The sequence below is a fragment of the Phenylobacterium sp. genome, from assembly GCF_030651755.1.
Taxonomy (GTDB): Bacteria; Pseudomonadota; Alphaproteobacteria; order Caulobacterales; family Caulobacteraceae; genus Phenylobacterium.
Map to the genome: position 1 here is coordinate 1 of NZ_JAUSBZ010000101.1, position 46208 is coordinate 46208.

Genomic DNA, 46208 nt, shown 5'->3' on the forward strand with positions numbered 1-46208 from the left:
AAGGTCAGGCCCGTGCCCTCGATGGCCTCGCGATAGCCGATATTGACCTCATAGCGGTGGCGGTGGCGCTCGCTGATCGCCTGGCCGCCATAGATGTCCGCCACCCGAGAGCCCGGAGTCAGGACGGCGTCATAGGCGCCAAGGCGCATAGTGCCCCCCAGATTGTCGCCCTCGCCGCGGGTTTCCCGCTCATTGCCGCGCACCCATTCGGTCATCAGGCCGACGACGGGTTCGGAGGTGGGGCCAAATTCCGTGGAGGAGGCGTCCTTCAGGCCGGCCAGATTCCGGGCGGCTTCGATCATGGCCATCTGCATACCGAAACAGATGCCGAAATAGGGAATCTCGTGCTCCCGGGCGAAGCGGACCGCCTCGATCATGCCTTCAGAGCCCCGCTGACCGAAGGCGCCCGGCACCAGAACGCCATGCACCCCGGTGAGGCGTTCGGAGATCAGGCTCTCGTCTCCGCCCTCGAAGGCCTCGCCCTCGACCCAGTCGAATCGGACCCGGACAGTGTTGGCCACCCCGCCATGGACCAGGGCTTCGACCAGGGACTTATAGGCGTCGGTCAGGCCGGTATATTTGCCGACGATGGCGATATTCACCTCGCCGTCCGGGTGGGTCAGGGTGTGGCCGATGGTCTCCCAGCGCGACAGGTCCGGCGCGGGCGCATCGGTGATGCCGAACACCTCCAGCACCTCGGTGTCCAGGCCCTGGCGGTGATAGTCCAGCGGCACGGTGTAGATGCTGTCGGAGTCCTGTGCCTCGATCACCGCGCTCTCGCGGACATTGCAGAACAGCGCGATCTTGCGCCGCTCCCCGGCCGGGATCTCGGTCTCGCAGCGACAGAGCAGGATGTCGGGCTGGATGCCGATGGACCGCAGCTCCTTGACCGAATGCTGGGTCGGCTTGGTCTTCATCTCGCCGGCGGTCTTGATGTAGGGCAGGAGCGTCAGGTGGACGAAGCACACATGGCCCCGGGGCAACTGCTGGCCAAGCTGGCGGATGGCCTCGAAGAAGGGCAGGCCCTCGATATCGCCGACGGTGCCGCCAATCTCCACCAGAACGAAGTCGACCCCCTCGCCGGGATCGGACAGGACGAAGCGTTTGATCTCGTCGGTGACGTGGGGAATGACCTGGACGGTGGCGCCCAGATAGTCGCCGCGCCGCTCTTTCTCGAGGATGGTCTTGTAGATCTGGCCGGTGGTGACGTTGTCGCCGCGGGTGGCGTTGACCCCGGTGAACCGCTCGTAGTGGCCCAGGTCCAGGTCGGTTTCAGCCCCGTCCTCGGTGACGAAGACCTCCCCGTGCTGATAGGGACTCATCGTGCCCGGATCGACGTTCAGATAGGGGTCGAGCTTGCGCAGGCGGACCTTATAGCCACGGGCCTGCAGGAGCGCGCCAAGGGCGGCGGAGGCGAGACCTTTTCCCAGGGAGGAGACCACGCCGCCGGTGATGAAAATGTACCGGGTCATGGGCGGTCAACCTACCATCGATTCGGGGCGCGGCCCCGCATCAACGGGTGCGCCATAGTGTCTAGCATGACCGCAAGGGGCGGCCGGTGACGGGAAACGCACGACCCTGACGACGCCATGAGGCGTCCAGAGCCTCTCAGGCGGTCAGCGTTAGGGGGCGGGCGCGACCGGCGCGCCGTCGCCTTCACCGAGTTCGGCGTCAAGGAACGGGTTGCGGATCTGGGCGGCCGGGGCGTCGAGACCGCCGCCGGTGTCCGGCGTCGCGGCCGGCGCAGGGGTCGGCGCGACCGGGGCGGTGTTGAGCAGGCTGGGATCAAGGGCTTCGATGTTCAGCCGGTCCACGGCCGAACCGCCGCTGACCCGGCCCGAAACCAGGGTGATGGTCAGGCTCAGGGCGAAGAACACCCCGCCGAGAATCCAGGTGAAGCGCGACAGGAAGTTCCCCGCGCCGCGGGCGCTCATGAAATTGCCCGAGCCGCCGCCGCCCATGCCAAGCGCCCCACCCTCGGAACGCTGCAGCAGCACGAGGGCGATCAGGGCGAGACAGACAAAGATCTGAATGGCGAGCAGAATGCTGAGAAGCATGGACAAGTCCAAAACGTCTGGGTGCGGGCGCCCCGGGGCTGGCCGCGCCAAAAAACCAAGCGCGCGCTCTATCATCCTCAGCACGCCAAGGCCATAGGGCCCAGGTCAATGCGCCAGGACTCGAGGGCGCCGCAATTCGCCGTCCGGCAGGACGACGTCCCTTAGCTAGGCCTTTGGCGAACCGGCGACAATGGCCAGGAAGTCTTCCGCCTTCAGGGAGGCCCCGCCCACCAGGGCGCCGCCAACCTCCGGTAGGGCGAGAATCTCCGCGGCGTTGCCGGGCTTCACCGAGCCGCCATAGAGAATGGCCGGGGCGCCGCCCCCCTCGCCGAACATGTCCCGCAAGGTGGCGCGGATCGCCTGATGGACCTCAACAATGTCTTCCAGGGTCGGGGTCAGGCCCGTCCCGATCGCCCAGACCGGCTCATAGGCCACCGTAAAAGCCTTTCCGGCCAGGGCGGCCGGCAGCGAGCCCCGAACCTGGCCGGTCACAACCGCCAGGGCTTGGCCGGCTTCGCGCTCCTGCCGGGTTTCGCCGACACAGATGATCGGCTCCAGGCCCGCCCGCAGGGCCGCCTGAACCTTGGACGCCACGGCGGCGTCATCCTCCCCATGGCCCGCACGGCGTTCGGAGTGACCCAGGATGACCAGGCTCGCGCCGGCGTCGGCCAGCATCTCAGCGGAGATGTCCCCGGTGAAGGCGCCGGAGGGCTCGGGGTGACAGTCCTGGGCGCCAATCATCACCTGACCACCCGCCAGGGCGCGGCTCATGGACGCCAACAGGGTGGCGGGGGGACAGAGGGCCACGCGCACCCCGGCGGCGGGGGCGGCGGCGGCCACGGCGCTGGCCTGGGCCAGGGACTCCGCGGTCCCGTTCATCTTCCAATTGCCGGCGATCAAGGGGGTGGGTGCGCTCATCTGGGCCTCTCCGTGGGATCGATGTGGCGGTTAAGCCAAGCGATCGATGCTGTCACGTGCTTGCGGGGGGGAAGCCGCCTCCACTATACCCGCCCCTCTGGACGTCGCGCCCGAGGAAGGGTCCTCAATGATCACTGCTTTCCGCAACTTCGCAAAATCCTGGGTGGCGGCCATCCTGATCGGCCTGTTGGTCATCAGCTTTGCTGTGTTCGGCATGTCCGATGTCCTTCAGGGACAGATCTCATCCTCCGTGGTCAAGGCCGGCGGCAGGTCCTTCAACGATCAGGACTTCCGGCGGGAGTACGATCAGTGGCGCCAGAACGCCGAGCAGCAGATGGGGCAGCCCATAACGCCGCAGATGGCCGCCGAGAACGGGGTCATCGCCGGCCTGCTGGAGCAGGTGGCCACCCGTCTGGCCCTGGCGGAAACCCTCGACCGGATGGGCCTGCGCCCTGGCGACAGCCTGGTGGCCGACCAGCTCCGCCAGATCCCGGCCTTCTTCGATCCCATCAGCGGGCGCTTCGACAAGAACCTGATGGAACAGCGCCTGGGGGAGACCAACCTCACCTCGGACCGCTTCATCGCCCTGCTGGAGGACGAAATCGCGCAACAGCACTTCGCCTCCGGTCTGGTGAGCGGCCTGCGGGCGCCTCGGGCCTATGGCGCTCTGGCCGCCATGGTCGACCTGGAAGAGCGCGACATTGGCTTTTTCCAGGTGGGCGTGTCCTCGGTGGAGGCGCCCGGCGCCCCGACCGACGCCCAGCTTCAGGCCTTCATGGAAGAAAACGCCGCCCAGCTGAGGCTGCCGGAATTCCGCGTCCTGTCCCTGGTGCGCTTCGCCCCGCGGCCAGAGGACCTGCAGACTGCGGTCTCGCAAGCCGAGCTTCAGGAGCGGTTCGATTTCCGGCGTGACACCCTGGCCAGGCCCGAAACCCGCACCCTGATCCAGATCCCAGCCCGGGATCAGGCGACGGCGGCCCGCATCGCTCAGCGCCTTCGTCAGGGAGAGGATCCCAATGCGGTGGCGCAGGACATCGGCGTCGAGCCGATCGCCTACGACCAACGTCCCCGCAGCGCCATCGCCGACCGCAAGGTGGCTGAGGCCGCCTTCGCCCTCGCCGAAGGGGCCGTCAGCAATCCCATCGAGGGCGACCTCGGCCTCGCCGTGGTCAAGGTGACGGCGATCACCCCGGGTCGCGAACCGACCCTGGAGGATGTGCGCCCCATGCTGGAGGCCGAAATCCGCCGCGATCAGGCCGCCGAGAAGGTCTATGAGCGCACCCAGGCCTATGAAGAGGCCCATGTGGGCGGCGCCACCCTGGCCGAGGCCGCCCAGGCGGCCGGCGCGACGGTGATCACCCTGCCCGCGGTCAGCGAACAGGGCCGCGACCAGGAGGGCCAGCCCGTGCAGGGCCTGACCCCGCGGATTCTGGAGACCGCCTTCGCCCTCGCCGAGGGAACGGAGTCTGATCTGACCGAGCTGACGGAAGGCCAGTACTTCGCCGTCCGCGCCGAGCGGGTGATCGCGCCGGCCCTGCCCGCCCTGGACGAGGTGCGGCCCCTGCTGACCCAGGTCTGGATGCAACGGGAAATGCTGCGGCGTCTGGAGGCCAAGGCTGCTGAACTGGCTGAACTGGTCCGCGGCGGCCAGACCCTGGAAGCCGCCGCCAACACCATTGGCGCCCGGGTGACCCGCGCCACGGGTCTGAGCCGCACCACCGCCCGCCCCGGCGAGCGCCTGTCGGAAGACGCCCTGGCTCAGGCCTTTGGCGCTGAGCCTCAGGCTGTATTCACAGCCCGCGACGTGTCCTTCGGCATGGTGGTGGGCAAACTCGAAGCCGTTCGCCCCGGAGACGTCACCCAGGTCGCCCAGGCGGTCGAAGCCGGCCGCGGACAGGCCAGCATGGCCCTTTTCCGTGACATGGCCGAGGCCTCAAGCCTGGCCGCGCGGGACAAGGTCAAGGTGCGTACCGACGAGAACCGCGCCCGCGCAGCCCTCGGTCTTGAACCCCTGGCGCCTGCGGCCAAGACGGCGCCTGCGCCCAAGGCTCCGGCGACGAAAGAGCCTGCAAAGTGAGCCTAGAGCCCGCCTTTGACGATTTTGCCCCCCGATATGCGGCGGGGGCGGCCCAGGTGGTCTGGACCCGCCTGATCGACGATCTGGAGACGCCGGTTTCGGCCTATCTGAAGATCGCCCAGGGCCAGCCCTACGCCTTCCTCTTCGAATCGGTGGAGGGCGGCGCCTGGAGAGGCCGCTATTCGGTGATCACCCTCAAGCCGGACCTGGTCTGGCGCTGCCGGGGGGAGACCGCCGAGCTGGCCGAAGGGCACGACATCGCCGCGGGGCGGTTCACAACCCAGACGGCCAAGACCCTGGACTCGCTTCGCGACCTGGTGGCCAGCGCCCGCCTGGATATCCCGCCGGGCCTGCCGCCGATGGTGGCCGGCGTCTTTGGCGCCCTGGGCTACGACATGGTCCGGCTCGTCGAGCGCCTGCCCGACGTCAATCCCGACCCTCTGGGTCTGCCTGATGGGATCATGACGCGGCCCTCCATCGTGGCCATCTTTGATTCCATCGGCCAGGAGATCATCCTGGCGACAACCGTGCGCCCCGGCCCTGAAACGGCCCAGGCGGCCTACGACGCGGCCAAGGGGCGTCTTGCGGCGGTGATGGAGGACCTGCGTCGTCCCGCGCCTGGGCTCACCGGGACCGGCGTCCCAACCCCGGACGCCTTCACCACCCCGATCAGCCGCGAGGCCTATCGAGAGATCGTCGAGAAGGCCAAGGGCTATATCCGGGCCGGCGACATCTTCCAGGTGGTTCCGAGCCACAGGTTCCGGGCGCCCTTCCCGCTCGATCCCCTGACGCTCTACCGGTCGCTGCGGCGGACCAATCCGTCGCCCTTCCTGTTCTATCTGAACTTCGGCGACTTCCAGCTGGCGGGGTCCAGTCCCGAAATTCTGGTCCGCCTGCGGGATGGGAAGATCACCATCCGCCCGATCGCCGGGACTCGCCCCCGTGGCGCGACTCCGGAGGAGGATTTGGCCCTCGAGCAGGAGCTGATCGCCGATCCCAAGGAGCGGGCTGAGCATCTGATGCTGCTGGATCTGGGCCGCAACGATGTGGGTCGGGTCGCCATGCTGCGCCAGCCTGGGCGCAACGCCGAGACGCAGCGTCAAAAGGGGCCCGCCGTCCGGGTCACCGATTCCTTCTTCGTCGAGCGCTACAGCCACGTCATGCATCTGGTCTCCAATGTGGAGGGAGATGCGCCTGAGGGGGTCGACCCTGTGGACGTGCTGATGGCCGCCCTGCCGGCGGGCACCCTCTCGGGGGCGCCAAAGGTTCGCGCCATGCAGATCATCGATGAGCTGGAGATCGAGAAGCGGGGCGTCGCCTATGCCGGCGCTGTCGGCTATTTCGGCGCCGATGGCTCCGTTGACACCTGCATCGTCCTGCGCACCGCCTGCTTCAAGGACGGCCAGATGTACATCCAGGCTGGCGGCGGGGTGGTGGCGGATTCAGATCCCGACGCCGAATATGACGAGACCCTGCACAAGGCCCGCGCCCTGCGGCGCGCCGCCGAAGACGCCTGGCGGTTCGTCTAGAACTCCGGACCAGGCAGCTCGCCTTCAGACCCATCGCCAACCGCCATGGACTGGCTGACGACGGGCGGCGCTGTGATCATCGCCCCAGCCAAGGCCAGGGCCGCCACGGCGGCGAAGGCCGCGGCGCCGACCACGGGCCAAAGACGCTCTCTGGCCGGTGCGGGCGACAAGAGGCGCCTAGCTTGGGCGATGGCCTCGGAATCGAGGGCGGAATCGGTGAGCGACATGGGATTGAGCATCGGCCTGACGGCGGCCATATGCAATGTGGCGCTTTGCGCCGGCCAGAGCTTTCGCCTAGAGAAACCCCATGATCCTCGTCGTCGATAACTACGACAGCTTCACCTACAACCTCGTCCACTATCTGAACGAGCTTGGGGCCGAAACGCTGGTCCACCGCAATGATGCGCTGAGCGCCGAAGAGGCGATCGCGCTAAAGCCGGAAGGCGTATTGCTGTCTCCTGGCCCCTGCACGCCCAATGAGGCTGGCATCTGTCTCGACCTGCTGGCGACGGCGCCGACCGACTTGCCGATCCTGGGAGTCTGTCTCGGACACCAGGCCATCGGCCAGGCCTTCGGCGGCGAGGTCATTCGCGCCGCCAGCCTGATGCACGGCAAGACGAGCCCGATGCATCACACGGGCAAGGGCGTCTTCGCTGGCCTGCCCAACCCCTTCACCGCCACCCGCTATCACAGTCTGTCTGTTCGCCGGGAGACCATGCCCGACGTGCTGGAGATCACCGCCTGGACCGAGGACGGCGAGGTCATGGGCGTGCAGCATGTGAGCCGGCCGATCTTTGGCGTTCAGTTCCACCCGGAATCCATCGCCACCGAAGGCGGCCATGCCCTGCTCGCCAATTTCCTCGACCTCGCCGGCGCCAAACGCCTGAGCCCGGCCTGACCCATGTCCGAGGCCTTCAAGCCCCTGCTCGCTCGCCTGGTTGATGGGGCGACCCTGTCGGAGGACGACGCCCAGGTCTTTTTCGCCGCCTGCCTGAGAGGCGAGCCGACGCCGGCCCAGGTGGCCGCGGCGCTGACGGCGATGCGGATGCGTGGCGAGACGGTGGGGGAAATCACCGCCTGCGCCCGGGCGATGCGCGAAGCCGCAATTACCCTGGAGCATCCCTTCCAGGTGATCGATGTCTGCGGCACCGGCGGCGACGGGCTCCACACCCTCAATATCTCAACCGCCGTCGCCTTTGTGGCGGCCGGCGGCGGGCTGAAGGTGGCCAAGCACGGCAACCGCGCCCTGTCATCCCGGTCTGGCGGCGCCGACGTGCTCGCCGCGCTCGGGGTCAACATCAACGCCGGCCGCGAACAGCAGCTCCGCGCCCTGGACCAGGCGGGGCTCTGCTTCCTGTTCGCCCAGGCTCACCACGGGGCGATGAAGCATGTCTCCCCGATCCGGGCCGAGCTCGGCTTCCGCACCCTGTTCAACCTGCTGGGGCCTCTGGCCAACCCGGCCGGTGCGCAACGGCAGGTCCTTGGCGTCTTTTCCGAGCGTTGGGTCGAGCCCTTGGCCCGGGTGCTGGGCGGCCTGGGCGCCGAGCGCGCCTGGGTGGTTCATGGCGGCGGCATGGACGAGATGACCACCACCGGCGAGACTCTGGTCGCCGAATACCGCGATGGTCAGGTGCGACTCTTCACCATCACACCGGAGGCCGTGGGCCTGCCCCGCGGGGCCCTCTCGGACCTGACCGGCGGGCCGCCGGACGTGAACGCCGCCGCCCTGCTCGCCCTTCTCCAGGGGGAGACCGGGCCCTATCGCGACATCGTCGCCTTGAACGCCGCCGCCGCTTTCCTGGTCGCCGACAAGGTGGAGACCCTTACCGAGGGGGTGGCCCTGGCGGAAAAGGCGATCGACGACGGCATGGCGATGGCCGCTCTCGACCGCCTCCGTGAGATCACCAACTCATGAGCGACATTCTCGATCAGATCGCCACCTACAAGCGGGCCGAGGTCACCGAGCGAAAGACCGCCCGCACCTCGGCCGAGGTCGAATCGGCCGCGAAGGCGGCCAGCGCCCCGCGGGGTTTTCATTCAGCCCTGATCAGGGCCCACGCGCCAGGCCGTCTGGCCCTGATCGCCGAGATCAAGAAGGCCTCGCCGTCCAAAGGTCTGATCCGCGCCGACTTCGATCCCCCGGCCCTGGCTCAGGCCTATGCGGCTGGCGGCGCGGCCTGCCTGTCGGTGCTCACCGACGGTCCCAGCTTCCAGGGCGACGACGCCTATCTGGTCACCGCACGGAATGCTGTCAGCCTGCCGGCGATCCGCAAGGACTTCCTGGTGGACCCCTGGCAGGTGGCCGAGTCCCGCGCCCTGGGCGCCGACGCTATCCTGATCATCATGGCCATGGTGGATGATGCGTTAGCCGCCGACCTGCTGACCGAAGCCAAGGCCTGGGGCATGGACGCTTTGGTCGAGGTTCATGACGAGGCCGAGATGGAGCGCGCCGACCGCCTTGGGGCGACGCTGGTCGGGGTCAACAACCGCAACCTCCGCACTTTCGAAACCGATCTCTCGATCACCGAGCGCCTGGCCGCCCTGGCGCCGGCCGGCGCCCTGCTGGTCACGGAGAGCGGCATCGCCGGGCCCGAAGATGTCCGCCGGCTGGAAGCCGTCGGCGCCCGGGCCATGTTGGTCGGTGAAAGTCTGATGCGTCAGGCTGACGTCGCCAAGGCGGCCCGCGCCCTGCTCGCCTGAAGTCCAGCGGCCGAGTCGGCCTGCCCCCCCGCAACAACGTTCAGGATTTTCAGCGATTTCAACGGCCATGGGGGTAACTTGACATTAAGGAAGAACGCCTAGAGAACATTCATAACGTTTGCGATTTGTTCTCTAGGTTGGGAAGTCCAATGCTGACCCGTAAGCAGCACGAACTGCTCATGTTCATCCATGAGCGGATCAAGGAGACCGGCGTCTCGCCGTCCTTCGACGAGATGAAGGAAGCCCTCGACCTGGCCTCCAAATCCGGAATTCATCGGCTGATCACCGCCCTCGAGGAACGTGGTTTCCTGCGCCGACTGCCCCATCGGGCGCGGGCCCTTGAGGTCGTCAAGCTACCCCAGGAGGCCACCGCCTCGGCGCCCCCAAAGGGCCGCCAGGCCTTCCGACCCCATCTGGTGGATCCCAGCGAAGCGCCTGCCCCGGCCGTGGCTAACGACACCCGGGAACTCTCAGTGCTCGGCAAGATCGCCGCAGGCACGCCCATCGAAGCCATCCAGCAGGAACGGGACCGCCTTCATGTGCCGGAATCCATGTTGGGGGCCGGAGAGCACTTTGTGCTCGAGGTGCAGGGCGACTCCATGATCAACGCCGGCATTCTGGACGGGGACTATGTGGTGATCCGCCGGGCGGACTCGGCCAACTCGGGCGAGATCGTCGTGGCCCTGGTCATGGGCGAGGAGGCCACCCTGAAACGCCTGCGACGCAAGGGCGCTTCCATTGCGCTCGAGGCCGCCAATCCGGCCTATGAGACCCGGATTTTCGGTCCCGATCAGGTGGCCGTCCAAGGTCGTCTGGTGGGCCTCATTCGACGTTACCACTAGGACCCCAGCTCCAGGGCCGGCGTCCGCGCAGGTCCTGGGCCCACTGGGCTCGCCAGACGCCGTCACGGCTCCGCCTCAACTCCACAGAGCCGCCGCGCTCGAAGTCTGAGCCACTCAGAATGATCTTTCCGGGACAGGCGTGGGCCGGCAAACTCGGTCGGATGACGATCAGTTCGGCTGAGGCGCAAAGGGCGGCCAGGGTGTCGGCGTCGGGCGCCTTGCGGCTCCAATAGGCGGCGACCGGCGCCGGGGAATTTTCCCCCGGCCGGCAGGTCCACCGATCACAGTCATAGAGGGCGTCCCGCGGACCTGCATCCGGCGTCGCCCCCAGTCCATGCCGCTGCGCCCACCGCTCGGCCCCGAATCGTTTGACGTCAGGACGCAGCAGGACCGCCTGCTCACCCTGGCGGACCGCCACCTGGGCGCCGTCGGCGGCGACCCAGAGGACCGGCGGATCGGGCCGCGGCGCCAGACTGACGGCCAGGGCGAACGGCAGGCCGATCCAGCGGATCGCCCCCCGCCAGAGGCACATCCAGAGAATGCCCAGAAAGGCGCTGGGCAAGGCCCAGGCCGGAGCGCTGGGGATCAGCAGGTTGGCGCCAGGCGCCTCAGCGGCGAACTTCGCGACACTCGCGATCGCGCCGATCCCCCAGCCGGACACCATCAGCGGGATGTCGCCGAGGCCAAGTGGCGTCAGCGCCGCCCCGACCGCCAGGCTTGGCATCATCAGGAAGGAGGAGATCGGAGAGGCCGCGAGGTTGGCGGCCAGGCCATAGGTGGCCATGCGGTTGAAATGTTGCAGGGCGAAGGGGCCGGTCGCCATGCCGGCCACAAAGCTCGCCGCCAGGCTGGCGGCCAGCCAGGTCATGGCGGTCTGGGCTAAGCGAATCGGCCACGGCGCGCTGATCTCGCGGATCGCCCTCGGCCAGACCTCCGCCAGGGCGACCAGCGCCGCGGTCGCCGAAAACGACATCTGAAATCCGGGCTCAGTCACCGCTTCGGGGTGGATCAGCATGACGATGAGGGCCGCCAGGGCCAAGCCATGCAGGCTGATGGCCCGGCGGTCGAAGATCACCGCGGCGAAGGCTACGGAGGCTGTGATGGCCGCCCGCTCGGCCGGGGCTGGCGCGCCTGAGACCACGAGATAGCAGCCGACCGCCGCAAGACCCGCCAGGGCGGCGACCTTTTTGCTCGACACCCGAAGGGCCAGCCAAGGCCATGCGGCGACGCCGGCGCGAACGGCGGTGAAAACAAACCCGCCGACAATCGCCATGTGCAGGCCCGATATGGCGATCAGATGCGCCAATCCAGAAGCCCGCATGTGTTCGATCTGTTCGCGCGGGATGAAGGCCTGATTGCCAATCACCATGGCGGCCGCCAGGCCGCCGGTTTCCTCTCCCATGGAGGCGACAATTTTCTTCGCCAAGGTCCAACGGGCGGCGTTGATCCGCATTTCCAGGGCCAGGCGGCCGGGGGGCGCTGGAAGCTCAACCACCTCCGGCGGCCGCAGGGCGAAACCCACCCCACCGATGCTCTCAAAATAGGCGTCTCGGGCGAAGTCATAACCGCCTGGGCTGGCCGGCGGCGGGGGTGGGTTGATCAGGGCCAGGACCTGAACTGCCGTTCCTGGCTCCGGCGGAGAGGTGGCGCGCAGGGTGACCCGCAGGCGGCTGGGAGTCGCTTCAGCCGGCAACCCCTCAATGTGAGTTGGTGCGATGACGACACGACTGCCGCCGCCCTGCCCTGGATTGGCCACGTCCACCACCCAACCTGCCGCCTGAACAGGTCCGGCCAGGGCGGGCGCCACGGGCCCCGATACAGCCTGGGTTCTGAACTTTGCCGTTGAAAAGCCCGCCAAGGCGAAGGCCGTGAGGACAAGGACCAGAGCGCCAGCCCGGCTCAGGTTCAAGCGCCGCGCGGCGACCAGCAGAACGATGGCCAGGACCAAGAGGCCCTTCGCCACCAGGCTCAGAGGCTCCCGGTCGAGGGTGAAATAGGCCGCGCACCCCAATCCAAAGGCGACAGGAGTCCACAGGCTCCAGCGATCGACCTGGTCGGCCATTTGTCGCGCCACTGCGCCCGCCACGGCGCGCGCACTAGGAGGGCGGGACAGGGCCATGCTAAGACGCCGGCCCCATCGCCCGGCGATCCCGCCGGCCTGCGACAGCTCAGAACCCCCGACCTCGATGCCCGACCGTCCCGTCGTCACCCGGATCGCCCCCTCTCCCACCGGCTCCATGCATATAGGCACGGCCCGGACTGCGCTTTTCAACTGGCTTTATGCGCGCCACACCGGCGGCAAGTTCCTGTTGCGCGTGGAGGACACCGATCGCGAGCGCTCCACCCAGGCCGCCGTTGAGGTGATCTTTGAGGGGATGAGGTGGCTCGGCCTCGAGGCCGACGAACCCCCCGTGTTCCAGGCCGCTCGCGCTGACCGCCACCGGGCGGCGGTAGAGGACCTGCTGGCCCGCGGAGAGGCCTATCGCGACTATATGACGCCCGAGGAACTGGAGGCCGAGCGCGAAACCGCCCGCGCTGAGGGCCGGGTGGTTCGCTCGCCCTGGCGGGACATCACCCCCAATGACGCCCCTGACCGGCCCTTCGTGGTTCGACTGAAGAGTCCGCTCACCGGCGACACCGTGGTGGCTGACAAGGTCAAGGGCGACATCCGGTTCCAGAACAAGGATCTGGACGACCTGATCCTGCTGCGCACTGACGGCTCGCCGACCTACAATTTGGCCGTGGTGGTTGATGACCATGACATGGGCGTGACCCACGTCATCCGCGGTGACGATCACCTTAACAACGCCGCGCGCCAGGCCCTGATCTACAAGGCCCTTGGATGGGAGGTCCCGGTCTGGGCCCACCTGCCGCTGATCCACGGACCTGACGGCGCCAAGCTCTCCAAACGCCACGGCGCCCAAGCCGTGAGCGAATTCGATTCGATGGGCTATCTGCCCGAGGCCATGCGCAACTATCTGGCCCGGCTCGGCTGGGGCCATGGCGATGATGAGATTTTCTCCGACGAACAGGCGATCAGTTGGTTCGATATCGTTGATGTGGTCAGCGCCCCGGCGCGGCTGGACTGGGCCAAGCTCAACCACATCAACAACCACTATATCCGCCAGGCGGAGATCGGCCGCCTCGCCGACCTGGTCTGCGCCATCCATGACAGCCGCGGCCTCAGGGTTCCCGCCGACCTGCGCCCCGTTCTGGAGCGCGCGATTCCGCTGGTTCGCGACGGCGCCAAGACCATGCTCGACCTGGCGGACTCCACCGTGTTCGTCCTGACCCCGCGGCCGCTTGCCCTGCCGGAAAAGGCCACGAGCCTGCTGACGGATGAAACCCGCGGCCGCCTTGGCCGGCTGCGAGATCGGCTGGCCGCCGCGACGGCCTGGGACGTGCCGAGCCTTGAGTCTGAGATCCGCGCTTTCGCGGAATCAGAATCGATCGGCATCGGCAAGTTTGGGCCGGCGCTTCGAATGTGTCTGGCGGGCGGCGCTTCGGCGCCGGACCTCGCTGGCGCCCTCACCGCGCTCGGTCAGGACGAAAGCCTTGGCCGGCTCCACGACGCGCTTTCGCCCGCTGCGTAAACCGCTATAAGGCCAAGCGAACAGACGTTTTAATTCCTAGTCATTGAAAGGGGATGGCATGGGCGATACGGCGAAGATCAGCATCGGCTCCAAGACCGTCGAGCTACCCATCTTGAAGGGTACGACGGGTCCGGACGTGGTTGACGTACGCAAGCTCTACGCCGAGGCCGACGTCTTCACCTACGACCCAGGCTTCACCTCGACGGCGAGCTGCGAGAGCAAGATCACCTACATCGATGGCGATGCGGGCGTTCTGTTGCACCGCGGCTACCCGATCGACCAGCTGGCGGAAAAGTCGAGCTTCCTCGAGGTCTGCTACCTTCTCCTGCACGGCGAGCTGCCCACGGCGAGCCAGTTCGCCGAGTTCGACCACAACATCACCTACCACACGATGTTGCACGAACAGTTCGACCGCTTCTTCGGCGGGTTCCGGCGCGACGCCCACCCGATGGCCATCATGGTCGGCGCGGTCGGGGCGCTGTCAGCCTTCTATCATGACAGCACCAATATTGATGATCCGCAGCAGCGGATGATCTCGGCCCATCGCATGATCGCCAAGATGCCGACAATCGCGGCGCGGGCGTTCAAGTACTCCAAGGGTCAGCCGTTCGTGCATCCGCGCAACGACGAATCCTATGCCGAGAACTTCTTGCGGATGTGCTTCTCGGTTCCGGCCGAGGACTGGAAGCCCAATCCGGTCCTGACCCGGGCCATGGACCGCATCTTCATCCTGCACGCCGATCACGAGCAGAACGCCTCGACCTCGACCGTCCGCCTGGCCGGATCGTCGGGCGCCAATCCCTTCGCCTGCATCGCCGCCGGCATCGCCTGCCTGTGGGGCCCAAGCCATGGGGGCGCCAACGAAGAGGCGCTCAACATGCTGGCCGAGATCGGTTCGGTGGAGAACATCCCCGAATACGTCCAGGGCGTGAAGGACCGCCGCTACCGGCTGATGGGCTTTGGCCACCGGGTCTATAAGAACTACGACCCCCGCGCCAAGGTCATGCAGACCACCTGTCACGAAGTCCTGGCCGAAGTCGGCAACACCGATGACCCCCTGCTGAAGGTGGCCATGGAGTTGGAGAAGATCGCGCTCAGCGATCCCTACTTCGTCGAGCGCAAGCTCTATCCGAACGTGGACTTCTATTCGGGCATCACTCTGCGGGCGCTCGGCTTCCCGCCGGAAATGTTCACCGTGCTGTTCGCACTCGCGCGGACCGTCGGCTGGATCGCCCAGTGGAAGGAAATGGTCGAGGATCCGTCCCAGAAGATCGGCCGTCCGCGCCAGATCTATACCGGCGCGGCTCAGCGCGACTACACCTCGGTCGATAAGCGCGGCTAAGCCGCGCCCCGACCAAGAATCTTTAGAACGGCCAGCGCGGCGGCCTCCGAGGGATCGGGGCCGCCGCGCCCCATTTTGGTCAGGGCCTGATTCTGCGCCGCAACCTGCGTCGCGCGGAGTTCGGGGTCATCCAGTCTTAGCGCCAGTTCCCGCGCCAGCTTGGGGCCAACACAATCCCCCTGGATCAGTTCTGGCGCCACAAAGGCCTGGGCGGCGATGTTGAACAGGGTCACATAGTCCGTGCGGATCAGCAGTTGCAGGATCGCATAGGTCAGCGGCGCCAGCCGATAACCCACCACCATCGGCGTGCCTGCAAGGGCCAACTCGGTGGTTACCGTACCGGAACAGGCCAAAGCCACCGTCGCGGCCTTCATGGCGGCGTATCGGTCAGCCTCGCCCTCGACCACATGGACCCGATGCGGCCACCCGGCGACCCTGGCCTTCACCTGGTCGGCCACGGTGGAGGCGACCGGCAGGATCACCTGTAGATTGGGCCGGGCGGCCTTGAGCAGAGCGACAGCTTCCTCGAAGGGCGGCAGCACGCGCTGAATCTCACTTGCCCGGCTTCCCGGCAGGACAAGCAGGACAGGTTCGGTTGGGCCGATGCCCAGCCGCCGACGCAGCGCCTCGGGCTGAGCGCCGGAAAAGTCCAGGCCCAGGGTGCTATTCCCGACAAAGGTGACGGGCAGTCCCAGCTTCTCGAAATAGGGGGCGTCGAAGGTGTGGATCGACAGCAGATGATCCACATGCCGGGCCAGGACAGCGGCGCGTCCGGCGCGATAGGCCCAGACCTGCGGGGCGACATACTTGATTACGGGCAGGTCTGGCGTCTGGGCCTTCAGGCGCTGGGCCAGACGTATGGTAAAGCCCCAGGAGTCGATCAGGATGGCGACATCAGGCTTTTCGCGCCGCGCCAGAGCCGCCATCTCGTCGGCCCGCCGGATGACCCGACGATAGGCCATCAGTCCTTCCACGAGTCCCAGGATCGACAGTTCGGACATGTCGAAGGGGCTGGCCAGCCCCTCGGCGGTCATCCGCTCGCCGCCCAGCCCGACAAACCGTACGCCCCCCGGTCCCAGGTGGGCCTTGAGGGCGGCCATCAACTCGGCGCCGCGGCCGTCGCCGGAGGCCTCGGCGGCCACAAGCATGATGCAGAGGGGAGTGGTCATCGGCCTTCAGACTCCACGCCGTACACGAACAGCCCGAGGCCATCGGCCATCTCGATCACCCTTTCACGGTCCAGCACCAGCAGCCGACCCGCCTCCCCCGCTACGCCAGCCAGGCCGGCCCGGGCGGCGCGTTCAATGGTCGCAAGACCGATGGTGGGGAGATCGACCCGGGTTTCCTGGATCGGCTTGGGCGCCTTGGCCAATACGCCGCGCAGGGCGCCCGGCTCGCCACGCAGGGCGCGCGGCAGATCGGCCACCCGGCGCAGCATGGCGTCAGTGCCCTCCTGCGCCTCCACCGCCAGGACCAGACCGTCGCAGACGACGGCCCCCTGCCCGACGTCCAGCCGCCCGATCTCGCGGGCCACGAGCATGGCGCGTGCGATGTCAGCCTGATGGCGCTCGTCCGGCCGCACCCGGCCCAGCGGCCCGGCCGGCAGGCGCAGATCCCCCATCGCTTCATCGGCGCCTTCAACGATGAAGCCTTCCTTTTCGAACTCCTGCAGCAAGGCCCGCAGAAGACCGTCATCCCCGCGCCTTGCCGCCGCAATGAGTCCAGGAAGCGCCTTGAGGCCCCGGACATCGGGCTTGAGTGCGGCGAAATCCGGGCGACTGACCAGACCGGCAAAACACACCGACTGGCATCCCGCGCCCTTCAGCGTCCGGATGCACTTGCCCAGTTCGGCGATCCCGATATCGGCCCCCGGGAACCCCGCGAGGTCGGCGCCGGCGAAACCCTTGAGGCGGATCACGAAAAACGGCCGACCGGCCTGCTGGCAGGCCTCGGCGATCTCGACCGGCAATCCGCCGCCGCCCGCGATCAGGCCGAGCTTGGTCAAGGCCCTAGATCTCCCGCTCCGGCAGGCAGAGCGGGCGATTGGCTTCAGCACGGATGAAGTCGATGATTTCCATCACCGGGGCGCTATGGCCAAAGGTGGCCGTGGCGTCATCAATCCGCTCCTGGAAGGTGCCTTCCTCGGCGAACAGAAGCCGATAGGCCGAGCGAAGCTCCGAGATCATCTCGCGGGAGAAATTGCGGCGCTTGAGGCCCACAAGATTCAGGCCCTCAAGATGGGCGTGGTTTCCCCAGACCAGTCCATAGGGAATGACGTCCTTCGTCACCGCAGCCAGACCGCCAATGAAGGAATATCGGCCAACCCGGCAATGCTGGTGAACCGCCGCCAGACCGCTGACCATGACGAAGTCGCCCACGTCCACATGGCCGCCCAGGGTCGCTGAGTGGGCCAGCACCACATTGTCACCGACATGGCAGTCATGCCCCACATGGCTGGTAGCCATGTACATGCCATCATTCCCCACCCGGGTGACGCCGCCGCCATCGGGGGTGCCGATGTGCATGGTGACGTGCTCCCACAGGCGGTTGCGGTCGCCGATAATCAGCTCTGTAGGCTCGCCCCGATAGCCAGTGTGGTGCGGCGGTCCGCCCAGGTTGGAGAAGTTCCGCACCGTGCAGTCGCTTCCGATGGTCGTGTGACCTTCGATCACGACATGGGACATCACCTCAGTGCGGGCGCCCAGGCGCACATGCTCGCCGATGATCGAGAAAGGTCCGATGCGGACGCCCTCAGCGAGTTCAGCCCCGGGGGCGATAATCGCGGTGGGATGGATTTCAACGCTCATTGGGTGGCCACCACCATCGCGGCGAACTCAGCCTCGGCGGCGACCTTGTCGCCCACCATGGCCTGTCCCTTGAATTTGAACAGATCTCCCCGGTGCTTAACCACCTCGACGGGCATCCGCAGGACGTCACCCGGGCGCACCGGCTGGCGGAACCGGCAATTGTCCAGGGAGATGAACAGAATGGTCTTGCCGGCCACGTCCACGTCCAGCGACTTGGACATCAGGACCGCGCCGGTCTGCGCCAGGGCTTCGACGATCAGCACCCCGGGCATCACCGGATACTCCGGAAAGTGTCCGGCGAAGAACGGCTCGTTGAAAGTGACGCACTTGATGCCGACGATGGACTCGCTCGGCTTGTAGGCTTCGGCTCGGTCCACCAGCAGAAAGGGGTAGCGGTGGGGAATCCGCCGCAGAATTTCCGAGATATCGATCTCGTCCGGGTTCTCGTTGACCGGCGCTTTGCGGCTCATGCGCCTGCTCCATCTCCGCGACGCGTGGCCATCCTCGACAGCCATGCGACCTCGCGCATCCATTTCTTCAGTGGCCGGGCCGGAAACCCGCCCCAGGTCTCTCCGGCAGGTACGTCACGCATGACGCCGGCGGCCGCGGCGACCCGCGCGCCCTCCCCGATGATCAGGTGATCGGCGACGCCAGCACGCCCGCCAAACTGCGCGCCATCGCCGATGGTCACGCTGCCAGATATCCCCGTATGGGCCGCCATGACACAGTTGCGGCCGATGCGGACGTTGTGGGCGATCTGCACCATGTTGTCGATCTTGGTGTTCTCTCCAATGATCGTGTCGTCATAGGCCCCGCGATCAACACAGGCGCCCGCGCCAATGGTGACTCCGTCCTGGATCACCACCCGACCCAGTTGCGGAATGTCGATCAGCCCCGCAGGACCGACCGTCGCCCCGAATCCAGCTTCGCCGATAACGGCTCCGGCATAGATCCGCACCCGGTCACCCACCAGGGCGAAACCGACAACCGCCCGAGCGCCGATCTCGCAATCCCGGCCGATCTTGACGCCCGGCCCGATCACCGCCCCGGCGCCGATCACCGTGCGCGCGCCGATATGGGCGCCGTCGGCGATAACCGCCCCCGGCTCGATCAGCACATCGGCCTCAAGCTTGGCGCTGGGAGCCAGCAGGGCGGCCGACCGGTTCCGGATCGGCCGATACATGGCCTGGGCGGCCAGGGCGTAGGCCCCTTGGGGAGACTTGGTCAGCAAAGCCGCGCAACCGCTGCGCGCCGACCCGGCGAGACTGGGGTGCAGGAAGACGGCGCTCGCCTTTGTCGAGGCGATCTCCGCCACCCGGCGAGGATCGGAAAGGAAGGTGACCGAGCCCGGCGGGGCCCGGTCGAGAGTCGAAACGGCGGTCACGTCGCGCGCGCCATCGACGCCCGGCGCAAGCTCTGCGCCGGTCAGCTCGGCGAGACGGGATAGGCTGGTCGGACCGAGGTCCTCAAAGAAGCGAGGGTCAGGCATGTGATTCCAAGCGCGACCCGCGCCCCCTTTGGGCGAGTCGCTGGCTTATCTAGTCTGGGCGCCCGCGGCCTGCTGGTCCAGCCGTTCGCGGTCGAAAGCGAACTGGGTGATCTTGCCATTGAGGGCGGTGACCAGCAGCGCGGTCACATCCATCTGCGGATTGGAGAACAGAAGCGCCTCGCGGTTCACCAGCATGGCGCACTGGCGCTGCTGGTAGACCTGACGGATCAGCGGCTCCATTTCCTGGCCGACGCGGGCGATGGCCTTCTGTTGGGTGACCGCAAGCTCCCGTTCACGCAGCGTCGCCTTGCGCTGGAAGGCGTTCACACGGACCTGCAGGTCGGCGCGGCGCTTGTCAAAGGCGTCCTGGCTCAGGCTGGCGCGGCCCTGTTCGATGGCCTGGGCCTCGTTGGTGATCGCGGTTTCTTCAGCCTTCAGCTCGGCTTCCACCTGGGTGGCGATCTGCTGCAGGCGGGTCTGGACGTACTGTCCGACGGTGGAGCCGCCGATGGCGCCATCCAGAGACATCACACAGACCCCCGCGATGGCGGCGCCGTGGGTCACCTGTGGGGCGGCCGCGGCTTGCTGCGCCTGGGCGCCGGGGGCGAGGGCGAGCGCTAGCACCGCGGCGGAGAGGCCGGCGGCGAGGGTTTTGGTGGTCATGAAATCAGAACCTAGTTGAGGTGGAGAACCGGAAGGTTTCGGTCTTATCGTAATCTTCTTTGGCCAAAACTTGGCTGAAGTCGAAACGGATCGGACCCATGGGCGAACGCCAGAAGATGCTGAGCCCTGCTGAGGCCCTCAGAGACAGGTCGTCGACGATATTGGGATCGACGGCGCCGGAGACGGTGAGCTTATCCGCATCGTCGAGCAGACCCAAGGTGCCGAACTCGGAGAACACGGCGGCTTTTACGCCATATTGCTCCGGAAGGAAGGTGGGGACTGTCAGCTCCACAGAGCCGATGGCGTAGGCCTTGCCCCCCAGGGCGTCACCGCGGCTCGAATTGAGGTCCCGCGCCCCAATGCCCGCGGTCTCAAATCCGCGGAAGCTGTTGCCGCCCTTGTAGAAGCGCTCATTGACCCGGACGGTGTCGCCGTTCCAGCCGTCCACATAGCCCATGGAACCGGTGCCGCTGAGGATGAAGCTGGGTGAGAACCCATAATAGACGCCGCCCTCGACCTCGGTCTTGAGGTAGTTCACGTCCCCGCCAACGCCGGCGAGATCCTGGTTGAGCGCTGTGTAGAACCCGCGCGTCGGATTGATCGGATCGTTCCGGCGATCAAGGCGGACCCCGTAGCCCACGAGCGAGGTCGTGTACGAGCCACGTTGTTGGCAGAGCGAGATCGAAACCACAGGGGCGGCCGGATCACAGAACGAGGCCGGAATCTCGACCTCGTCCCGGCGCAGGGTGTAGCGGGCCGAACCCCGGGCGTTCAGGGTCAGGGGGAAGCCCAGCCGGACCCCGCCGCCGATCGTATTGGTCCGGTAGGCCGAGTAGTCTGTGAGGTCGTAGCGGTACGAGTAGAGATCGAGACCCGCCCCCAGATCGCGCCCCATGAAGCGAGGCTCGGTGAAGGAGAAGTCCACCTGCTGGCGCAGGGAGCCCACCGAAACCCGGGCGCGCACATTCTGGCCGCGACCACGGAAATTCCGTTCAGTGACGCCCAGGTCGAGGATCAGCTGATCCACAGAGCTATAGCCGGCGCTGAAGGACAGCTCACCGGTCGGCTGCTCTTCCACCTGAACCTGAAGGCCCGTGCGATCCGGCGCCGAGCCGGGGATTTCTTCGATGGTCACATCCTTGAAGAAGCCCAGGGCCCGGATCCGATTGCGTGAGCGGTCGACCAGAACACGGTTATAGGCGTCCCCTTCGGCGAGGTTCATCTCACGCCGCACCACATAGTCCAGGGTGCGGGTGTTGCCGATGATGTCGATGCGTTCGACATAGACCCGCGGCCCTTCATTGACCTGGAAGGTCACGTCGACCGTTCGGGTCTCCCGGTTGGGCGTGTAGCGGGGTCGCACATCGACGAAGGCGAAGCCGGCGGCGCCGGCCGCGAAGGTCAGGGTGTCGGTGGCCTGCTCGATGCGCGCATCCTGATAGACCTGGCCTTCGCGGATGGGCAGGATCTGAACCAGGGTCTCCTTGTTCAGCTTCTCCAGCTCGGTGGCGACCTGGATCTTTCCGAACTTGTACTCCGGCCCCTCATCCACCGTGTAGGTGATGACGAAGCCGTTCTTGTCCGGCGCCAGCTCGGCGATCGCCGAGATCACGCGGAAGTCATAAAAGCCGCGGTTGCGATAGTGTTCGCGTAGCTTTTCCTTATCGAATTCAAGTCGATCAGGGTCGTAGTTGGCGTTGCTGGTGAACAGCTTGTACCAGGCGCTCTGTTCCGTCACGACGATGTCGCGCAGGTCATTGTCGGAGAACTCGACATTGCCCAGGAAGTTGGTGCGCAGAACCCCGCTCTTGGCCCCTTCGTCGATCTCGAAGATGACGTCCACGCGCTTCTGGGGCAGCTCGACGATCTTCGGCGTCACATTGGCCGAGATCCGGCCTGAGCGCCGGTAAAGCTCAACGATCCGCTGAACATCCTGTTGGATACGCGCCCGGGTGAAGATCCCCCGGGGCCGGAGCGTCACCTCGTCGCGCAGCTTGTCTTCCTTGAGGCCGCGATTGCCCTCGAAGATCACCCGATTGATGATCGGGTTCTCCACCACCTCGACAATCACCTCGCCGCCGACCGCGCTGATCCGCACATCAGCAAACAGGTCCGTGCGATAGAGCGCCTTCAGCGCCAGGTCGAGCTGTTCGGCGTCCACCCGGTCACCCGGCTGGATCGGCAGGTAGGAGAGCACGGTCGCCTGCTCAATCCGTTCGTTGCCGCGGACGGCGATACGCTGCACCACCTCAGTCTGGGCCTGTGCCGCGGCGATCGTCGGCGCCGTCAGGGCGGTCGAGGACAGCAGCAGGGCGAAGCCGGAAGCGAGCGCAGCGCTACGAGCGCGAGATCTTTGCATCTGATCAGCCGTAAAGGGAGGAAGGCGAGCCTAGGAAATCAGGCCGCCGAGAAATTTGAACACGCGCAGTTGCTGCAGATCGTTCCAGGTGGCGAACAACATCAATCCGAGCAACAGCGCAAGGCCCACTCGATACCCTGCCGCCTGAACCTTGGCCGCAAGAGGGCGGCGCGCCACGGCCTCATAGGCGTAGAACACCAAATGTCCGCCATCGAGGATCGGCACCGGCAGCAGGTTCATGAAACCGATCCCCACCGACAGTACGGCCGTCAGGCCCAGAAGAGCGACGCCGCTGCCGAGCAGCATGGACCCGGTGTCCGGCGCCCCCTGGGCCCCAGACTGGGCCACCTGACCGGAGGCTTGGGCGATCCGCAGCGGCCCCCCCAGCTGATCGGCGCTCTCTCGGCCGGTCACCACCCGACCCAGGTAGTAAACCGTGGTGCTCAGCACCCGCCAGGTGCGCTCTGCGCCGCCGGCGACCGCCTCCAGCGGCCCGTAGCGCCGCACGGTGCGCTCACCCACCTGGGCGGGGCTGGCGATGCCCAGGACGCCGATTTTCTGCTCGCCGCCCATCCGGTCTTCCACCACCCGACGCTCAGGGGTCGCGGTCAGGGGGACAAGCTCACCGGCGCGTTCAACGACAAAGGCCGTCGGCGCGTTCGAGCGGACGGCAATGATCTGCTGGAGATCGAAAAAGTTGTCGATCTTCTGCCCGTTGGCGCGCACCACGACGTCGCCGACGACAAAGCCCGCGCGGGCCGCGGGGCTGTCGGGCTGTACGGCCGCCACCCGGGCGGGGATGACGGTTTCGCCCACGCTCATCAGCAGGGCGGCGAAGATCACGATCGCCAGGACAAAGTTGGCGAAGGGCCCGGCGGCCGTGATGATGGCGCGCTGCCAGACCGGCTTGAAATGGAAGTAGCGATTGGCCGAGCCGGCGCCCTGTTCAGTCTCGATGCGTTGGCGCATCGCCTCAAGGTTGTCGTGATCAGGCACGCTGGCGGCGTTCTCATCGCCGGAGAACTTGACGTAGCCCCCCAACGGAATCCACCCGACCCGCCATTCGACCCCCTGCCGGTCGGTCCAGCCGAAAATCTTACGGCCAAAGCCGATGGAGAACTGATCGATAGCCACCCGGCAGGCGCGGGCAGCCCAATAGTGCCCAAGCTCGTGGATTGTCACCACCACGGTGAGCACGAGCAGGAACGGGATGATGTAGGTGAGCGCCGTCTGCAAGAGACTGAACATCGGAAGGGGCTGTGCTCCTAAGGGGCCTGGCGTGAGCCAGAAAGCCCGGCCGTGACAGCCGAGGCGATGCGCCGGGCCGCTGCATCTGTCTCCCGGGCTGTCTCCAAGGCGTCTCCACTCGCCCCCCCGGCGAGGTCTCCTGTGCGATCCAGACGCTCAAGGGTCTCGGCCACCGTGGCGGCAATATCGAGAAAGCCGATCTTCCGGTCAAGAAAAGCGGCGACCGCCACCTCATTGGCCGCGTTTAACGCCCCGGGCGCCGCACCCCCTGCGGCCAGGGCCGCCTTAGCAAGGCCCAGGGACGGAAATTTCGCCACATCGGGTTCTTCGAACGTCAGGGGACCAGACGAGACCAGGTCGAGCCGCGGCGCGGGCCATGGCAGCCGGTCAGGCCAGGCATAGGCGCAGGCGATGGGCGCGCGCATGTCCGGCGGCCCCAGCTGGGCCAGGGTGGAGCCGTCGGCATACTCCACCATGGAGTGGATGATCTGCTGGTGATGGATCAAGACGTCGAGGCGCTCCGGCGGCATGGCGAACAGATAGGCGGCCTCGATGATCTCGAGTCCCTTATTCATCATGGACGCGGAATCGACCGAAATCTTGGCGCCCATGCTGAAGTTCGGATGAGCGACCGCCTGCTCTGGAGTGGCGTGGGCCATCTGCGCCTGTGTCCAGGTGCGGAAGGGCCCCCCTGACGAGGTGAGGATCACCCGCGACACCTGGGCGTTCGCCCGGGAATCGAACACCTGGAAGATAGCCGAATGCTCGGAATCGACGGGAATGATCACCCCGCCGGCCAGCTTGGCGGTGCGGAGCAGGCCCGGGCCGCCGCACACCAGGCTTTCCTTATTGGCCAGGGCCACGACGGCGCCGGCCCGGGCTGCGGCCAGGGTCGGCGCCAGGCCGGCAAACCCGACGATGGCCGACATGACCCATTGGGCGTCGGCGGCCGCCACCTCTGCAATCGCGCTGGCGCCGGCTGCCGCCTGAACGCCAGACCCCTTGAGCCGGTCCCGGAGCTCCGGCAGGCCCGACTCATCCTCAATCACCGCGAGTTGGGGCCGCCAGCGGAGCGCCTGTTCGGCCAAGCGGGCGACATTGCGTCCCCCGGTGAGGCCGACCACCTCCACCTCGACCTTGGCGAGGTCGAACAGGTCCAGGGTCGACATGCCCACCGATCCGGTGGAGCCAAGGACGGTGACCTTTCGCGGAAGGCTGTGGGCGTTCATGTGAAGAGCTCCGCGAGACGGGCGATGGCCAGGACAAGGACGGCGAACATCAAGCCGTCAACCCGGTCCAGCAGGCCGCCATGGCCGGGAATGAGGTCGCCGGAATCCTTCACCCCGAACCGGCGCTTCAGCATGGATTCCCAGAGATCGCCCCCCATGGTGGCGAGACCGCCGGTGAGACCGATGACCGCGCCCACCGCAGGACCCATGCCCTCGCCGAACAGGGCCGAACCGAACGCTCCGGTGAGGGTCGAGGCCGCCAGCCCGCCAGCGAAGCCCGACCAGGTCTTGTTGGGCGAAAACCGCGGCCACAGTTTAGGGCCTTTCAGAAGGCTGCCCACCAGGAAGGCGGCGATATCGGCCGACCAGGTGACGGCGAACAGCAACAGAACCCACAGGGCTCCGTCAGGCGTCCCCCGCAGCCATACCAGGGCCAGGCACGGCACACCGATATAGACCACACCAAACGCCGCGTCGGCGGGTCGCTCGGCGACGCGGCGGGCGACAAAGGCTGCGGCTGCGGCGCCCACGGCCATCGCCGCCCAGGCCAGGGGCACGTAGCGCAGATAGATCAGAAAGACTCCGACCAACACGCTGATCAGCACGGTCGAAAGCACCCGCAGCGGCGCCTTGGGCGCGGTCATCCCGGCCCACTCGATCGACAGCAGAGCCACGCCCACTGAAATCAGCAGCAGGAAGGGCCATCCGCCCCACCACACCGCGCCAACCGTGGCGGGCACCAGCACCAGGGCTGAAGCCGCACGCATGGCGAGGTTGGACCAGTCGAACTTTTTAGCCGGCGGCAAGGGCGTCATCTGCGACCGCGCCATAGCGCCGATCGCGTGTGCGGAAGGCGGCGATGGCGGCTTTCAGATGTTCCGGGCCGTAGTCGGGCCAGAGCACATCCTGGAAGACCAGTTCGGAATAGGCCGCTTCCCAAAGCAGGAAGTTGGACAGCCGCTGCTCGCCCGAGGGGCGGACGATCAGGTCCGGAGGCGGCGCGGCCGCGGTGGACAGGTAGGTGGCGAATCGGGCCTCGTCCAAGTCCTCGGGACGAACCAGACCCGCGGCCACGTCTTGGGCGAACCGGCGCGCCGCATCGGTCACGTCGGCTTGACCGCCGTAGTTGAAGGCGACTTGGAGAAAGAAGGAGTCGTTGCCTGCGGTGCGGCGCTCAGCCTCATCTATGATGTCGATCAGGTCGGCGTTGAGCCCATCGCGCCGGCCAATGACCCTGACGCGGACCCCTTCCCGCTCGAGCCGCCCGAGATCGCTCTCGAAATAGCGCCTGGGCAAGGCCATCAACTCAGCCACCTCGGCGGCCGGACGGCTCCAGTTCTCGGTCGAGAAGCCAAAGACGGTGAGATAGCGGATATTCAGGTCCGGCGCGGCGGCCACCGTGCGCTTGAGCGCCTCGACTCCGGCCCGGTGCCCCAGGCTGCGCGGCAGGCCCCGCCGCTTGGCCCAGCGACCGTTGCCGTCCATCACCAGGGCCACATGCAGAGCCTCGCCCGCCGAGGGTTCGGCGGCCGTCCCGGCGGGGTTGAGCTCTGGGCTACGGGCCATGGGGTCCTCGCGCGTCCTTTGGCGACAGGCTAAGGCGATCAGACCTGCATGATCTCTTGTTCCTTGATTTTCAAGGTTTCGTCCACGCGCTTGACCGCCTCGTCGGTGAACTTCTGCACCTCGGTCTCCATGCGCTTCTGCTCGTCCTGGCTGATGACGCCATCCTTTTCGGCGCGTTTCAGGTCGTCATTGGCGTCGCGGCGGATGTTGCGCACCGCCACCTTCTGCTGCTCGGCATATTTGCCGGCGACCTTGACGAGATCCTTGCGGCGCTCCTCGGTGAGCGGCGGGATCGGAATGCGCAGGGTCTGGCCGTCCACGACGGGGTTGAGGCCCAGGCCGGAATTGCGGATGGCCTTTTCGACCGACACCGCCACGCCCTTGTCCCACACGCTGACGGTGAGCATCCGCGGCTCAGGCACGCTGACGGCGGCGACCTGGCTGATCGGGACGGTCGATCCATAGGCGTCGACCATGATCTGATCTAGCAGGCCCGCCGAGGCGCGCCCCGTGCGCAGGGAGGCGAATTCCTCCTTCAGGGCCACGACGGCCTTGTCCATGCGGTCTTTGTAGGTCGAAAGAACCGGCTTCGGTGCGGTGGCCATTGGGCTCCTCCATTCGATCTCGGATAGGTGGCGCAGTTGGGATCAGGTGATCGTCGTAAAGACGCCCTGCCCCCTCAGCACCTTCAGGAAATTCCCCCGCTCGCGGATGGAAAAGACCACGATCGGGATCTCGTTGTCACGCATCAGGGCGATGGCCGAGGCGTCCATCACCTTTAGATCCTGGGCCAGGACGTCATGATAGCTGAGCGACTCGTAGCGCACAGCCTTGGCGTCCTTCTTGGGATCCGCCGTATAGACGCCATCGACGCTGGTGCCCTTGAACAGGGCCTCGCAGCCCATCTCCGCCGAGCGCAGGGCCGCAGGCGTATCGGTTGTAAAATAGGGAGCGCCCAGACCGGCGGCGAAGATCACCACGCGGCCCTTCTCCAGGTGCCGCATGGCGCGGCGGCGGATATAGGGCTCGCAAACCGCATCCATCGGAATGGCCGACTGGACCCGGGTGAAGACGCCCTCCTTCTCCAGGGCGCCCTGCAGGGCCAGAGCGTTCATCACCGTGGCCAGCATGCCCATATAGTCGGCGCTGGAGCGTTCCATCCCCTTGCCGGCCAGGGAGACGCCGCGGAAAATATTGCCGCCGCCGATCACCAGGCACAGTTCAACGCCGTGGCTGACCACCTCGGCGATGTCCTTGGCGACGGCCTCCAGGGTGTTCGGATCGATTCCGAAGCCCTGTTCCCCCATCAGCACCTCTCCCGACACCTTCAGGAGGATACGCTTGTAACGCAGGGCGGGGGCGGTCGTGGACATCGGCGCGTATCTCCGAATCTGGCGCTGGCAAGATAGCGCAAGGGCGCGGCGCGCGTCGAACGCGCCCGCGCCCCGCAACCATGGGGTCGACTGGGCTCTACGCCTGTCCGCTGAGCTGCGCCACCTCAGCGGCGAAGTCGTCGACCTTCTTTTCTACGCCGTCGCCCAGCCCGAAGCGGACGAAGCCGGTCATGGTCACCGGCGCTCCGGTTTCCTTGGCCAGTTCGGCGATCAGCTGTTCGACCGTCTGATCGGGGTTCATCACGAAGGCCTGCTTCAGGAGCACGACCTCCTCGAAGAACTTGCGGATCCGTCCCTCGACCATCTTCTCCACAACCCCCGGCGGCTTGCCTGAGGCCAGGGCCTGCTCGGTGAAGATCGCCTTTTCCCGCTCCACGGCCTCGGGGTCGAGGTCGTCGGTGGAAAGCGAGAGGGGATTGGTGGCGGCCACATGCATGGCGATCTTGCGGCCGACTTCCTGAAGCTTGGCCTGGTCGCCAGCGCCCTCAAGGGCCACCAGCACGCCGATTCGGCCCAGGTCGGGCGCCGCGGCGGCGTGAATGTAGGTCGAGATCGCACCTTGGGCGACACTCAGGCGAGCGGCCCGGCGCAGCATCATGTTCTCGCCGATGGTGGCGATGAGATTGGTGACCACGTCGGACACCAGTTCGCCCTTGGCCGTCTTGGCCGCGGCGATGGCCTCGACACCTTCCACGTCCAGGGCGACCTGGGCGATGTCCTTGGCGGCGGACTGGAACAGCTCGTTGCGGGCGACGAAGTCGGTCTCGGCGTTGAGCTCGACCACAACCCCGGTCATGCCGGCGCCGTCCTTGCGGGCGGCGGCGGCCACCAGGCCCTCGGCCGCGGCGCGGTCCGACTTCTTGGCGGCCTTGGACAGGCCCTTGGTGCGCAGCCAGTCGATCGCGGCGTCAATGTCGCCGCCGTTCTCCTGCAACGCCTTCTTGCAGTCCATCATGCCTGCGCCAGACTTCTCGCGCAGCTCTTTGACCAGCGCAGCGGTGATTTCCGCCATGGCTCGGCTCCCTTGGTCTAGAATCAACGGCTGGGCCTCTGGATAGAGCCCCAGCCGTCACAGTTTGATGTCGAAGCCCGCCCTCTGGGGCGAGCCAGGCCTCAGGCCTGGGTGGTTTCGCCTTCGGCGGCAGGCTCGGCGGCCGGCGCGGGTTCAGCCGCGGCGGTCATCGCCAGGGCCGGCTCCATCGGCGCCTCCGAGGCGCCCAGGTCCACGCCCGCGGCGACCTGCCCAGCGGTGAGGCCGTCCAGGATCGCGTCGGCCATCAGGTCGCAATAGAGCTGCAGGGCGCGGGCGGCGTCATCATTACCCGGGATCGGATAGGTGATGCCGGCCGGGTCGCAGTTGGTGTCCAGGATCGAGATCACCGGAATATTCAGCTTCCGGGCTTCCTGAATGGCGATGGCTTCCTTGTTGGTGTCGATCACGAACATCAGGTCGGGGATGCCGCCCATGTCCTTGATGCCGCCCAGGGACAGCTCGAGCTTGTCGCGTTCGCGGGTCAGCTGCAGCAGTTCCTTCTTGCTGCGCTTGGCGCCTTCGCCTTCCAGAAGGCCTTCCAACTCGCGCAGGCGGGCGATGGAGCCCGAGACGGTGCGCCAGTTGGTGAGCGTGCCGCCCAGCCAGCGGTGATTGACGTAGTACTGGGCGCAGCGCTTGGCCGCCACGGACACCGGGTCAGACGCCTGACGCTTGGTGCCCACGAACAGGATACGCCCGCCGCCGGCGGCCACGTCGCGGGCCTTCACCAGAGCCTGATGCAGCAGGGGGATGGTCTGCGACAGGTCGATGATGTGGATGTTCGACCGCGAGCCGAAGATGTAGCGTTCCATCTTCGGATTCCAGCGGTGGGTCTGGTGGCCGAAGTGGGCGCCAGCTTCCAAGAGCTGACGCATGGAGAAGTCGGGAAGCGCCATGAATGGCTCCTTTTTCCGGTATGCCTCCGCAAGCCAAAACCCCCTTTTGGGGAGCCCGGAACGGTAATCCACGGGATGTCTCCCCGAGGATCGCCGCACGCCTGCGTGTGTGATGGGCGCGGAATAGGACCAGATGGCGGAAAAAGCAAGCCTTTGCGGTCCCCATGCCCCGATCCCTCAGGGACTCCGGCTAGATGTCCTCAACATAGAGAACGCCGGGGGCGGTCTTGAGCGCGCCGCGCACCGCGCCGTCCAGGGTGAACCGACCTGGCAGCTTGACCTCCACCTCGCGGCCCCCCTCCAGGGGCGCCGTCAGAATGACCTCGCCCCCGCGGGGGTTGGCCGCGCTTTCCAGGCGCCGCTTGAGGGCGTCGATCTCGGCGCTGCGGGGCGAGAGATGGACGCGAAGGCCAGCCACGGCGTTCTCAATGGCCTTTTCCACAGGCTCGGCCTCATCACCGAAGAACCGAACCTCACCGTCCCGGGCCTTGGCGCGCACCTTGATCGAGACCGCCCGCCCCGGCTCAAGCACATCGCGGCAGCGGCGCAGGGACTCCGGCGGAAACAGCACCTCATACTCGCCGGTGGGATCTGACAGGGTGACGAAGGCGAACTTCTCGCCGCTGGACTGGGAGGCCCGCTCCTGCTTGCGGCGCACCACGCCAGCCATACGGAACACCTCCGCCCCGGCCTCGGCCCGCACAATGACCTCAGTCAGCAACTCCGTGCGCCGACGGCGCAGCGCGGGCACCATGTCTTCCAGCGGGTGGCCCGACAGATAGAAGCCCACGGCCGCCAGTTCCTCGTCCAGCCGCTCCACCGGCGTCCACATCTCGGCCCGGGGCAGACGCGGGCGCCCGGCGCCGGCCTGATCTCCGCCGAACAGGCTCGCCTGCGCCGAGGCGCGATCGGCCGCGACGCTCTGGGCATAGGAGATCAGGGCGTCGGCGGCGGCCACCAGCTGCGCCCGGTTGGGATGGATGGATTCGAAAGCCCCGGCCCGCGCCAAGGTCTCGAAGGTCCGCTTATTCACGTGACGGGGATCAACCCGCTCGACGAAGTCGAAGATGTCGCGGAAGGGGCCCCCTTCCCGCCGCAGCTCAGCCACATGCTCCATGGCCGCCAGCCCGACATTGCGGACCGCGCCAAGGGCATAGAGGACCTCGCCATTCTCCACCTCGAAATTGCCCCCTGAGCGGTTAATATCGGGGGCGCAGATCTTGACCCCAAACCGCTTGGCGTCCTGGTAGAAGACCGCCAGCTTGTCGGTATTGGCGATGTCGAGGCTCATGGAGGCGGCGAAGAACTCCACCGGCGCATTGGCCTTGAGCCAGGCCGTCTGGTAGGAGACGACCGCATAGGCTGCGGCGTGACTCTTGTTGAAGCCATAGCCGGCGAACTTGTCCACCAGCTCGAAAATCGAAGCCGCCTGGCTCTCAGGCACCCCGCGTTCTGAGGCGCCGGCGACGAACATGGCCTTTTGCTGGGCCATTTCGTCCTTTTTCTTCTTACCCATCGCCCGGCGCAGGAGATCGGCGCCGCCTAGGGAGTAACCCGCCAGGATCTGGGCGATCTGCATCACCTGTTCCTGATAGACAATGATCCCGTAGGTCTCCTTGAGCACCGGCTCCAGGGAGGGATGCAGGTAGTCGATGGTCCGGCGGCCAAACTTGCAATCCACAAAGGCCGGGATGTTGTCCATCGGGCCCGGGCGATAGAGGGCGCCCACGGCGGTGACATCCTCGATGGAGTTGGGCCGCAGCTGCCGCAAGGTGTCGCGCATGCCCTGGCCTTCCATCTGGAAGACCCCCACCGTGTGCCCGGCCGACATCAGCTCATAGGTCTTGGCGTCATCCACCGGCAGGACGCCCATATCGACCCGGGCGCCGCGCTGATCGAGGAATTTGAGCGCCTTGTCGATCACCGTCAGGGTCTTCAGGCCCAGGAAGTCGAACTTCACCAGGCCTGCGCTCTCTACCCACTTCATGTTGAACTGGGTGGCCGGCAGGTCCGAGCGGGGGTCCTGATAAAGGGGCGTCAGCTCGGTCAGGGCGCGGTCGGCGATCACCACCCCGGCGGCGTGGGTGGAGGCGTTGCGGTAGAGGCCTTCCAGCTTCAGGGCCACATCCAGCAGCCGCGAAACCGCCTCATCCTCGTCCCTGGCGGCCCGCAGACGGGGCTCGATCTCGATGGCCTTGGCGAGCGTCACCGGATTGGCGGGATTGGCCGGCACCATCTTGGCCAGTCGGTCCACCTGGCCCAGCGGCAGCTGTAGCACCCGTCCGACATCGCGGAGCACGGCGCGGGCCTGCAGGGTGCCGAAGGTGATGATCTGGGCCACCCGGTCGCGGCCATAGCGCTGCTGCACATAGGAGATCACCTCCTCCCGCCGGTCCTGGCAGAAGTCGATGTCGAAGTCGGGCATGGAGACCCGTTCCGGATTCAGGAAGCGCTCGAACAGCAGGCCATAGCGCAGGGGATCGAGGTCGGTGATGGTCAGGGAATAGGCCACAAGGGAGCCCGCCCCTGAGCCCCGCCCGGGCCCCACAGGAATGTCATGGGCCTTGGCCCACTTGATGAAGTCCGCAACGATCAGGAAGTAGCCGGGGAAGCCCATCTCGGTGATGACCCCGATCTCTCGCTCCAGGCGTTCGAAATACTCCGTCTCTGGGGCATGACTGGCCTGGCCGGCGGCGATGCGGCCCTTGAGCCCCTCCCGCGCCTGATGGGCCAGTTCCTCGGCTTCGGTCCGATCCCCCTCGGTGGGAAACCGCGGCAGGATCGGATCACGCTTGCGGACCATGAAGGCGCAGCGCCGGGCGATCTCCAGGGTGTTGTCGCAGGCTTCCGGCAGATCGGCGAACAGGGCCCGCATGTCCGCGGCCGGTTTGAACCAGTGTTCCTGGCTGACCCGCCTGCGCTCATCCTGGCCGACAAAGGCCCCGTCGGCGATACACAGCAGGGCGTCATGGGCCGCGTGCATATCCTGTTGGGTGAAGTGGGCGTCATTGGTCGCCACCAGGGGGACGTCCATCTCGTAGGCGAAATCGACCAGTTCGGGCTCCGCCAAGGCTTGCGGAGCGAGGCCGTGGCGCTGGAGCTCCACATAGAACCGATCGCCGAACACCCGATGCATCTCAGCCAGGACCGCACGGCCCTCGGCCACCTTGCCAGCGGCCAGGAGCGGATCGGCCGGCCCATCCCAGCCGCCTGACAGCAGGATCAGTCCCTCGGCGTGATCGACCACCTTGGCCCAGGCGACCGCAGGCTCCTCAACGCCCCCGACACTGTCGATATAGGCCATGGACGACAGCCGGGAGAGGTTAAGATAGCCCGCCTCGCTTTGCGCCAGGAGCACGATGGTGGGAGTCTTGGCCCACTTGTCGGGCTGTCGCTCGCCGAGACCGGTCACCGCCAGGGCGCAACCGACGATGGGCTGGACGCCCTGCCCCTGGGTGGCCACCGAGAATTCCAGGGCGCCATAGAGATTGGTCCGGTCGGTGAGCGCCACCGCCGGCATGCCGTCAGCGGCGGCCAGGGCGCCGATGACATCGGCCTTGATCGCCCCCTCCAGAAGGGAATAGGCCGAACGCACCCGCAGGTGAACGAAGCCCTCGTCCTGCTGCTGGTTCATCTCCGCCTCCCCGGCCTGCGACAGCTTCACCCCACCAGATAGGCGAACTGGCAGACAACCCATACGAAGCCCGCCACCGAGGCAAAAGCCAGCGATTCCCGCGCCAGATGAATGACCATAACGTCCCCCTTGTGGATGTTCCGGTTATGTTCTTATTCTGGTTTTGTTCTCACCGTCAACCCTGCCCTCCACGGGCGAACGGAGACCTCCATGGACCAGCGGCTCAGCCTGATCACGCTCGGGGTGGACGACCTGCCCCGCGCCCGGAATTTCTACGAGAATGGACTGGGCTGGCGGCCCGTCAGCGCGACAGAAGACGTATGCTTCTACCAGCTGCCCGGCCTCGCCCTGGGACTGTTCGGCCGCGCCGCCCTTGCTGAAGACGCCAGGCGCCCGATCGACGGGAGCTTCAGCGGCGTGACCATCGCCATCAACGAGCCCAGCCGCGAGGCGGTCGACGCCACCTTCGCCGAGGCCCTCGCCGCCGGGGCGCAGGCCTTAAAGGCGCCCGAACCGGTATTTTGGGGTGGTTATTCCGGCTATTTCGCCGATCTGGACGGCCATGTGTGGGAGGTGGCGCACAATCCAGGCAGCGTGATCGGCGCCGACGGCTCGACCACCTTCGGCGCTTAAGTCCTCCGCCCCTAGAACAGCGAGTGGGGCTCCAGATGCCCGTCCTTCAGGGCCAGCACACGGTCCATATGCCGGGCCAGTTCGAGATTGTGGGTGGCGATGACCGCCGCCACGCCCGTCTCCCGGGCCAGGCGATAGAGGCTGTCGAACACCTCGCTGGAGGTGGTCGGATCGAGGTTTCCGGTGGGCTCGTCGGCCAGGAGCAGCCGCGGCGCATTGGCCAGGGCGCGGGCGAGCGCCACCCGCTGCTGCTCGCCCCCGGACATCTGGGCGGGCTGATGGTCCACCCGCTCCGCCAGGCCAAGCTGTCCCAGAAGCATGGCCGCCCGTTCCCGGGCCGCCTCATGGTCCTGACCGGCGATCATCATCGGCAGGGCCACATTGTCCAGGGCGCTGAACTCGGCCAGCAGGTGGTGGAACTGATAGACGAAGCCGATGGAGCCCAGGCGCACTCGGGTGCGCGCCCGCTCGTTCAGGGTCGAGCAGTCGCGCCCCTCAATGAAGATCTGACCAGCATTGGGGCGCTCCAGCAGACCTGCGGCGTGCAGGAGCGATGACTTGCCCGATCCGGATGGTCCGATCAGGCCGACGATCTCACCGGGCGAAACATCCAGATCGACGCCGCGCAGGACGGTCAGGCTGCGATCACCGGTGACATAGGTGCGCTCCAGACCGCGCACCGCCAGGACGGGGGCCTCACTCATATCGAAGAGCCTCCACCGGATCGAGACGCGAGGCCCGCAGGGCTGGCGGCAGGGTCGCCAGGAATGAGACGGCCAGGGCCCAACCGACCACGATCATCACCTCCAGGGGGTCCACCTTGGCCGGGATGTGGGCCAGGTAATAGATGTCGGAGCTGAACACCTCAGCCCCCGTCGCCCATTCCACCGCGTTCTGGATCGGCCCGATGAAAACGCAGAACAGCACGCCAAGGACGAGGCCCACCAGGGTGCCCAGGGCGCCCACAGAGGCCCCGGCCATGAAGAATATCCGCAGGATCGCCCCACGTCCGGCCCCCATGGTGCGCAGGATGGCGATGTCGCGGCCCTTGTTCTTCACCAGCATGACGAGGCCGGAAATGATGTTCATCGCCGCGATGGCGACGATCAGCATCAGGATCAGCCGCATGACGCTGCGCTCGATCTTCAGGGCGTTCCAGAAGCTGGCGTTGCGCTGGGTCCAGTCGGTGACGATGGCGCCTGGTCCGGCCAGCTCGGCGATGGCCGACTTCATGGCCGGGGCGCGATCGGGATCGGCCACGCGGACCTCCACCACATCGACCATGCCCTCGCGGGCGAAGAACAGCTGGGCCTGCTCCAGGGGCATGTAGATGAAGAGCTGGTCGTACTCGCTCATGCCGACGCTGAAGGTGCCGCCGACCGTGTAGGTCTTGCGCTGGGGCGTGTAGCCAAAGGCCGTCGCCCCGCCGCTGGGGGAAATGAGCGTCAGGGGATCGCCCGGCTGCACCCCGAGGGTTTCCGCCAGCCGGTCTCCCACCAGCACGAGATCGCCGCCATATTCCCCGGCGCCGAAGCCTTCCAGCGACCCGCGCACAATGTTTCCCGAGACGATCTCGGTGCGCCTCAGATCAGGCTCGCTGATCCCGCGCACCACAGCGCCGCTGATCTGTCCCTGACCAAGGGCCATGGCTTGGGCCTCCACCAGGGGGGAGGCCTGGGTCACCCCGGGCAGACCCGCGATCTGACCGGCCAGGGTCTGGACCTCGGGCTCGTAGAGGGATCCGCCGGACACATAGACGTGGCCGTTGAAGCCGAGGGTCCGATCCAGCAGTTCGGTGCGGAAGCCGTTCATCACCGACATGACGATGATCAGCACGGCCACCGCCAGCATGATGCCGACGAAGGAGATGATCGAGATCAGCGCCACCCCGCCCTGGCTGCGCTTGGCCCGCAGATAGCGACCGGCGAGCATGCGCTCCCAGCGTCCGAAGGGCGCGGCCACTGTGCTCACGCGATGATCGCCTTCAATGCGTCTTCCAAAGGCAAGGACTGGCGCTCCCCCGTGGCCCGCCGCTTCAGCTCAACCTTGCCCTCGGCCACACCCTTGGGCCCGACGATGATCTGCCAGGGCGCCCCGATCAGATCCATGGCGGCGAACTTTGCGCCGGGTCGTTCGTCGGTGTCGTCCAGCAGGGGGTCCTTGCCGGCGTCGCGCAGGGCGCCATAGGCCTGCTCGCAGGCCAGATCCACCGCCGAGTCCCCGGGGCGGAGATTGATCACCGCCACGCCGAAGGGCGCCACGGAATCGGGCCAGATGATGCCGGCGGCGTCATGGCTGGCCTCGATGATCCCGCCCACCAGACGCGAGACGCCGACGCCGTAGGAGCCGCCGTGGATCGGGCGTTCCTGACCGTCCGGCCCGGTGACGACTGCGCGCATGGGCTTGGAGTACTTCTCACCAAAATAGAAGATATGGCCGACCTCGATGCCCCGGGCCGAGAGGCGGTCGGACTCGTTCACTTCAGACTCAAAGCGAGCCTGGTCGTGCATGTCCTCGGTCGCCGCATAAAGCGCCGTGCGCTGGTCGACGATGGGCTGCAGATCGCCGTCCCAGTCGACATCGCCAGGGGCCGGCATTTCCACCAGGTCGCGGTGACAGAAGACCTGGCTTTCACCGGTTTCGGCCAGGATGATGAACTCGTGGCTGAGATCGCCGCCGATGGGGCCAGGGTCGGCGCGCATGGGCACAGCCTTCAGTCCCAGCCGGGCGAAGGTGTTCAGATAGGCCACAAACATGCGGTTGTACGACCGACGGGCGGCGGCCTCGTCGATATCGAAGGAATAGGCGTCCTTCATCAGGAACTCGCGGCCACGCATGACGCCGAACCGGGGGCGGCGCTCGTCACGGAACTTCCACTGGATGTTGTAGAAGTTCTTGGGCAGCTCCTTGTAGCTCTTCACGTGCGCGCGGAAGATGTCTGTGATGACCTCCTCGGCGGTAGGTCCGTAGAGGAGATCGCGCTCGTGGCGGTCCTTGATGCGCAGCATCTCGTCGCCATAATCGTCATAGCGCCCGCTCTCGCGCCACAGGTCGGCCAGCTGCAGGGTGGGCATCAGCACCTCGATGGCGCCGGCCCGGTCCATTTCCTCGCGGACGATCTGCTCGATCTTCTTCAGCACCCGCAGTCCGAGCGGCAGCCAGGCATAGATGCCGGCGGCCTCCTGACGAATCATTCCGGCCCGCAGCATCAGCTGATGCGAGGCGATCTGGGCGTCGGAGGGCGCCTCACGCAGGGTGGGAATGAAATAGCGCGACAGACGCATTCGGCGGGCCTTCGGATACGAAACTCGGACGGGAGGCCCTGATTAGCCCTGTGCGTCCGACCTTGGCAATCGAAGCGGCGAAAAGAAGGCCGCCTGCCATAGGCGGGCGGCCTTCAAGTTGGTCATCGGGGAAAACGCGCGCAAGCCGGCCGGACCGGTTTGGCTGATCTCAATGTAACCCCCGTAACATGGGTGATGAATCGCCAAGACCTGATCGGCGCGATGCCGATCAGCTTCGCTCAAAATCCAGGCGTTGAGCCCGATTGCGTCTTCAGAACGCGCAAGGCCTGGGCGCCGCCAGGGCCTAGAAGTTCGCCGCGCCGCTCGGCATGGGCACGAGGCCCAGCTTGATCACCAGGAAGACCACGGCGAAAACGATGGCCGAAACCCAGGTCGTGGTGATGAACTTGCGCTTGAGCTTGGGGTCCACCGGGGCGCCCGGATCCCCACCGTCACCCTTGTCAATCCCGGCCTCTGCATGGCTGATCGTGCCCAGGGGAAGGATGGTGAACAACACCACCCACCAGATGATCAGGTAGATGGCGATCGCCGTCGTGACACCCATCAGTGGCTCTCCTTAGGAGTTTCCATCAGCTCAACCAGAACGCCGCCCATATTCTTCGGATGGACGAAGATAACCGGCGTTCCATGCGCGCCGATCCTCGGCTCGCCGGTCCCGAGGACCGTGGCGCCCTTGGCCCGCATCTCGTCGCGGGCCACCAGAATATCCTCAACCTCAAAACAGATGTGATGCTGCCCGCCCGCCGGGTTTTTGGCCAGGAAGCCGACCAGTGGCGAATTCTCGCCCAGGGGCTCGATCAGCTCGATCTGCGAATTGGGCAGGTTGACGAAGCAGACCCAGACCCCCTGCTCCTCCATCGCCCACTTCTCGGTGATGGAGGTGGCGCCCAGCACGTCGCGATACATGCGCACGGCGTCGTCGATGGAGGGGGTGGCCACGCCCACATGGTTCAGTTTTCCGATCATGGCCCCGGTATACGCCCCCTGCCCCTACGGCGCGAAGACCCTAAAGTCGCAGGACCGTGGTCTCGACGACCGGCCGGCGGCCCCAGACCCGCTGGCAGGCTTTCTTGACCGCCCGGGACATGGCCGTCTCGACCGCCTCATCCAGGTCGCGGTCGGCGCCCGACAGACGCGAAAGGGCGCGTTCGGCCTCGTCGGCCAGATCCTCAAGAGCCTCCTCCAAGGGGTAGTCCTCGTCGGTGGGCATGCCGATGGCGCGAACCTGCGGTCCTGAGGTGATCTTGCCTCGACCATCAAGGGCCACGGCGATGGTGACCACCCCATTATGGGCGGCGTGACGGCGCTCGCGCAGGGCTTCGCCATTCTCACTGACCACCACCTTGGCGTCGACATAGAGCCGACCCGCGGGAGTCTCATCGATGATCTCCGCCCGCCCGGGCGCCAGACGCACCATGTCGCCATTGCGCGGCGCGACCGTCTGCGGAACCTGCAGGTCCCGGGCGAAGGCTGCATGCTCCAGCAGATGACGGCGCTCCCCATGGGTGGGGATGGCGATCTGGGGCCGGGCCCAGGCGTACATCCGCGCCAGCTCGTCCCGGCAGGGGTGGCCAGAGACGTGGATGCCGGGATGATCATTGTCGGTGTAGAGCCGCACGCCCCGGTCGGCCATGCGGTTCTGCAGGTTGCGGATGGCGATCTCATTGCCCGGAATGACCCGCGAGGAGAAGACGCAGGAATCCCCCTTGCCCAGGTTCACATGGGGATGGGTTCCGTCTGAAATCCGCGACAGGGCGGCGCGCGCCTCACCCTGGCTGCCCGTGCAGAGATAGAGGATGGAGTCGGCGGGGAAATAGCCCGCCTCGCTCTCATTGACGAAATCCTTGAGGCCGGTGAACAGCCCGACAGAACGCGCCGCGGCGGCCATGCGGTGCATGGACCGGCCCACCAGACAGACCCGTCGGCCATTGGCCTCTGCCGCCCGGATCACAGAATCCATCCGCGCCACGTTGGACGCGAAGCAGGCCACCGCCACCTTGCCCTTCAGCTCGCCGATCAGCCGGGCGAGCGCGTCGCGCACATCGGCCTCCGAACCGGACTCGCCCTCCACGAAAACATTTGTGGAGTCGCAGACCATGGCCAGGACGCCCTCGTCGCCGAGCTGGCGGATGAAGGCCTCGTCCGTGGCGGAGCCGAGCACCGGGTCAGGATCGATCTTCCAGTCGCCGGTGTGCAGGACCGTGCCCAGAGGCGTGCGGATCGACAGGCCGTTGGGCTCGGGGATCGAGTGGGTCAGGGTGATCAGGTCGATCTCGAAGGGCCCCAGCGTCACCCGACCGCCCAGCGGCACGACATTGATCTCCACCTGGCCCTCAAGGCCCCCTTCCCGCAGTTTTTCGCGCAGCAGGAAGGCGGTGAAGGGAGTCGCATAGAGCGGTGCGCGCAGGCGCGGCCACAGCCAGGCCACGGCGCCGATATGGTCCTCATGGGCGTGGGTCAGGACGATGCCGAGGATGTCGTCGGCATGTTCTTCGATGAAGGTCGGATCGGGCAGGATCAGGTCGACGCCCGGCGTCGTCAGGTCGCCGAACGTCACCCCCAGATCGACAATGATCCACTTGCGCGCATGGGGCGGGCCGAACCCATAGAGGTTGAAGTTCATCCCGATCTCGTTGGAGCCCCCCAGGGGGAGAAAAACGAGTTCGTCTTGCGTCTTGTTGGCGGCCATCAGGCGCCTCCGGAATTACGGCGATGGATCTCAAGGAGACCCCTTATGGTCAGGTCCGGATCGAAGTGGTCGATCGCCAGACTGGCCCCATGGAACAGCGACGCGACGCCGCCGGTTGCAATCACGGTCAGGGGCTCTGGCCACTCTGACTTGATCCGGTCGATCAGGCCCTCGATCAGGGCGACATATCCCCAGAAGACGCCGGACTGCATGGCGCCCACCGTATCCTTGCCGATCACCCGCTGAGGCTTCTGAATGGCCACCCGCGGCAGCTTGGCGGCGGCCGCATGCAGGGCTTCCATCGACAGGTTGATGCCCGGCGCGATCACCCCGCCCTCGAACCCGCCATCGCCGGCGATGACATCGAAAGTGGTGGCGGTGCCGGAGTCGATGACGATCAGGGGGCCAGGATAGACCATATGCGCGCCGATGGCGTTGACCAGGCGGTCAGCCCCGGCCTCGGACGGCTTGTCGATGCGCACCGCGATGCCGAGTTCGGCGTTCTCGCCGATCACCAGCGGTTCCACATGCAGGTAGCGCCGGGCGAGATTGCGCAGGTTGAAGATCGACTGTGGCACGACGCTGGAGATGATGCAGGCGTCCAGCACCCCGAACTGCAGCCCGGCCATGTGCAGCAGCTGCGAGAGCCAGACGGCGTATTCGTCCGCCGTGCGGGTGGAGTCCGTGGCCGCCCGCCACTGAGCGATCCAGGTCTGGCCGTCATGGACGGCGAAGAGCGTATTGGTGTTGCCCTGTTCGATCGCCAGCAGCATCAGGCGTCTCCAAAAAATACGTCGCCGGCGGTGATCTTGCGGATCTGACCGTCGTCCAATCGCAGGCGCAGGGCGCCATCGGGGTCCATGCCTTCGGCCACGCCCTCCACCGTCTCATTCGGGAGCCTGGCGATACAAGTCTGACCCAGCCCGTGGGCCCGGCGGGTCCAACCGTCAGCGATGGCGGAAAAGCCCTGGGCGGCCCAGGCGCCGCGCCAGGTCTCGAAGGCCGCGGCCAGCACGTCCAGAGCCGCCTGGGGTGTCGGGGGCGCGCCGCTCATGTGTTCGGCGAAGGTGGCGGAGGGACGTTCAGCCGCCTCAGGGCCGCTGACCAGATTGATCCCAATCCCGACCGCCAGCCAGAGGCGGCCATCGGGACGGGCGCCCGATTCCACCAGGATCCCGGCGGCCTTGCGTCCGTCGATCATCAGGTCGTTGGGCCACTTCACACTGACCAGGTCTGAGGCCAGGCAGGACTCCGCCAGATCGGCGGCGGCCAGGGCGGCGACAAACGACAGCTGTGCGGCCTCGCCGGCCGGCCGGTCGGTGGTCATCAACAGGGTGGCGGCCAGGTTGCCCGCGCCGGTCTCCCAAGGCCTTCCCCGCCGGCCGCGCCCAGCGGTCTGGCGGAAGGCGGCGATCCAGAGCGGCCCAGCGTCCCCCGCCTCGGCCCGACGGCGCGCCTCGGCGTTGGTGGAGTCGAGCTCGTCGAAGAACGCGATCGGCGGGTGAACGGTAGCCAAATCAGGCCAGGCCGAAGGCGGCGGCGGCGGCCGCTGCGAGCGGATCGATGAAGACCAGGGCGACGAGAACCACGGGGAAGGTGAACAGGGCGAGCGCCAGGGCGATGGCGCGGGCCTCCACGGGCGGCGTCTCGGTGGCGCCGGCCGAGGCGTCGAACCACATCACCTTGATCAGGCGCAGATAGTAGAAGGCCGCCACCACGCTGCCCACCAGGGCGATAACGGCGGCGACGCCGAGACCCGCGCCGATGGCCGCCTTGAAGACATAAAACTTGGCCCAGAAGCCCGAGAAAGGCGGCAGGCCGAGCGCTGAAAGCGCGAAGGCGCTCATGGCCAGGGCGATGCCGGGGCGCTCCTTAAAGAGGCCCGCCATGTCGGAGATCGTCTCCATGGGCCGGCCATCCCGCGACAGAGCGGCCAGGCAGGCGAAGAAGCCGGTCACGTCGACCATGTAGAGGACCATGAAGACCAGCATGGCCTGCACGCCAGCGGCGTCGCCCGAGGCAAGGCCCAGGACCGCGTAGCCGATATTGGCGATGGAGGAATAGGCCCACAGGCGTTTCAGATTGCTCTGTGCGAGACCGGCGAAGGCGCCGACAGCGACGGAGGCCAGCGCGATGATCACCAGGATCTGGCTCCACTGAGCGGCGGCGCCACCAAAGCCTTCGGCCAGGACGCGGGCGAACAGCACCATGGCGGCCATCTTGGGCGCCGCGCCAAAGAAGGCCACGACCGGGGTCGGCGCGCCCTCGTAGACGTCCGGCGTCCACATGTGGAACGGGGCCGCCGAAATCTTGAAGGCCAGGCCGCAAATCAGGAACACCAGGCCAAACAGCACCCCCACATTGGCGCCGCCCTCCACCGACTGGGCAATGACGTCGAAATGGGTCGAGCCGGCGAAGCCGTAGATCAGCGATGCGCCATAGAGCAGCAGGCCGGACGACAGGGCGCCCAGGACGAAATACTTCAGGCCGGCCTCAGACGCCTTGGCGTTATCCCGGTGGATGGCGGCCAGGACATAGAGGGCCAGGGAGTGAAGCTCGACGCCGATATAGAGCGAAATCAGGTCCCCGGCCGAAGCCATCATGCCCATGCCGAGCGCGGCCAGCACGATCAGGATCGGGAACTCGAAATTGTTCACCCCGCGGCGTTGGAACCAGGGCTGGCCCAGGGGAATGGCGATGGCGCTGGCGGCGTAGATGGCCACCTTGGCGAAGGCCGAGGCCTGATCGGCGATCAGGCCGCCAGAGAAGCCGCGGCCCATGGGGCCGAACACCGCCGCAACGCCCGCGGCGACCAGCAGGGCGACGGCCGCCAGGCTGAACACCGTGTTGGCTCGGCTTTGAAAGGCGCCCCAGACCAGCAGCGCCAGAGCGCCGCCGGCCAGGATCACCTCGGGAAGGGCGAGGCTCAGATCGGTGGAGAAGTTCATCTCAAAAGCCCCCTCACCCGCCGGTCGCGGCGCGGTAGACCGCGACCAGATTGTCGACCGAGGCCTGGGTGATATCGAAAACGGCGGCCGGATAGATGCCGAGATAGAGGGTGCCGATGATCAGGGGGGCGAAGATCGCCACCTCCCGCCAGTTCAGGTCCTTGATCTCGGCCAGGGCCGGATTGGTGATCTCGCCGAACACGACCCGGCGGTACAGGGTCAGCGCATAGACGGCTGAGAGAATGACGCCGGAGGCCGCCACAATCGCCGCCCAGGTCGAGGCCTGGTAGGCGCCGGTCATGGTGAGGATTTCGCCCACGAAGCCCGAGGTGCCCGGCAGGCCCACATTGCCCATGGTGAACAGCAGGAAGATGGCCGCGTACCAGGGCATGCGGTTCACCAGGCCGCCATAGAAGGCGATCTCGCGGGTGTGCATCCGGTCATAGACCACGCCGACACAGAGGAAGAGGGCGCCGGAGATCAGGCCATGGCTGACCATCTGGAAGATGGCGCCCTGCTCACCCTGGGCGTTGCCTGAGAAGATGCCGAGCGTCACGAAGCCCATATGGGCCACCGAGGAATAGGCGATCAGTTTCTTGATGTCGGTCTGCCGGAAGGCGACCAGCGAGGTGTAGACGATGGCGATCACCGACAGGGCGAAGACCAGCGGCGTGAAATAGGCCGAGGCGTCGGGGAACATGGGCAGCGAGAACCGCATGAACCCATAGCCGCCCATCTTCAGCAGCACGCCCGCCAGGATCACCGAACCGGCCGTCGGCGCCTCCACGTGGGCGTCAGGCAGCCAGGTGTGCACCGGCCACATGGGCATCTTCACCGCGAACGAGGCGAAGAAGGCCAGCCACAGCCAGATCTGGATCTCCTGACCGAAGTCATAGGTCATCAGTTCGGGGATCGAAGAGGTGCCGGTGATGCCGATCATGCCGAGCACCGCGGCCAGCATCAGCACCGAGCCCAGCAGGGTGTAGAGGAAGAACTTGAAGGCCGCATAGACCCGGTTCTTGCCGCCCCAGACCCCGATGATCAGGAACATCGGCGCCAGGCCGAACTCGAAGAACAGATAGAAGAGGATCAGGTCGAGCGCGCAGAACACGCCGATGACCAGGGTCTCCAGCGCCAGGAAGGCGATGAGGTATTCCTCGATGCGATGCTCGATCGAGCGCCAGGAGGCGGCGATGCAGAGCGGCATCAGGAAGGCCGTCAGCACCACGAACAGCACCGAAATGCCGTCCACGCCCATCCGGTAGTGAAGGCCGCCGAACCAGGCGAAGTCCTCGACGAACTGGAAGTCGGCGGTCGTGCGGTCGAACAGACCCAGCATGACCAGGGAGATGGCCAGCGTCACCAGGGTGGTGATGAGCGCGATCCACTTGGCCAGTTCCGCCGAGCGCGGGCTGCCGGCAGGGGCGATGAACCGCAGCGCCAGGATGGCCGCGATGCCCGCGACAGGCGCGTAGGTGATAAGCGAGAGAATGCCAGTCATGACCTATCCCCGCCTCAAGCTCGCCAGAACCAGAGGGCGAAGGCCAGCAGCCCCGCTACCCCGAGCAGCATTACAAACGCATAGTGGTAGACGTAGCCCGTCTGCAGCTTGCCGGTCCGCCGGCCGATCATGGCCGAGGCGGCCGCCACCCCATTGGGGCCCAGTCCGTCGATGATCTTCTGGTCGCCGACCTTCCAGAACAGGTCGCCCAGCCCGCGGGCGGCGCGGACGAAGGTGGCGTTGTAGAGCTCGTCGAAGAACCACTTGTTGTAGAGGAAGCTCCAGACCGGACCCTCCTTGGCCGCCATCCGGGCGCCGAGGCCTTCGCGCAGCACATAGATGTAGAAGGCGATGGCCAGACCGAGCATGGAGGCCACCAGGGGCGCATAGAGCACCCAGTGCGGCACATGGTGGGCGTGCTCGAGCACATGGTTGGTGGGCGCGGTGAAGATGGCGCCGCGCCAGAACTCGGCCTGATGGTCGCCCACGAAATGCTCGACGAAGGCGAAGCCCGCCGCCACCGCGCCGACCGCCAGCAGCAGTAGGGGAACCACCATCACCAGCGGGCTCTCATGGGGCGTGTGCGCATGGTGATGCCCATGGTCGTGAGCGTCCGGCAGGGGCTCGTCATGGGTCTCATGCTGGGCCGGGGCGTGGGCATGGTCGTCGTGGGGCTCATGACCCCACTTGGCGTGGCCATGGAAGGTCATGAAGGCCAGGCGCCAGGAATAATAGGCCGTCAGGCCCGCCGCCAGGATGCCGATGACGAAGGCGAAGAAGGCGATGCCGTTCTCTTCGCCCGCCGCATAGGCCGCCTCGATGATGGTGTCCTTGGAGTAGAAGCCGGCGAAACCCAGGTGCAGATCGGGGATGCCGAAGCCGGTGATGGCGAGCGTGCCGATGACCATCACAGCATAGGTGACGGGCAGCAGCTTCCACAGGGCGCCCATCTTCCGCATGTCCTGCTCGTGGTGCATGCCGTGGATCACCGAGCCGGCGCCCAGGAACAGCAGCGCCTTGAAAAAGGCGTGGGTGAACAGGTGAAACATGGCCGCCTGATAGGCGCCGACGCCGGCGGCGAAGAACATGTAGCCGAGCTGCGAACAGGTCGAATAGGCGATGACCCGCTTGATGTCGTTCTGGGCGAGGCCCACCGTGGCGGCGAACAGGGCCGTGATGGCGCCCACCAGGGTGACGATCTGCTTGGTCACCGGGGCGTATTCGAACATCGGCGACAGCAGGCAGACCATATAGACGCCGGCCGTCACCATGGTGGCGGCGTGGATCAGGGCCGAGACCGGGGTCGGGCCTTCCATGGCGTCGGGCAGCCAGGTGTGCAGGAAGAACTGGGCCGACTTGCCCATGGCGCCGACGAACAGCAGGGCGCAGGCGAGGTCCACGGCATGCCAGGTCTGGCCGGCGAACTGCCAGCCCACGGCGGCGAACTCCTCAACCCGCGGGAAGATCTCGGCGAACTCGATGGTGCCGAACATCCAGAAGACGGTGATGATGCCGAGCGCAAAGCCGAAGTCGCCGACACGGTTGACCACGAAGGCCTTGATGGAGGCGGCGTTGGCGGTGGGCTTTTTGAACCAGAAGCCGATCAGCAGATAACTGGCGAGCCCCACCCCTTCCCAGCCGAAGAACAGCTGCATGAAGTCGGCCGCCGTCACCAGGGCCAGCATGGCGAAGGTGAAGAGCGACAGATAGGCGAAGAAGCGCGGCCGATGCGGATCATGATGCATGTAGCCGATCG

At 66.5% G+C, this 46208-nt stretch carries 42 protein-coding genes; 9 read left to right on the plus strand and 33 right to left on the minus strand.

Annotated elements, in window-relative coordinates:
• The 3 genes from Q7V15_RS09500 to tpiA all read right to left on the minus strand — a co-directional run.
• Positions 1-1472: CTP synthase (locus Q7V15_RS09500; protein WP_304755329.1), on the minus strand; the 1472-nt coding region annotated here is incomplete at its 3' end.
• Positions 1473-1622: 150 nt separating this feature from the next.
• Positions 1623-2057, minus strand: coding sequence for a preprotein translocase subunit SecG (gene secG / locus Q7V15_RS09505; protein WP_304755330.1), 435 nt, complete (start codon positions 2055-2057; stop codon positions 1623-1625).
• A 165-nt stretch (positions 2058-2222) separates the two neighbouring features.
• Positions 2223-2975, minus strand: a complete 753-nt coding sequence (gene tpiA, locus Q7V15_RS09510) for a triose-phosphate isomerase (RefSeq protein ID WP_304755331.1) — start codon at positions 2973-2975, stop codon at positions 2223-2225.
• 127 nt (positions 2976-3102) lie between these two features.
• On the opposite strand from tpiA, the gene Q7V15_RS09515 reads away from it, so the two are divergent.
• Entirely contained in the window at positions 3103-5052 is a 1950-nt protein-coding gene (locus Q7V15_RS09515; RefSeq protein ID WP_304755332.1) for a SurA N-terminal domain-containing protein, read from the plus strand.
• Positions 5049-6581 (plus strand): anthranilate synthase component I, encoded by a 1533-nt coding sequence (trpE, locus tag Q7V15_RS09520; RefSeq protein WP_304755333.1) that lies wholly within the window; start codon positions 5049-5051, stop codon positions 6579-6581. Before Q7V15_RS09515 ends, trpE begins: the two co-directional genes overlap by 4 nt.
• Here trpE and Q7V15_RS09525 read toward each other — a convergent pair.
• Positions 6578-6838 (minus strand): hypothetical protein, encoded by a 261-nt coding sequence (locus Q7V15_RS09525; protein ID WP_304755334.1) that lies wholly within the window; start codon positions 6836-6838, stop codon positions 6578-6580. The genes trpE and Q7V15_RS09525 overlap by 4 nt on opposite strands.
• Before the next feature lie 50 nt (positions 6839-6888).
• Between Q7V15_RS09525 and Q7V15_RS09530 the strand changes: the two genes are divergently transcribed.
• From Q7V15_RS09530 to lexA, 4 genes are all read left to right on the plus strand, one after another.
• The gene (locus Q7V15_RS09530) at positions 6889-7479 is read left to right on the plus strand and encodes an aminodeoxychorismate/anthranilate synthase component II (protein ID WP_304755335.1); all 591 of its coding nucleotides are present in this window, start codon (positions 6889-6891) and stop codon (positions 7477-7479) included.
• A 3-nt stretch (positions 7480-7482) separates the two neighbouring features.
• Complete coding sequence (trpD, locus tag Q7V15_RS09535; protein WP_304755336.1) at positions 7483-8496, plus strand: anthranilate phosphoribosyltransferase; 1014 nt, start codon at positions 7483-7485, stop codon at positions 8494-8496.
• Positions 8493-9281, plus strand: coding sequence for an indole-3-glycerol phosphate synthase TrpC (gene trpC / locus Q7V15_RS09540; RefSeq protein ID WP_304755337.1), 789 nt, complete (start codon positions 8493-8495; stop codon positions 9279-9281). Before trpD ends, trpC begins: the two co-directional genes overlap by 4 nt.
• A 149-nt stretch (positions 9282-9430) precedes the next feature.
• A complete protein-coding gene (lexA, locus tag Q7V15_RS09545) occupies positions 9431-10123 on the plus strand; it encodes a transcriptional repressor LexA (RefSeq protein ID WP_304755338.1) in 693 nt (230 codons plus the stop codon).
• Here lexA and Q7V15_RS09550 read toward each other — a convergent pair.
• Positions 10104-12185 carry a ComEC/Rec2 family competence protein gene (locus tag Q7V15_RS09550; protein ID WP_304755339.1) on the minus strand — a complete coding sequence of 694 codons (2082 nt, stop codon included), beginning with the start codon at positions 12183-12185 and terminating at the stop codon, positions 10104-10106. The two genes, lexA and Q7V15_RS09550, sit on opposite strands and share 20 nt — an antisense overlap.
• 124 nt (positions 12186-12309) lie before the next feature.
• Between Q7V15_RS09550 and gltX the strand changes: the two genes are divergently transcribed.
• Both gltX and gltA read left to right on the plus strand, forming a co-directional pair.
• A complete protein-coding gene (gene gltX, locus Q7V15_RS09555) occupies positions 12310-13716 on the plus strand; it encodes a glutamate--tRNA ligase (protein ID WP_304755340.1) in 1407 nt (468 codons plus the stop codon).
• A 58-nt stretch (positions 13717-13774) separates the two neighbouring features.
• Positions 13775-15058, plus strand: coding sequence for a citrate synthase (gene gltA, locus Q7V15_RS09560; protein WP_304755341.1), 1284 nt, complete (start codon positions 13775-13777; stop codon positions 15056-15058).
• On the opposite strand, the gene lpxB is transcribed toward gltA, so the two are convergent.
• The 17 genes from lpxB to sidA form a co-directional block, all read right to left on the minus strand.
• Positions 15055-16227, minus strand: coding sequence for a lipid-A-disaccharide synthase (lpxB, locus tag Q7V15_RS09565; RefSeq protein WP_304755342.1), 1173 nt, complete (start codon positions 16225-16227; stop codon positions 15055-15057). The genes gltA and lpxB overlap by 4 nt on opposite strands.
• Positions 16224-17063: an LpxI family protein gene (locus Q7V15_RS09570; RefSeq protein WP_304755343.1), complete on the minus strand. Its 840-nt coding sequence runs from the start codon at positions 17061-17063 to the stop codon at positions 16224-16226. The genes lpxB and Q7V15_RS09570 overlap by 4 nt, the downstream gene beginning before the upstream one ends.
• Positions 17064-17067: 4 nt before the next feature.
• Complete coding sequence (gene lpxA / locus Q7V15_RS09575) at positions 17068-17865, minus strand: acyl-ACP--UDP-N-acetylglucosamine O-acyltransferase (protein WP_304755344.1); 798 nt, start codon at positions 17863-17865, stop codon at positions 17068-17070.
• Positions 17862-18335, minus strand: a complete 474-nt coding sequence (gene fabZ / locus Q7V15_RS09580) for a 3-hydroxyacyl-ACP dehydratase FabZ (protein WP_304755345.1) — start codon at positions 18333-18335, stop codon at positions 17862-17864. The genes lpxA and fabZ overlap by 4 nt, the downstream gene beginning before the upstream one ends.
• Positions 18332-19354 (minus strand): UDP-3-O-(3-hydroxymyristoyl)glucosamine N-acyltransferase, encoded by a 1023-nt coding sequence (gene lpxD / locus Q7V15_RS09585; RefSeq protein WP_304755346.1) that lies wholly within the window; start codon positions 19352-19354, stop codon positions 18332-18334. The genes fabZ and lpxD overlap by 4 nt, the downstream gene beginning before the upstream one ends.
• Before the next feature lie 45 nt (positions 19355-19399).
• Complete coding sequence (locus Q7V15_RS09590) at positions 19400-20017, minus strand: OmpH family outer membrane protein (protein ID WP_304755347.1); 618 nt, start codon at positions 20015-20017, stop codon at positions 19400-19402.
• Between the two features lie 4 nt (positions 20018-20021).
• Entirely contained in the window at positions 20022-22376 is a 2355-nt protein-coding gene (bamA, locus tag Q7V15_RS09595; protein WP_304755348.1) for an outer membrane protein assembly factor BamA, read from the minus strand.
• 30 nt (positions 22377-22406) lie between these two features.
• The gene (gene rseP, locus Q7V15_RS09600) at positions 22407-23624 is read right to left on the minus strand and encodes an RIP metalloprotease RseP (protein ID WP_304755349.1); all 1218 of its coding nucleotides are present in this window, start codon (positions 23622-23624) and stop codon (positions 22407-22409) included.
• Between the two features lie 17 nt (positions 23625-23641).
• Positions 23642-24853: a 1-deoxy-D-xylulose-5-phosphate reductoisomerase gene (dxr, locus tag Q7V15_RS09605; protein WP_304755350.1), complete on the minus strand. Its 1212-nt coding sequence runs from the start codon at positions 24851-24853 to the stop codon at positions 23642-23644.
• Positions 24850-25668, minus strand: coding sequence for a phosphatidate cytidylyltransferase (locus Q7V15_RS09610; RefSeq protein ID WP_304755351.1), 819 nt, complete (start codon positions 25666-25668; stop codon positions 24850-24852). The genes dxr and Q7V15_RS09610 overlap by 4 nt, the downstream gene beginning before the upstream one ends.
• Positions 25646-26419, minus strand: coding sequence for a polyprenyl diphosphate synthase (gene uppS, locus Q7V15_RS09615; RefSeq protein ID WP_304755352.1), 774 nt, complete (start codon positions 26417-26419; stop codon positions 25646-25648). The genes Q7V15_RS09610 and uppS overlap by 23 nt, the downstream gene beginning before the upstream one ends.
• A gap of 38 nt (positions 26420-26457) precedes the next feature.
• Positions 26458-27024, minus strand: a complete 567-nt coding sequence (gene frr / locus Q7V15_RS09620; protein WP_304755353.1) for a ribosome recycling factor — start codon at positions 27022-27024, stop codon at positions 26458-26460.
• A gap of 42 nt (positions 27025-27066) precedes the next feature.
• On the minus strand, positions 27067-27792 hold the full coding sequence (pyrH, locus tag Q7V15_RS09625) for a UMP kinase (protein ID WP_304755354.1): 726 nt from the start codon (positions 27790-27792) through the stop codon (positions 27067-27069).
• Between the two features lie 97 nt (positions 27793-27889).
• Positions 27890-28825, minus strand: a complete 936-nt coding sequence (gene tsf / locus Q7V15_RS09630; protein ID WP_304755355.1) for a translation elongation factor Ts — start codon at positions 28823-28825, stop codon at positions 27890-27892.
• A 101-nt stretch (positions 28826-28926) separates the two neighbouring features.
• Positions 28927-29742, minus strand: coding sequence for a 30S ribosomal protein S2 (gene rpsB / locus Q7V15_RS09635; protein WP_304755356.1), 816 nt, complete (start codon positions 29740-29742; stop codon positions 28927-28929).
• 190 nt (positions 29743-29932) lie between these two features.
• Positions 29933-33376 (minus strand): DNA polymerase III subunit alpha, encoded by a 3444-nt coding sequence (gene dnaE / locus Q7V15_RS09640; RefSeq protein WP_304755357.1) that lies wholly within the window; start codon positions 33374-33376, stop codon positions 29933-29935.
• A gap of 26 nt (positions 33377-33402) precedes the next feature.
• A complete protein-coding gene (sidA, locus tag Q7V15_RS16505) occupies positions 33403-33495 on the minus strand; it encodes a cell division inhibitor SidA (protein ID WP_305307705.1) in 93 nt (30 codons plus the stop codon).
• 91 nt (positions 33496-33586) lie between these two features.
• Between sidA and Q7V15_RS09645 the strand changes: the two genes are divergently transcribed.
• The gene (locus Q7V15_RS09645; RefSeq protein WP_304755358.1) at positions 33587-34009 is read left to right on the plus strand and encodes a VOC family protein; all 423 of its coding nucleotides are present in this window, start codon (positions 33587-33589) and stop codon (positions 34007-34009) included.
• Between the two features lie 11 nt (positions 34010-34020).
• Here the strand turns inward: Q7V15_RS09645 and Q7V15_RS09650 are convergent, their stop codons facing one another.
• From Q7V15_RS09650 to nuoL, 11 genes are all read right to left on the minus strand, one after another.
• Entirely contained in the window at positions 34021-34713 is a 693-nt protein-coding gene (locus Q7V15_RS09650) for an ABC transporter ATP-binding protein (protein ID WP_304755359.1), read from the minus strand.
• The gene (locus Q7V15_RS09655) at positions 34706-35941 is read right to left on the minus strand and encodes a lipoprotein-releasing ABC transporter permease subunit (RefSeq protein ID WP_304755368.1); all 1236 of its coding nucleotides are present in this window, start codon (positions 35939-35941) and stop codon (positions 34706-34708) included. Before Q7V15_RS09655 ends, Q7V15_RS09650 begins: the two co-directional genes overlap by 8 nt.
• A gap of 35 nt (positions 35942-35976) precedes the next feature.
• The gene (gene proS / locus Q7V15_RS09660) at positions 35977-37293 is read right to left on the minus strand and encodes a proline--tRNA ligase (protein WP_304755360.1); all 1317 of its coding nucleotides are present in this window, start codon (positions 37291-37293) and stop codon (positions 35977-35979) included.
• Positions 37294-37597: 304 nt separating this feature from the next.
• The gene (locus tag Q7V15_RS09665; RefSeq protein WP_304755361.1) at positions 37598-37858 is read right to left on the minus strand and encodes a DUF1467 family protein; all 261 of its coding nucleotides are present in this window, start codon (positions 37856-37858) and stop codon (positions 37598-37600) included.
• Positions 37858-38280, minus strand: a complete 423-nt coding sequence (gene mce / locus Q7V15_RS09670) for a methylmalonyl-CoA epimerase (protein WP_304755362.1) — start codon at positions 38278-38280, stop codon at positions 37858-37860. Before mce ends, Q7V15_RS09665 begins: the two co-directional genes overlap by 1 nt.
• Before the next feature lie 40 nt (positions 38281-38320).
• Positions 38321-40003, minus strand: coding sequence for a ribonuclease J (locus tag Q7V15_RS09675; protein WP_304755363.1), 1683 nt, complete (start codon positions 40001-40003; stop codon positions 38321-38323).
• Entirely contained in the window at positions 40003-40779 is a 777-nt protein-coding gene (locus Q7V15_RS09680; protein WP_304755369.1) for a type III pantothenate kinase, read from the minus strand. The genes Q7V15_RS09675 and Q7V15_RS09680 overlap by 1 nt, the downstream gene beginning before the upstream one ends.
• Positions 40776-41519 carry a biotin--[acetyl-CoA-carboxylase] ligase gene (locus tag Q7V15_RS09685; protein WP_304755364.1) on the minus strand — a complete coding sequence of 248 codons (744 nt, stop codon included), beginning with the start codon at positions 41517-41519 and terminating at the stop codon, positions 40776-40778. Before Q7V15_RS09685 ends, Q7V15_RS09680 begins: the two co-directional genes overlap by 4 nt.
• Position 41520: 1 nt before the next feature.
• Positions 41521-42951, minus strand: coding sequence for an NADH-quinone oxidoreductase subunit NuoN (nuoN, locus tag Q7V15_RS09690; RefSeq protein WP_304755365.1), 1431 nt, complete (start codon positions 42949-42951; stop codon positions 41521-41523).
• Positions 42952-42964: 13 nt separating this feature from the next.
• Entirely contained in the window at positions 42965-44452 is a 1488-nt protein-coding gene (locus tag Q7V15_RS09695; RefSeq protein WP_304755366.1) for an NADH-quinone oxidoreductase subunit M, read from the minus strand.
• A 14-nt stretch (positions 44453-44466) separates the two neighbouring features.
• On the minus strand, positions 44467-46208 hold a 1742-nt coding region (gene nuoL, locus Q7V15_RS09700), incomplete at its 5' end, for an NADH-quinone oxidoreductase subunit L (RefSeq protein WP_304755367.1).

What these genes read in the sequence shown, in the direction of transcription:
- secG (WP_304755330.1), bottom strand. Translation starts at nt 2,057, where the DNA reads ATGCTTCTCAGCATTCTGCTCGCCATTCAGATCTTTGTCTGTCTCGCC.
- tpiA (WP_304755331.1), bottom strand. Translation starts at nt 2,975, where the DNA reads ATGAGCGCACCCACCCCCTTGATCGCCGGCAATTGGAAGATGAACGGG.
- Q7V15_RS09515 (WP_304755332.1), top strand. Translation starts at nt 3,103, where the DNA reads ATGATCACTGCTTTCCGCAACTTCGCAAAATCCTGGGTGGCGGCCATC.
- Q7V15_RS09525 (WP_304755334.1), bottom strand. Translation starts at nt 6,838, where the DNA reads ATGGCCGCCGTCAGGCCGATGCTCAATCCCATGTCGCTCACCGATTCC.
- Q7V15_RS09530 (WP_304755335.1), top strand. Translation starts at nt 6,889, where the DNA reads ATGATCCTCGTCGTCGATAACTACGACAGCTTCACCTACAACCTCGTC.
- trpD (WP_304755336.1), top strand. Translation starts at nt 7,483, where the DNA reads ATGTCCGAGGCCTTCAAGCCCCTGCTCGCTCGCCTGGTTGATGGGGCG.
- trpC (WP_304755337.1), top strand. Translation starts at nt 8,493, where the DNA reads ATGAGCGACATTCTCGATCAGATCGCCACCTACAAGCGGGCCGAGGTC.
- lexA (WP_304755338.1), top strand. Translation starts at nt 9,431, where the DNA reads ATGCTGACCCGTAAGCAGCACGAACTGCTCATGTTCATCCATGAGCGG.
- Q7V15_RS09550 (WP_304755339.1), bottom strand. Translation starts at nt 12,185, where the DNA reads ATGGCCGACCAGGTCGATCGCTGGAGCCTGTGGACTCCTGTCGCCTTT.
- gltX (WP_304755340.1), top strand. Translation starts at nt 12,310, where the DNA reads ATGCCCGACCGTCCCGTCGTCACCCGGATCGCCCCCTCTCCCACCGGC.
- gltA (WP_304755341.1), top strand. Translation starts at nt 13,775, where the DNA reads ATGGGCGATACGGCGAAGATCAGCATCGGCTCCAAGACCGTCGAGCTA.
- lpxB (WP_304755342.1), bottom strand. Translation starts at nt 16,227, where the DNA reads ATGACCACTCCCCTCTGCATCATGCTTGTGGCCGCCGAGGCCTCCGGC.
- lpxA (WP_304755344.1), bottom strand. Translation starts at nt 17,865, where the DNA reads ATGAGCGTTGAAATCCATCCCACCGCGATTATCGCCCCCGGGGCTGAA.
- fabZ (WP_304755345.1), bottom strand. Translation starts at nt 18,335, where the DNA reads ATGAGCCGCAAAGCGCCGGTCAACGAGAACCCGGACGAGATCGATATC.
- lpxD (WP_304755346.1), bottom strand. Translation starts at nt 19,354, where the DNA reads ATGCCTGACCCTCGCTTCTTTGAGGACCTCGGTCCGACCAGCCTATCC.
- Q7V15_RS09590 (WP_304755347.1), bottom strand. Translation starts at nt 20,017, where the DNA reads ATGACCACCAAAACCCTCGCCGCCGGCCTCTCCGCCGCGGTGCTAGCG.
- bamA (WP_304755348.1), bottom strand. Translation starts at nt 22,376, where the DNA reads ATGCAAAGATCTCGCGCTCGTAGCGCTGCGCTCGCTTCCGGCTTCGCC.
- rseP (WP_304755349.1), bottom strand. Translation starts at nt 23,624, where the DNA reads ATGTTCAGTCTCTTGCAGACGGCGCTCACCTACATCATCCCGTTCCTG.
- dxr (WP_304755350.1), bottom strand. Translation starts at nt 24,853, where the DNA reads ATGAACGCCCACAGCCTTCCGCGAAAGGTCACCGTCCTTGGCTCCACC.
- Q7V15_RS09610 (WP_304755351.1), bottom strand. Translation starts at nt 25,668, where the DNA reads ATGACGCCCTTGCCGCCGGCTAAAAAGTTCGACTGGTCCAACCTCGCC.
- uppS (WP_304755352.1), bottom strand. Translation starts at nt 26,419, where the DNA reads ATGGCCCGTAGCCCAGAGCTCAACCCCGCCGGGACGGCCGCCGAACCC.
- frr (WP_304755353.1), bottom strand. Translation starts at nt 27,024, where the DNA reads ATGGCCACCGCACCGAAGCCGGTTCTTTCGACCTACAAAGACCGCATG.
- pyrH (WP_304755354.1), bottom strand. Translation starts at nt 27,792, where the DNA reads ATGTCCACGACCGCCCCCGCCCTGCGTTACAAGCGTATCCTCCTGAAG.
- tsf (WP_304755355.1), bottom strand. Translation starts at nt 28,825, where the DNA reads ATGGCGGAAATCACCGCTGCGCTGGTCAAAGAGCTGCGCGAGAAGTCT.
- rpsB (WP_304755356.1), bottom strand. Translation starts at nt 29,742, where the DNA reads ATGGCGCTTCCCGACTTCTCCATGCGTCAGCTCTTGGAAGCTGGCGCC.
- dnaE (WP_304755357.1), bottom strand. Translation starts at nt 33,376, where the DNA reads ATGAACCAGCAGCAGGACGAGGGCTTCGTTCACCTGCGGGTGCGTTCG.
- sidA (WP_305307705.1), bottom strand. Translation starts at nt 33,495, where the DNA reads ATGGTCATTCATCTGGCGCGGGAATCGCTGGCTTTTGCCTCGGTGGCG.
- Q7V15_RS09645 (WP_304755358.1), top strand. Translation starts at nt 33,587, where the DNA reads ATGGACCAGCGGCTCAGCCTGATCACGCTCGGGGTGGACGACCTGCCC.
- Q7V15_RS09650 (WP_304755359.1), bottom strand. Translation starts at nt 34,713, where the DNA reads ATGAGTGAGGCCCCCGTCCTGGCGGTGCGCGGTCTGGAGCGCACCTAT.
- Q7V15_RS09655 (WP_304755368.1), bottom strand. Translation starts at nt 35,941, where the DNA reads ATGCTCGCCGGTCGCTATCTGCGGGCCAAGCGCAGCCAGGGCGGGGTG.
- proS (WP_304755360.1), bottom strand. Translation starts at nt 37,293, where the DNA reads ATGCGTCTGTCGCGCTATTTCATTCCCACCCTGCGTGAGGCGCCCTCC.
- Q7V15_RS09665 (WP_304755361.1), bottom strand. Translation starts at nt 37,858, where the DNA reads ATGGGTGTCACGACGGCGATCGCCATCTACCTGATCATCTGGTGGGTG.
- mce (WP_304755362.1), bottom strand. Translation starts at nt 38,280, where the DNA reads ATGATCGGAAAACTGAACCATGTGGGCGTGGCCACCCCCTCCATCGAC.
- Q7V15_RS09675 (WP_304755363.1), bottom strand. Translation starts at nt 40,003, where the DNA reads ATGGCCGCCAACAAGACGCAAGACGAACTCGTTTTTCTCCCCCTGGGG.
- nuoN (WP_304755365.1), bottom strand. Translation starts at nt 42,951, where the DNA reads ATGAACTTCTCCACCGATCTGAGCCTCGCCCTTCCCGAGGTGATCCTG.
- Q7V15_RS09695 (WP_304755366.1), bottom strand. Translation starts at nt 44,452, where the DNA reads ATGACTGGCATTCTCTCGCTTATCACCTACGCGCCTGTCGCGGGCATC.